The organism is Empedobacter sp. UBA5924, from assembly GCF_002431085.1.
GTDB lineage: Bacteria > Bacteroidota > Bacteroidia > Flavobacteriales > Weeksellaceae > Empedobacter > Empedobacter falsenii_B.
Genome location: NZ_DJDM01000044.1, coordinates 1 through 57671, shown reverse-complemented (window position 1 = coordinate 57671; position 57671 = coordinate 1). Strand labels below are relative to the sequence as shown.

At 31.0% G+C, this 57671-nt stretch carries 51 protein-coding genes, 1 tRNA gene and 1 pseudogene (1 of these 53 running past the window's edge); 31 read left to right on the top strand and 22 right to left on the bottom strand.

From position 1 onward, the window contains the following. Together B3792_RS12365 and B3792_RS12360 are read left to right on the top strand one after the other, a co-directional pair. A protein-coding gene (locus tag B3792_RS12365; protein ID WP_125350202.1) for an LLM class flavin-dependent oxidoreductase crosses the window boundary here: on the top strand, window positions 1-992 show its 3' portion. The gene continues 40 nt to the left of window position 1, outside the view; the window shows 992 of its 1032 coding nt (coding positions 41-1032); its start codon lies beyond the left edge, outside the window; its stop codon occupies window positions 990-992. A 70-nt stretch (window positions 993-1062) separates the two neighbouring features. After that, window positions 1063-1728: a DUF2490 domain-containing protein gene (locus tag B3792_RS12360; RefSeq protein WP_125350203.1), complete on the top strand. Its 666-nt coding sequence runs from the start codon at window positions 1063-1065 to the stop codon at window positions 1726-1728. A 188-nt stretch (window positions 1729-1916) separates the two neighbouring features. Here B3792_RS12360 and B3792_RS12355 read toward each other — a convergent pair whose 3' ends face one another. From B3792_RS12355 to B3792_RS12335, 5 genes are all read right to left on the bottom strand, one after another. Then, entirely contained in the window at window positions 1917-2471 is a 555-nt protein-coding gene (locus B3792_RS12355) for a biliverdin-producing heme oxygenase (protein ID WP_291048121.1), read from the bottom strand. After that, window positions 2461-4656: an ATP-binding protein gene (locus B3792_RS12350; protein ID WP_291069734.1), complete on the bottom strand. Its 2196-nt coding sequence runs from the start codon at window positions 4654-4656 to the stop codon at window positions 2461-2463. The genes B3792_RS12355 and B3792_RS12350 overlap by 11 nt, the downstream gene beginning before the upstream one ends. Before the next feature lie 47 nt (window positions 4657-4703). Further along, on the bottom strand, window positions 4704-5405 hold the full coding sequence (locus B3792_RS12345; RefSeq protein ID WP_291069732.1) for a hypothetical protein: 702 nt from the start codon (window positions 5403-5405) through the stop codon (window positions 4704-4706). Window positions 5406-5583: 178 nt separating this feature from the next. Then, a complete protein-coding gene (locus tag B3792_RS12340) occupies window positions 5584-7470 on the bottom strand; it encodes a S9 family peptidase (protein WP_221856838.1) in 1887 nt (628 codons plus the stop codon). A 185-nt stretch (window positions 7471-7655) separates the two neighbouring features. Then, window positions 7656-8495, bottom strand: coding sequence for a hypothetical protein (locus B3792_RS12335; protein WP_260509658.1), 840 nt, complete (start codon window positions 8493-8495; stop codon window positions 7656-7658). 189 nt (window positions 8496-8684) lie between these two features. Between B3792_RS12335 and B3792_RS12330 the strand changes: the two genes are divergently transcribed. The 4 genes from B3792_RS12330 (at window position 8685) to B3792_RS12315 (ending at window position 12746) form a co-directional block, all read left to right on the top strand. Next, entirely contained in the window at window positions 8685-9044 is a 360-nt protein-coding gene (locus B3792_RS12330; protein WP_125350206.1) for a hypothetical protein, read from the top strand. Window positions 9045-9147: 103 nt separating this feature from the next. Then, window positions 9148-10692 (top strand): SulP family inorganic anion transporter, encoded by a 1545-nt coding sequence (locus tag B3792_RS12325; protein ID WP_038333625.1) that lies wholly within the window; start codon window positions 9148-9150, stop codon window positions 10690-10692. Window positions 10693-10742: 50 nt separating this feature from the next. Beyond that, complete coding sequence (locus tag B3792_RS12320; RefSeq protein ID WP_280051755.1) at window positions 10743-11378, top strand: carbonic anhydrase; 636 nt, start codon at window positions 10743-10745, stop codon at window positions 11376-11378. Window positions 11379-11540: 162 nt separating this feature from the next. Beyond that, window positions 11541-12746, top strand: a complete 1206-nt coding sequence (locus B3792_RS12315) for an IS256 family transposase (RefSeq protein ID WP_291069729.1) — start codon at window positions 11541-11543, stop codon at window positions 12744-12746. Window positions 12747-12794: 48 nt separating this feature from the next. Here B3792_RS12315 and B3792_RS12310 read toward each other — a convergent pair whose 3' ends face one another. The 3 genes from B3792_RS12310 to B3792_RS12300 all read right to left on the bottom strand — a co-directional run bounded on the left by B3792_RS12310 (window position 12795) and on the right by B3792_RS12300 (window position 14898). Next, window positions 12795-13211, bottom strand: a complete 417-nt coding sequence (locus tag B3792_RS12310) for a hypothetical protein (RefSeq protein WP_286496144.1) — start codon at window positions 13209-13211, stop codon at window positions 12795-12797. Between the two features lie 7 nt (window positions 13212-13218). Next, the gene (locus tag B3792_RS12305) at window positions 13219-13995 is read right to left on the bottom strand and encodes a hypothetical protein (RefSeq protein ID WP_291069726.1); all 777 of its coding nucleotides are present in this window, start codon (window positions 13993-13995) and stop codon (window positions 13219-13221) included. Between the two features lie 450 nt (window positions 13996-14445). Continuing rightward, window positions 14446-14898 (bottom strand): type I restriction enzyme HsdR N-terminal domain-containing protein, encoded by a 453-nt coding sequence (locus B3792_RS12300; RefSeq protein ID WP_221854544.1) that lies wholly within the window; start codon window positions 14896-14898, stop codon window positions 14446-14448. 3 nt (window positions 14899-14901) lie between these two features. On the opposite strand from B3792_RS12300, the gene holA reads away from it, so the two are divergent. Both holA and trxB read left to right on the top strand, forming a co-directional pair. Further along, entirely contained in the window at window positions 14902-15912 is a 1011-nt protein-coding gene (gene holA, locus B3792_RS12295; protein WP_219034745.1) for a DNA polymerase III subunit delta, read from the top strand. A 71-nt stretch (window positions 15913-15983) separates the two neighbouring features. Then, window positions 15984-16928 (top strand): thioredoxin-disulfide reductase, encoded by a 945-nt coding sequence (gene trxB / locus B3792_RS12290; RefSeq protein ID WP_221854545.1) that lies wholly within the window; start codon window positions 15984-15986, stop codon window positions 16926-16928. A gap of 141 nt (window positions 16929-17069) precedes the next feature. Here the strand turns inward: trxB and B3792_RS12285 are convergent, their stop codons facing one another. Both B3792_RS12285 and B3792_RS12280 read right to left on the bottom strand, forming a co-directional pair. Continuing rightward, entirely contained in the window at window positions 17070-17717 is a 648-nt protein-coding gene (locus B3792_RS12285; protein ID WP_219034743.1) for a 2OG-Fe(II) oxygenase, read from the bottom strand. Between the two features lie 123 nt (window positions 17718-17840). Beyond that, window positions 17841-18377, bottom strand: a complete 537-nt coding sequence (locus B3792_RS12280; protein ID WP_306822322.1) for a GNAT family N-acetyltransferase — start codon at window positions 18375-18377, stop codon at window positions 17841-17843. Window positions 18378-18747: 370 nt separating this feature from the next. On the opposite strand from B3792_RS12280, the gene B3792_RS12275 reads away from it, so the two are divergent. The 8 genes and pseudogenes from B3792_RS12275 to B3792_RS12240 all read left to right on the top strand — a co-directional run bounded on the left by B3792_RS12275 (window position 18748) and on the right by B3792_RS12240 (window position 24569). After that, complete coding sequence (locus B3792_RS12275) at window positions 18748-19203, top strand: hypothetical protein (RefSeq protein WP_219034742.1); 456 nt, start codon at window positions 18748-18750, stop codon at window positions 19201-19203. 216 nt (window positions 19204-19419) lie between these two features. After that, a complete protein-coding gene (gene pnuC, locus B3792_RS12270; RefSeq protein WP_219034749.1) occupies window positions 19420-20007 on the top strand; it encodes a nicotinamide riboside transporter PnuC in 588 nt (195 codons plus the stop codon). Then, a complete protein-coding gene (locus B3792_RS12265) occupies window positions 19991-21016 on the top strand; it encodes a hypothetical protein (RefSeq protein ID WP_291069724.1) in 1026 nt (341 codons plus the stop codon). Before pnuC ends, B3792_RS12265 begins: the two co-directional genes overlap by 17 nt. Before the next feature lie 28 nt (window positions 21017-21044). Next, window positions 21045-21116: transfer RNA gene (locus B3792_RS12260), tRNA-Arg, on the top strand. Between the two features lie 64 nt (window positions 21117-21180). Beyond that, window positions 21181-21947, top strand: a pseudogene (locus B3792_RS12255) (sulfite exporter TauE/SafE family protein). Further along, complete coding sequence (locus B3792_RS12250; protein WP_221854784.1) at window positions 21948-22739, top strand: hypothetical protein; 792 nt, start codon at window positions 21948-21950, stop codon at window positions 22737-22739. 190 nt (window positions 22740-22929) lie between these two features. Continuing rightward, window positions 22930-23544, top strand: coding sequence for a deoxynucleoside kinase (locus B3792_RS12245; RefSeq protein ID WP_038333632.1), 615 nt, complete (start codon window positions 22930-22932; stop codon window positions 23542-23544). A gap of 71 nt (window positions 23545-23615) precedes the next feature. Then, window positions 23616-24569: an EamA family transporter gene (locus B3792_RS12240; RefSeq protein ID WP_219034739.1), complete on the top strand. Its 954-nt coding sequence runs from the start codon at window positions 23616-23618 to the stop codon at window positions 24567-24569. A 96-nt stretch (window positions 24570-24665) separates the two neighbouring features. On the opposite strand, the gene B3792_RS12235 is transcribed toward B3792_RS12240, so the two are convergent. From B3792_RS12235 to B3792_RS12205, 7 genes are all read right to left on the bottom strand, one after another. Beyond that, entirely contained in the window at window positions 24666-25934 is a 1269-nt protein-coding gene (locus tag B3792_RS12235) for an ectonucleotide pyrophosphatase/phosphodiesterase (protein WP_219034738.1), read from the bottom strand. 76 nt (window positions 25935-26010) lie between these two features. Beyond that, the gene (locus B3792_RS12230; RefSeq protein ID WP_286496138.1) at window positions 26011-27111 is read right to left on the bottom strand and encodes a serine hydrolase domain-containing protein; all 1101 of its coding nucleotides are present in this window, start codon (window positions 27109-27111) and stop codon (window positions 26011-26013) included. Between the two features lie 264 nt (window positions 27112-27375). Then, the gene (locus B3792_RS12225; protein WP_291069722.1) at window positions 27376-33483 is read right to left on the bottom strand and encodes an alpha-2-macroglobulin family protein; all 6108 of its coding nucleotides are present in this window, start codon (window positions 33481-33483) and stop codon (window positions 27376-27378) included. Between the two features lie 150 nt (window positions 33484-33633). Continuing rightward, window positions 33634-34146: an IS1096 element passenger TnpR family protein gene (locus B3792_RS12220; protein ID WP_038333549.1), complete on the bottom strand. Its 513-nt coding sequence runs from the start codon at window positions 34144-34146 to the stop codon at window positions 33634-33636. Window positions 34147-34149: 3 nt separating this feature from the next. Beyond that, window positions 34150-35571, bottom strand: coding sequence for a CCA tRNA nucleotidyltransferase (locus B3792_RS12215; RefSeq protein WP_286496136.1), 1422 nt, complete (start codon window positions 35569-35571; stop codon window positions 34150-34152). A 31-nt stretch (window positions 35572-35602) separates the two neighbouring features. Next, window positions 35603-36160, bottom strand: a complete 558-nt coding sequence (locus tag B3792_RS12210; protein ID WP_286496134.1) for an L-threonylcarbamoyladenylate synthase — start codon at window positions 36158-36160, stop codon at window positions 35603-35605. A 93-nt stretch (window positions 36161-36253) separates the two neighbouring features. Beyond that, window positions 36254-37315 carry a glycosyltransferase family 4 protein gene (locus tag B3792_RS12205; RefSeq protein WP_125350144.1) on the bottom strand — a complete coding sequence of 354 codons (1062 nt, stop codon included), beginning with the start codon at window positions 37313-37315 and terminating at the stop codon, window positions 36254-36256. Between the two features lie 128 nt (window positions 37316-37443). On the opposite strand from B3792_RS12205, the gene B3792_RS12200 reads away from it, so the two are divergent. After that, window positions 37444-38226: a lipopolysaccharide kinase InaA family protein gene (locus B3792_RS12200; RefSeq protein ID WP_286496133.1), complete on the top strand. Its 783-nt coding sequence runs from the start codon at window positions 37444-37446 to the stop codon at window positions 38224-38226. A 36-nt stretch (window positions 38227-38262) separates the two neighbouring features. Here B3792_RS12200 and B3792_RS12195 read toward each other — a convergent pair whose 3' ends face one another. The 5 genes from B3792_RS12195 to B3792_RS12175 all read right to left on the bottom strand — a co-directional run bounded on the left by B3792_RS12195 (window position 38263) and on the right by B3792_RS12175 (window position 42910). Continuing rightward, window positions 38263-39168 carry a GYDIA family GHMP kinase gene (locus B3792_RS12195; protein WP_286496132.1) on the bottom strand — a complete coding sequence of 302 codons (906 nt, stop codon included), beginning with the start codon at window positions 39166-39168 and terminating at the stop codon, window positions 38263-38265. A gap of 5 nt (window positions 39169-39173) precedes the next feature. After that, entirely contained in the window at window positions 39174-40052 is an 879-nt protein-coding gene (fabD, locus tag B3792_RS12190; RefSeq protein ID WP_114999826.1) for an ACP S-malonyltransferase, read from the bottom strand. Window positions 40053-40105: 53 nt separating this feature from the next. Beyond that, the gene (locus B3792_RS12185) at window positions 40106-40879 is read right to left on the bottom strand and encodes a glycosyltransferase family 2 protein (RefSeq protein WP_286496131.1); all 774 of its coding nucleotides are present in this window, start codon (window positions 40877-40879) and stop codon (window positions 40106-40108) included. A 48-nt stretch (window positions 40880-40927) separates the two neighbouring features. Then, window positions 40928-41992: a glycosyltransferase family 9 protein gene (locus B3792_RS12180; RefSeq protein WP_286496130.1), complete on the bottom strand. Its 1065-nt coding sequence runs from the start codon at window positions 41990-41992 to the stop codon at window positions 40928-40930. A 102-nt stretch (window positions 41993-42094) separates the two neighbouring features. Further along, a complete protein-coding gene (locus B3792_RS12175) occupies window positions 42095-42910 on the bottom strand; it encodes a 2,3,4,5-tetrahydropyridine-2,6-dicarboxylate N-succinyltransferase (protein ID WP_125350148.1) in 816 nt (271 codons plus the stop codon). Window positions 42911-43001: 91 nt separating this feature from the next. On the opposite strand from B3792_RS12175, the gene ruvX reads away from it, so the two are divergent. The 14 genes from ruvX to B3792_RS12105 all read left to right on the top strand — a co-directional run bounded on the left by ruvX (window position 43002) and on the right by B3792_RS12105 (window position 57173). Further along, window positions 43002-43415, top strand: a complete 414-nt coding sequence (gene ruvX / locus B3792_RS12170) for a Holliday junction resolvase RuvX (protein ID WP_038333513.1) — start codon at window positions 43002-43004, stop codon at window positions 43413-43415. 44 nt (window positions 43416-43459) lie between these two features. Beyond that, window positions 43460-44035 (top strand): peptide deformylase, encoded by a 576-nt coding sequence (gene def, locus B3792_RS12165; protein ID WP_114999818.1) that lies wholly within the window; start codon window positions 43460-43462, stop codon window positions 44033-44035. A 20-nt stretch (window positions 44036-44055) separates the two neighbouring features. Next, a complete protein-coding gene (locus B3792_RS12160; RefSeq protein WP_038333500.1) occupies window positions 44056-44652 on the top strand; it encodes a DUF5606 domain-containing protein in 597 nt (198 codons plus the stop codon). Window positions 44653-44658: 6 nt separating this feature from the next. After that, entirely contained in the window at window positions 44659-45423 is a 765-nt protein-coding gene (gene mazG / locus B3792_RS12155; protein WP_114999814.1) for a nucleoside triphosphate pyrophosphohydrolase, read from the top strand. 338 nt (window positions 45424-45761) lie between these two features. Continuing rightward, window positions 45762-47753 (top strand): excinuclease ABC subunit UvrB, encoded by a 1992-nt coding sequence (uvrB, locus tag B3792_RS12150; RefSeq protein ID WP_286496129.1) that lies wholly within the window; start codon window positions 45762-45764, stop codon window positions 47751-47753. 21 nt (window positions 47754-47774) lie between these two features. Beyond that, the gene (locus tag B3792_RS12145; protein WP_286496128.1) at window positions 47775-48593 is read left to right on the top strand and encodes a DUF4846 domain-containing protein; all 819 of its coding nucleotides are present in this window, start codon (window positions 47775-47777) and stop codon (window positions 48591-48593) included. Between the two features lie 85 nt (window positions 48594-48678). Then, entirely contained in the window at window positions 48679-49839 is a 1161-nt protein-coding gene (locus B3792_RS12140) for a cysteine desulfurase family protein (RefSeq protein ID WP_291069719.1), read from the top strand. Further along, window positions 49839-50363, top strand: a complete 525-nt coding sequence (locus tag B3792_RS12135) for a CvpA family protein (protein WP_291069717.1) — start codon at window positions 49839-49841, stop codon at window positions 50361-50363. Before B3792_RS12140 ends, B3792_RS12135 begins: the two co-directional genes overlap by 1 nt. Before the next feature lie 111 nt (window positions 50364-50474). After that, on the top strand, window positions 50475-50960 hold the full coding sequence (locus B3792_RS12130; protein ID WP_291069715.1) for an ecotin family protein: 486 nt from the start codon (window positions 50475-50477) through the stop codon (window positions 50958-50960). Between the two features lie 112 nt (window positions 50961-51072). After that, complete coding sequence (gene rmuC, locus B3792_RS12125) at window positions 51073-52449, top strand: DNA recombination protein RmuC (RefSeq protein ID WP_291069713.1); 1377 nt, start codon at window positions 51073-51075, stop codon at window positions 52447-52449. A gap of 31 nt (window positions 52450-52480) precedes the next feature. Then, window positions 52481-53419, top strand: a complete 939-nt coding sequence (locus B3792_RS12120; protein WP_038333483.1) for a hypothetical protein — start codon at window positions 52481-52483, stop codon at window positions 53417-53419. Window positions 53420-53495: 76 nt separating this feature from the next. Beyond that, a complete protein-coding gene (locus tag B3792_RS12115) occupies window positions 53496-54476 on the top strand; it encodes a hypothetical protein (protein WP_280062449.1) in 981 nt (326 codons plus the stop codon). Between the two features lie 107 nt (window positions 54477-54583). Next, window positions 54584-56284, top strand: a complete 1701-nt coding sequence (gene lysS, locus B3792_RS12110) for a lysine--tRNA ligase (protein WP_291069710.1) — start codon at window positions 54584-54586, stop codon at window positions 56282-56284. A gap of 163 nt (window positions 56285-56447) precedes the next feature. After that, window positions 56448-57173 carry a hypothetical protein gene (locus tag B3792_RS12105; RefSeq protein WP_291069708.1) on the top strand — a complete coding sequence of 242 codons (726 nt, stop codon included), beginning with the start codon at window positions 56448-56450 and terminating at the stop codon, window positions 57171-57173. Window positions 57174-57671 lie beyond the last annotated feature (498 nt).

The window sequence follows — 57671 nt, the reverse complement described above, 5'->3', positions numbered from 1 at the left end:
ATCCTAAAACTGGTTATACACAAACTCCTCAACAACGTATGAGTGAGATTATAGAAGAAGTGAAATTAATGGACGAAATTGGATTAGATTTCTTTGGAATTGGAGAACATCATCGTCCTGATTACGCAGTTTCTTCTCCAGAAATTATTTTGGCTGCTTTGTCTACAGTTACAAAAAATATTAAGTTGGGAAGTGCCGTTTCTGTCATCAGTTCTACAGATCCCGTAAAGTTGTATCAAGATTTTGCTAGTGTTGACAATTTATCGAATGGTCGTGCTGAAATTATGGCTGGACGCGGTTCATTCATCGAATCTTTCCCTCTTTTCGGTTATGATTTAAACGATTACGATGCTCTTTTTGATGAAAAACTTCGTTTACTTTTAGATTTAAATAAAAACGAAGTAATCAATTGGCGCGGAAATTTTAGAATGCCAATTATTAATCAAAGTGTTTATCCAAAACCTGTGCAAGAAAAACTACCTATTTGGATTGCTGTTGGCGGAACAAAATCATCAATTGTACGTGCTGCAACATTAGGTTTACCTATTATTTTCGCGATTATTGGAGGCAATCCTGCTGATTTTAACTATCTGTTCGAAATTTATAAACAAGTTTATATCGAAAATGGGCATGACGTAAATAAAATGCAAATTGGTGTTCATATGCATTCTTTTTTTGGAGAGGATAGCGAAAAAGTTGCTGAAGGATATTTTCCAATTTATGGCGCACAAATGAATAGAATTGGAGCAAGTAGAGGTTGGCCAAAATATACAAAACAACAATTTGATTATGGACGTTCTACAAATGGACATTTGATTGTTGGAGACGCTTCTTTGGCGGTTGATCGTATTTTGAAATATCAGGAAATGTTTGGTTTAACTCGTTTTTCTGCTCACATGGATGTTGGAGCGCCAAATCATTTGGATATGATGAAATCTATCGAAATTTTTGGAAAAGATATTTTACCAAAAGTGAAAAAGGTAACAAAATAAATTTAACATATACTGACAAAAGACACGATTCGTTTTCGTGTCTTTTTTTATTTTCGTTAAAATTGAATGAATGAAGAAAATATTAGCCTGTTTTATTGTTTTAGCCAACTTCGGTGTGCAAGCACAAGAAAGTAATTTTAGAACTTGGAATACCTTAAATATCAATCAAAAAATCAATAAAGATTTTAATTTTCAGTCGGATATACAATATCGTTCGTACGAAGATTTAGATCAGTTACAACAACTTTTGATTCGTGGAGGAATTGGTTACAACTTAACCGAAAATAACAATACAGTGTTAGCTGGTTACGCCTACATTCAGAACAGAACACCTACTTCTACCGATGATTATGCACATAGTCACGAGCATCGTTTGTATCAACAATTCAATACAAAACATACTTTACAACGTTTTAATTTTGCCCATCGCTTTCGTGTCGAAGAACGCTTTTTAGAAAATGATACACAATTTAGATTTCGTTATCAATTGACTGCAACTATTCCTCTAAATAATGCCAAATTAATCGAAAACACGTGGTATTTGAAAGCGTATGATGAGATTTTTCTACAAGCTGTAAAAGATAAAACATTTGATAGAAATCGACTTGGTTTAAGCTTTGGTTACGTTATTTCGCCAACTTTTAGTTTAGAAGCTGGTTATATGTTACAAAGTCTTAAAGCATCTCATACCGATCATTTGATGATTGGATTGACAGTTAATAATCTGATAAAATAGTCTTATCTTGGTTAGGATAATTTACACTTGATTATATGAAAGTCAAGCTAAATGGAAAAACAAAAGTAAAATGCACTATTTTTATTAATTACTAATATAATTAATCTAATCAATAATTTTAATTACTTCATAAAAAAATAAGACCTCTTTAGTCGAAACTAAAGAGGTCTTATTTAAAAATATTTTTTCTAAGCAAAACTTATCAAATCTTCGTAGGCTTTTTTTGCCCCTTCAAAAACTTGTTGTTGCTCTTCTTCAGTTGTAAATTCTTGATTAATATAACCAATAAAAGTTTTCCAGATTTGACCAAGGTTTTCGCCGTAATGTCCAAAATAATTGAAACTTTTATTCTCTAAAAAAGGATACTTTTTCAGTGTTTTTGCAATTACATTTCCGCCAAGCATAGAACCTTCTATCACATACAAAGCTCCAATTGCTTCGGCTCTATTTCGAAGCTCGAATTGTTTTGGTACATTCAATTCTTCTAAACCTAACTCATTGATATCTTGTTCAATCAAAGACAATTTATTCAATTTTGTCAACGTTAAATTTTTTAAATCTTTGTCATTCAAAAATTGTTTGATAGAATCTTCATAAGATTTTAGAAAAATATGATTAACCTGCAACATTTTATAGTAATTTTTATCTGTAAATGTGCTGTTAAACAATTTATTCGACTCTAATTTATCTTCAATTTCTTTGTGATAAACCGCTGTTTTTTCTTTTAAATAATCAGATAGCATTCGTTAGATTTTTTTTAAATGTTAATATAAAAGTTGTTCCTTCTCCTACTCTACTCTCAAAAGATATACCACCATTCATTCTATCCATCATTCTATGCGCAATCGAAAGTCCAACTCCGTTTCCAGAAATGTTTCCAGTGTTAGACATTCTGCTAAATAGCTTGAACATTTTATTATAATCTTCTTCTTTTATACCAATTCCGTTATCTTTTATTTTGAAGATAACTTCTTTATTATTGATTTCAGATGATATTTCAATCTTTGGATGTTTTGCTTGAGAGGAATATTTTATTGCATTACCAATAATATTCAGAAAAACCTCATAAAACATCGTTTTATCTCCCAAAACATTATGTATTTCTTCTACAACAACTTCAGTATTGTTAATTTTATAATACAACAAAACATCGTGTATAATCTTTTCTATGATTGGCTTTGTTTCGATTGTAGACAATACAATTTCTGATTTTTTAGCTTTACTCAACGCCAAAAGATCCTGCATCATTTGTGTCATTCGATCAATTTCTTCAATAACACTTTTTAATCGATCATTTTTAATTTCATCATCTTTCAAACTTCGTTGAAGCATCTGACAATTCAATTTCATCACCGATAATGGTGTACGTAAATCATGAGAAACTGTATAGGTAAACGAGTCTAATTCGTCATTTATTTCTTTTAATTGTTCATATAAACTATGAATTTTGAAAGACTGTAAATGAAGTGTTTCTATAATTAACTTAATCACTTCTTTCGCAACATATTTCTCCTTATCTAACCAAATAAACGATTTATTCTTAATGTTCTCTTGCCAAATTTTGAAAGAAGTTCGAGGAGAAAAACTGTGTATTTCATCACCATTTATAACATCTACATTTTTAATTTTACTTGGTTCTCCAGCCCAATTTAAGGTTTGAACTTGTTCTTTTTTGAACCAAATAATAAAATGTTCGTAAGTTTGATTTAGAAAACAAAACATTACACCAGCCGAACTTGGACTAAGCCTAAGCTCTTGTCCATAATCTAGATAAAAAGTATTCGAGGTAAATAAACGTGCTGAGTTTCTTTTAAATGCCCATTCTTTTATTCTCAAAATTTCTTCTTTATCTGGCGTTTCGCCTTCTACAAAAACATCGTCAAAATTAACCAATGCAATTCCATCTGCCTTTGTAAGATTAAGAACCTCTTTTAGATTATTGTTCATTGATTGCTGAAGATTTTCTTCTGTTAAAAGATTCTCTTTCAATTTAATCGCTGTTTCGTTAAAATGATTTTGGAACTTTAATCGTTCAGTTGATTTAAAATTCACATAAGTCAACCTTGCTTGACGCGTCAATAATTCGGTTTGCAAACGAACTTGATTTGGAATAAATTTTGGCTTGGAATTCTGACATGCTACAATTCCCCACAATTTTTCGTTAATTACAATAGAAATAGAGAAACTTGCTTCACAATTAGCATTGCGTAAATACTGTAGATGTATTGGAGAAAGTGCTCTAACAGAAGAGTACATCAAGTTTATTTTTTGATAATTCTCATTACCAATTAAAATGATTCTTTTACTGTCTACATCTGCAACCAAACGGCTTTTTTTCTCTAGATACAGTTGACGTGCTTGTTTAGGAATATCAAATTCGGGAAAACGCAAACCCATATAAGAACCTAATCCCTTATCAATTTCTTCCGCTATAACAACGCCACTACCATCTTCCAAAAATTTATACAACATTACTCTCTCGTAATGAATCAAGCTCTTGATAGATGAAATTAACAAATCCCAAGTTAAGCTTATAGACTTAGAGTACAGAATTTGTTCAGAAAAATTATAATAGGCTAATCTATTTTCTAAAATAATTAATTCTTCTAACTCTAAATAAATCAATTCATCAAAATGATAAACTGTTAAATGATAGGTTTTTGAATTAACTTTTGTATTAGTTCGGTAAAATTCACCTTGTTCTAAATTCAAAACCTCATCAAAATCAAGCTCAAAATCATGAAGTTGATTAATATGTTGGCTTAATATCTTTTCAGTAGAAATTTTAAATAATTCATCAATATTTTGAGAAAAAAATTCAATTTGATGCGAATTTTTATGAATTCCTATCAAATATCCAAAAGGTTGAATTTCGTTGAGAAACTGAATTTCTTCGTCTTCACAATTTTTGATGATTTGGTTGATCATATAAATGGTTTAGGAGTGTAATTATGAATCTAAGGTAAATTTATTTTTTAATCTTCTTGTCTTTTAATTTTCAGAATATAGTTTTCTAACTCTAATTCATCGGTATCTACTAATTCGAAATCATTAAAATGAGTTAAACTTTTCTCAAAAAATGCTGTAACTTTTTCTTTTTCTAACGATGGATGAACTTTAATTCCGTTAAATTTTATGTTCTTCATATAGACATAAAAATCATAATCAAAATCGGTTTCTCCTAAATAAGTATTGGCTATTTTTCCTTTCCATTTGATGTCAAAAACACCAAATTCTTCTGTATCTAAAAACGTAATTTCGTGCTGAGCAACCGTGTCATTACCTAACATTGAAATACCAAAAGCAAGATTTTCTGACTCGTCAAGATTTACTGGAAGAGGATCAATTTCGAATGTTTTTTTATTGAGTTGATTAAAATCTAATTGCGCATCATTGTCTATCTTTATCCCTTTGTTGTTCCAATATGTACTCGAGATGATTGCGTGATCATAATTAATCCAAAGTTGCTTTTCGGCATTCTCTTGAGAAATGTCATCTATTTCATCCAAATCATCTTTATATTCTTCTTCTTCGTCATAATTATCTGACTCTAAATGAAGATCCATCCAAAGGTCAAAATTTTCATCAAGGCGAGCACTCCAAACAAAATCTATTACTTTGTGTCCGTTTGTAAATGGGCTATTCGAAAAATATATTTTGTTATTATCCTTACTCATAAATTGGGTTTTGACTTATGTTTTTGAATTTACAACGATTATTCTACTCTACAAAATTTAAAAAAATAATTGGTTCGTTTATTAGATATTGTCATTGATTTTCAAAGAAATAAAAAAAGTGCAATTTCTATAGAAATTGCACTTTTAAATTATAGTTATGATTTATAAATCAAATGAATTACAATGTTTCTTTTAACCATTTGAAAAATTCTGTATGCCAAATCACAGAATTTTGTGGTTTTAATACCCAGTGATTTTCTTCAGGGAAATAAATAAAACGAGATTTGATTCCTTTCAATTGTAAAATTTGATAAGCCTCTTGCCCTTGTCCCATTGGCACACGATAATCATGACCTCCAACATAAATTAACATTGGCGTATTCCATTTATTTACTAATTCTGTACTACTTGGATCAAATTTAGAGTACGTTTTTTGCGCAGCTTTGTTATTTGTTTCCCACCAAGCGCCACCAGCGTCCCAGTTTGTAAAGAAAATTTCTTCTGTAGTTCCGTACATCGATTTCAAATCGAAAACACCATTATGTGCAATAAAAGATTTGAAACGACCTTCGTGAATACCTGCTAAATAATAAACAGAATATCCTCCGTAAGATGCACCAACAGCACCACGACGATCTTTATCTACATAAGATTCCTTCGAGATATCATCAATCGCAGCCAAATAATCTTGCATTACTTGTCCTCCCCAATCTTTAGAAATTTGCTCATTCCACTCTACTCCATGACCTGGCATTCCACGACGGTTTGGCGCAATTACAATATACCCTTGTGCTGCCATTAATTGGAAATTCCAACGAGGAGAATAAAATTGAGTTAAAGCAGATTGTGGTCCACCTTGACAATACAATAAAGTTGGGTATTTTTTATTCGGATCGAAATTTGGCGGATAAATTACCCATGCAAACATTTCTTTTCCGTCTGTTGTTTTAATTTTACGTGCTTTTACATCACTCAACGCAATATTATCGAAGATATCTTTGTTTTCGTTTGTTAATTGAGTTAATGCTCCAGATTTCAAATCAACTACATAAATTTCTGCAGCGTGATTGATATCTGTTTTTGTAACAATTGCTTTATTACCAACAATTTCTTTGATGTCTGCAATGTCAAAATCACCTTTTGTAATTTGTTTGATGAAAGGCATTTTTCTCATTTTGAAGTTTACATCAACCTCAAATAATTGAATTGTTCCTCCTACTGGCGCATTGAAATAAATTTTGTTACCATCATTGCTCCATTTATAACCTTGTACGGTTCCGTCCCAATGTTTTGTAATATTCATTTCGATATCACCACGACGAACGATTAAGTCATTTTTATCTGCCTCGTAACCATCGCGCTCCATGCTCAAAAATGCAAAATCTCCTTGAGAAGAAAAACTTGGTGTATTGTCATAACCCATTTTTCCTTCTGTGATATTTTTCGTCGTTTTCGTTGCTAAATCGTATTGATAAATATCTGTATTTGTGCTTAATGCGTAATCCGTTCCAAATTTCTTCTTAGAAACATACAAAACTTTTGTTCCATCTGGCGTCCAAACAAATTCTGATACAGAATATGGTTCGTCTTTTAAAACATCAATTTTAGTCGAACCTTCTTTATTTTCTGATACAAATAAATGATCGTAATTTCCATCATTCCAAGTATCCCAATGTCTGTAATTTAATTCATTATAAATCTGCACATTCGATTTGTCCATTTCTGGATAATAATCAGAACCAAAAACCTTTTGTAATTTAACTTTATCAGTTTCTGCTTTATATTGTTGAGATTTATTCAACGATTCATCAGCCAAAAGCGTTTTATAATCTTCGATTTCCGAAGCTTTTCCTCCTGCCAACGAAATCATATATGTTTTCGATGTGTCTTCTTGTGTTTTTACGTTAGTAGAAGTTACTTTATAAATCAGATTTTTTTGATCTTTTGTTACTCCAACTGGAGCTACTTTTTTTACTTGCCAAAGAAGTTCTGGCGTCATTACTTTTTGTCCCATTGCTGTTGTCGATATCAAGATACTTGCGACTAATACAGAAAATCTATTCATGTTAATTTCAAATCTAAATAATTGTAAAAGTAACAATTCTTTATCGAGAAAGGTTAAATTTATAGATAAAAAAAGACATCATCCAGTACAAATTGTACTTAAATGATGTCTCCGCTAATAATTTTTTTCAACTCGTCTAATCGATTCTTAAAATTAGGCTATATATTTTATATTAAACCACTTAATTAAAAGTTTAACTTATTTTTATGAGTAAAAACTGGAATAATTGCTCCAAAAACTAAATTCTGTTGAGAGAATACAATATCTTGTTTTGCTTTATCAGCTTTGTTTGCAGTTGTACGAATATCACTTAAGTTAGCATATCCACCTTTTAATTCGGCTTGTACAAAGAAATAATCCCAAAAAGTAAAGTTGATCCCAACCATTGCAGCTGTAGCAAAACCTGCTAAGTGAAACTCATCATAACGTTCATTACCCATCAATTTTACGTTAGAACGTGGATATAAAATCCCTGCTCCCAAACCAGCTGTTACGTTAACATCGATTCCTTTTCCATTTTTTGTAATTGGGAAATGTTGAATATTATCAAAACGACGAACCTCTAAATTAGCATAGTTCAAACCATCTGTATGTTCAAACGTTAAGAAATCTTCTGTTAATTTTTGATCGACATTATTATATGTTCCATCGTAATCTGAACCTGTATTGATGTGACCATTCATTTTTACAACTTGATCTTGATCCATCACATATTTCATGTGGTCAATCCCGAAAGAGATATTCCAATTATCCGAAACAAAGTAACCTAAACGGAAGTTATATTGCGGAATCGTCATAGAACTTGGATTGAAATACTTGATTCCAAAGGAAGTTTGACGGTCATGAGCTGCTACATTATCCAACGTAAAATCGTATCCATCTCCTTTGAACTGAATATCTGATTTTGTATACTGCGCGTGATTCCAACCCCAATAAATATAAAATTTACCTTTATTATTTTTTCCTTGCCCGAAAGTAGTTGCAACCAAAGCAACTAAAAACATTACACTTATATACTTTCTCAAAATTTAACTTTTTGCAAATCTATTCTTAAAAAAATTGAGTAAAAATGATTTATGATATCAATTTTATATCTAGACAATATTTAAAATCAATAAACATTGTTAAGCGTCATAAAATAAAATGATAAATATTTATTAAAAATGATATCCTCTATTTTGTAATTAAAAATTAAAATATATTTTTGTGACATAATGAAAGACTACCTGATAAAACATAGCATCGGAATTTTTTTCACGCTTCTTTTGGTGTTCAGTACGAACATGCAAGGGTTGGCGGGCTATATGGATTATCAGATGAGATTGGAGCAGCAAGACGAAAAAGATTCTTCTGACAATGATCAAAAAGCTTTGTTTTCTCAAACTTCAACTGAAGAAGAAAATAATCAGAAAAATTCTTCGAGCGAAATTACAGAAAAAATACATTATTTCCACGAAATAAAATTGTTTACATTTTTTAATGTGAAACAAATTACATATTCGGATTTTCATCATTCTAATGCATATGCATCTTTAGATAATGGTGTGACAACTCCACCTCCTGAATTAGTTTAATTTTTTAATTGATTTTTTGCATCATCCTATTCAAATCTATTGAATGGATAGCAAATTTATTTTTATCATTTCAAATTATTAAATAATTCATTTTAAAACTATTATGAATCTTTTTCAAAATTGGAAAAAGGACATACCTGCGAGTATTGTTGTCTTTTTCGTAGCATTGCCTTTATGTTTAGGTGTTGCGTTGGCCAGTGGTGCGCCTTTATTTGCCGGAATTATTGCGGGAATTGTAGGAGGAATTGTTGTTGGTCTTATTTCTAAATCTCAAATTGGTGTTTCTGGTCCTGCGGCTGGTTTGGTCGTTATTGTATTAACTGCTATTACAGATTTGGGTGCTTACGAACTATTTTTAGTCGCGGTTGTTATCGCCGGAATTTTTCAAATATTACTAGGTATTCTAAAAGCCGGAGTTATTGGTTATTACTTTCCATCTTCGGTGATTAAAGGAATGTTATGTGCGATTGGTATTTCAATTTTCTTGAAACAAATTCCATTAGCGTTAGGCTATACAGAAACATTTAGTTTTAGTAATTTTAGTTTAGATTTTATCACGCCAGGAGCCATTATTATTACAGCAATCTCTTTATTTATCTTGATTGTTTGGGATAATATTTTAGGAAAAAAATCAAACTTTTTCAAATTATTACCAGGATCATTAGTAGCTGTATTAGTAGGTATTTTGTACCAAGTTACAATTGGTGATACCAACCACGAAGTATTTTCTATCGACCACAATTTATTAGTAAAAGTTCCTGTTCCTGAAAGTGTTTCAGATTTCTTAGGACAATTTACTATGCCCGATTTCGCCTCTGGATTAACAAATCCTATGGTTTGGCAAGTTGCATTTACCATCGCAATTGTAGCGTCATTAGAGACTTTATTATCTGTAGAAGCAACTGATAAATTAGATCCTTTAAAGCGTCAAACACCTACAAATCGAGAATTGATTGCACAAGGTGTCGGAAACTCTTTAGCTGGTTTAATTGGAGGTTTACCTGTTACGCAAGTTATTGTACGTTCATCTGCAAATGCAATGAGTGGCGGGCTTACAAAACTTTCTACAATTACGCACGGTGTTTTATTATTAGTGAGTGTGATCTCTATTCCAATGTTTTTAAATTTAATTCCAAATGCGGTTTTAGCTTCTATTCTATTGGTTATTGGATACAAATTAGGTAATCCGAAACAATTCTTGGATATGAAAAAATTAGGAAAAGATCAGTTAATTCCGTTCGCAGTAACAGTTATTGCAATTTTGGCAACAGATTTATTAAAAGGTATCATCATTGGTCTTATTGTTGGTGTAGTGGTTTCGTTAATCAAATCTTACAATAACTCGCACGTAATGTTGGTAAAAGAAGGAAATGTTTTCCATATGAATTTTGCTGAGGAGGTAACGTTTGTAAACCGCGGTGCAATTGTAAAAGAATTAGATGGTTTGAAACCTGGTTCTAATCTTGAATTAGATGTTAGAAAAACTCGTATTCTAGATTATGATATTATCGAATATTTAGATGAATTTAAAGTAAAAGCAAAAAATAATAATATTAATATTCGACTAATTTCCGAACGTGGAACAGTAGATAATCCTCCATCGTTTAGAGAATTCTTTGGTTACGTTTTAGTAGCTGGAGCGCATTAATCTGTAAAAAACATATAAAAATTAAAACACACACAATAAAATTAAATATAATGAAAGCACATACATCAGAAACTCAAGCAACAACAACTCCAGATAAAGCGTTAGAATTTTTAAAAGAAGGAAATGCAAGATTTGTTCAAAATTTAAAAGCGAACAGAGATTTACTTTCACAAGTGAATGACACAAGAGAGGGACAATGGCCGTTTGCGGTTGTTTTAAGCTGTATTGATAGCCGTACTTCTGCGGAACTTATTTTCGATCAAGGTTTAGGAGATATTTTTAGTGTACGAATTGCTGGTAATTTCGTTAATCAAGATATTTTAGGTTCGATGGAATTCGGAACAAATGTGGCTGGCTCTAAATTGATTGTTGTCTTAGGACACTCTAAATGTGGCGCTTTGAAAGGCGGATTAGACGCTGAAGCAATTCACAAAACTGGAATGAATAATTTGTGTCATTTGGTTGATCATTTCAATCCAATTATCGACGAAATTATAAAAGATGGTGAAGAACGTTCTTCTAAAAATGCAGATTTATTAGAAAGATTAAATCACCAAAACGTTATACAAACAATAGAAGATATTCGTAACCAAAGTACAACCTTGAATACCTTAGAAAAAGAAGGGAAAATCAAGATAATAGGTGCAAACTACTGTGTAGATTCAGGCGTTGTAACTTGGTTATAAAACAATTAATTCTTTAGATATTTTTTAGTAATGTAAAAGCCACTCTGCGAGTGGCTTTTGTTATTTAATTGGCAATATCCAAAAAACTGTGTAAACATAAATTAAGGTGGGTTTAGTAACTCACCTTATTTATTTTATTAAATTTATAAAACACAGTTTATTATGAAAAAATCTGTAGCCCAATTCATCCAAGATCAAGGTCATTTAGAAGGGATCAAAACCCAAGAAGATCTAAGTAAATTATTAAAAGAATTGCATTCTGATTTATTAGAAGCCATGCTACAAGGCGAACTTGAAGCCCATTTAGGTTACTCAAAAAATGAGAAAAGTGACAATTCCAATGCACGTAATGGCACAACTTCAAAACGTTTAAAAAGCGAATATGGGGAATCTACAATAGAGGTTCCTCGAGATCGAGAAGGAAGTTTTGATCCAATTATTGTCCCAAAACATCAATCCAAATCCGTTTCCGTTGAAAACATGGTGATTTCGCTTTACGCAAAAGGTCTGAGTGTTTCGGATATTGAGCAGGAACTTTACGAATTATATGGCTACAAACTCTCTACATCAGCGATCTCCATCATTACTGATAAAGTGAATAGTCAAGTATGGGATTGGCAAAATCGTCCTCTTGAATCGATTTATTGCATTGTTTGGATGGATGGTATTGTATTCAAAGTACGTCAAGGCGGAAAAGTAATCAATAAAACGATTTATTTAGCCGTTGGTTTAAATCGTGAAGGTCACAAAGAAATCCTTGGAATGTGGCTTGGAGAGAACGAATCTGCTGCTTTTTGGCAAGGTGTGATGACGGATTTGAAAGTTCGTGGAGTTGAAGATATTTTGATTACTGTAACCGATAATTTGAACGGATTTACTCAGGCAATCACCAATATTTTCCCTCAAGCGAACACACAAATTTGTGTAGTTCATCAAATTAGAAACTCGGCTCGATATGTGGTTTGGAAAGATAAAAAAGAGTTTACCTCAGATATGAAATTGATTTATGATGCGACAAATAGAGAAATGGCAGCTCATCAATTAGACCGATTCGCCGAAAAATGGAATCAAAAATATCCTTACGCGATACAATCTTGGAGAAATAACTGGGACGAATTGACTGTATTTTTTGACTTTCCCATTGAAATCAGAAAAATTATTTACACCACCAATCTTATCGAAAATTTGAACGGAAAAGTGCGTAAATACACCAAAAATAAGATGGTATTCCCAACGGACGACGCGCTGAAAAAGTCGGTTTATCTATCCTTAATGCAAATTTCTAAAAAGTGGACACAACCAATTCATAATTGGGGAATAATTTTAAATCAATTTTTAACTATATTTGAAAAAAGGGTTCAACTATAAAAAAGTCAAACCCACCTGAAATATATTTACACAAAATTTTGGACAGTGTCATTTAATTAAATCTATAGTTTCTATTTTATAACCATCATAAAATATTCTATAATTATTTAATTTGTTTTTAATAATCCATTTAACATCATTCAAAACAAAATTATCTTCTAAAGCTCTAATAATATATCTATCATCAATATAAATTTCTAAAAATTTATCATCAAATAGTTTAACATTCGAAATATCCAATGACACTAACTCAAATAATTCATTATTATCAATATTAAAATTTGTAATCTTATTAAATATTTTACATCCAGATACAAATTCTATTATTACTTCAACAATTTTATCATAATAAATTGATTTATTACTAATTGAAAACTTAAACGATAAAATACCCGAATATTCAATTGAATACAAACTTGCATTCAATAATAATTTATTTAGTGTATATTCTATTTCTTCATTCATTATTAAATTAGTTTTCGTTTTTATAATGGTTTAAATGAAATGGTATCACTCCTTTTTTAATCAGTTCGGATTTTATTTTATCTGCGTAATTATTCGCAAACTTTTCCTTTTTCGGAAGATTTACATGAATATCATTTCGTCTCTCCCATTCATCAAATTCTTCATCCTCATGACCTGGTTTTTCTACTTGTTCTAAATAATGCACATAATGACCAAATTCGTGTAGTAATGTTCTATATAACTGTGTATTTCTTGCAAATTCAGGTTCTATTTTAGATGTAAAATATTTATTACTTTCTTCAAATATATGTCCATCATTTTTAAGTATTTCGAATTCTTTTCGTTCATCAACTGATAGCTTTTTACTCCAAATTAATTGTGAATCTTTATCTATAGATTCTAAAATAATAGCAGGAAAATCTTCTTTCTCGAATTCGTATAAATAAACTAATCTTCCCCAAACACTCGAAATAATTTGCTCCTTTCGCTTTGGTTGTCTAAAAACTATAAATTTTAATTCTCCATAATCCTCAACAGGTATATTTGAAATAATTTTTACAATATCATTTATTGAACATGCGTGAACAGAATTTAGTCTTGTATCTTCCACTACAAACACAAATTCATGATTATTAATAATTCTACTCTCTTTTTTATAAGTTGTTAGTTTTTCATAAAAAGATTGGTAACTACCATATGGAGTAGAAATCGTCAACTTATTATTCTTACTAAAACCCTGTTTGGCAGTACCTATATTTCTATTTCTTCTTGAAGGATTAAACAAATTACTTCTTTGTTAATAAAGTTAAACCATTTCACAAAATAAACTACATTTTCCATGTAATACACTAAGCTAACTACCTAATTTACTCAGCAAACTTACTTAAACACTTAGCTGACGACGTTCTGAACCTAGTCAGCTTCCAAATTTACTAAGTTGACGGTCTCTTTTACCAAGCTGGCTTGGTTACGAACCAAGAAAACGAGGTAACCTAACCCCAAATTTGACGTTCCTGACATTGTCAGCTAAGTTCTGGACGTAATCAACTAGGTATAAAACCTCATCAGCTTACTAAAATACAAAGCTAGCTTACTTCGGAACGTAATCAGCTTGCTTCAGAACCACGTCGACTACGTTCGGGACGTGGTCAGCTACGTTTGAAACGTAGTCAAGATCCATTAAAATCGCTCGAATTGACAAATTTTCACATCAACACATTAGCTCATTTTCAAATTATCCTTTCTTCGGCAACTCTTTCAAGAAATTATATCTTTTTTGAACAAAATCCATCATACAATAAAAATGATTCAAACCATTTGTTACCATCAACAATTGAGAACCTAACACAATGTTGTAACGCGCTATTTGATCAAAAGTTGCTTGCGAAATTGCAATATTCGGCGCTTTACATTCCACCATAATAAATGGTTTTTCTTGCTGATAAACGACAATATCTGCACGTTTTCGCATTCCTGTAATATCAATTGCAACTTCCAACGCAATCGCCGAAGTTGAATAACCCAAATCGTTGATTAAATAATTCAGAACGTGTTGCCTAACCCATTCTTCGGGCGTATAGACCAACCATTTTTTTCGAATCAAACAAAAGATATACAATTTATCTTGGGCTTGTTTCAATCTTATTTGGTATTTTTCGGAAAAATTTAATTGTACTAATTCAGTCATTGTATGAGTCCTGTAGAATCTTTGATCAAAGATATAAAAAACAAAAACTATAAACCGATTTACTTCTTGGCGGGCGACGAGCCGTTTTTCATCGATCAGGTAACTGATTTGTTGGAAGCAAATATTTTAACAGAAGAAGAAAAAGGTTTTAACCAAACAATAGTTTATGGACAAGATGTAGAAGTTGGACAATTGATTGGAATGGCGCGTCAATACCCGATGGGTGCAGAAAAATCTGTAGTGATTGTAAAAGAAGCGCAACATCTTAGCCGTTCGATAGATCAGTTGGAAATGTATGCAAATCAAGTACAAGATTCGACGGTTTTAATCATCAATTACAAAGGAAATTCACTTGATAAACGCAAGAAAATCTATAAAGTTCTGAATGAAAAAGGGTATTACCACGAATTCAAAAAGATTTATGAAAGCGAGTTACCTTCTTGGATAGAACAAAAAGTTGCAGCTAATCAATTTAAGATTGAACCAAAAGCAAAGTTTTTGTTGACGGAGTATGTCGGAGCAGATTTATCTCGTTTGAACAATGAATTAGAAAAACTCTTTACAATTGTTGGCGCGGATAAAACTATCACACCAAATCATATTGAGGAACATATTGGGATTAGTAAAGATTATAATGTTTTTGAACTTCGCAATGCAATCGAAACGAAGAACATCGAAAAAGCATTCAAAATCATTAAATATTTCGAGAAAAATCCGAAGGATAATCCGTACGTCGTTTCAATCACAACAATTTTTAATCTGTTTACAAACATCATTCAAATACATGTTACGCCAGATAAATCGAAGCAAAATTTGGCGAAAGTATTAGGAATTAATCCGTATTTTGTACAAGGAATGATGACAGCTGCAAGTAATTATCCGCTAAAAAAAGCTACGAGAATTATCTCATTTATACGTGAATATGATTTGAAAGGAAAAGGTGTTGGAACTACTGGAAATGTGACGCCAAGCCAATTATTAATTGAATTAGTGTATAAAATTATGAATCTATAATTTTCATCTATTTATAGAATCGAGAAAAATAAATAAGAAATACTAAATTTGTAAAAAAATAAAACAACACAATGGAAAATAACGTAAGAGATGTTATCATAATAGGATCTGGACCTGCGGGTTATACAGCGGGAATTTATGCTGCACGCGCGAACATGAATCCTTTGATTTTAACTGGTATGGAGCCAGGTGGACAATTAACAACAACAACGGATGTTGAGAATTTCCCAGGTTATCCAGAAGCAGTTACAGGACCAGAATTGATGGCTGATTTACAAAAACAAGCAGAGCGTTTTGGAACTGAAATAAAATACGAATATGTAACGGAAGTAACTTTTGGAGAAAAAGAAGGTGATGTACATACTGTAAAATCGAACAATGGAACTTACCAAGCTCGTTCTATTATTATTTCGACAGGTGCAACTGCGAAATATTTAGGTTTAGATGATGAAACTAAATACGCTGGTAGCGGAGTTTCAGCTTGTGCAACTTGCGATGGTTTCTTTTACCGCGGTAAAGATGTTGCGGTAGTTGGTGGTGGTGATACCGCTGCTGAAGAAGCAACTTACTTATCAAAACTTTGTAACAAGGTTTATTTATTGGTTCGTAAAGAGGAAATGCGCGCGTCTAAAGCGATGCAAGATCGTGTTGCAAATACACATAATTTAGAGGTTTTATATAACCACGAATTAATTGGTTTGGAAGGAAACAATGTTGTTGAAAAAGCGAAAATCATCAACAATGTTACAAACGAAGAAAAAGAATTAATCGTTGATGGAGTTTTTATCGCGATTGGACATAAACCAAATACAGAATTATTCCAAGGGAAATTGGATATGGACGAAACGGGATATTTAATCACGCAAGATCGTTCGTACAAAACAAATGTAGCAGGTGTTTTTGCTGCTGGTGATGTGCAAGATTCTGTTTACAGACAAGCAATTACTGCTGCTGGATCTGGTTGTGCTGCTGCATTAGACGCAGAACGTTATGTAGCAGAATTCTTTGAAGCTTAATTATATTTTTAATAACATATCAAAAAAACTCAACCAATTGGTTGAGTTTTTTTGATTCTTATTGTCTAAATCGTTCAAATTGATGCCAATATTTATCTAATGTAAATAGAAATTGAAATCTCGAAGCAACTACAGATTTTATTACAAATATGTCAAAATATTTCCTCTGGTTTTCAACCAACCTGTGATACTATATCTTGGTCGATTAACAGTTTTTACTTCGTGCGGAATAGTTTTACTATCAAAAACAGCCAAACGACCAGCAAGAGGTAAAATATCTAATTCTTTTTCAGCCTTATTTTCATCTGCCAAATACAAGGTCAATTGTCCGCCAAATTCATCTTTCCACTCTTCATCATTCAAATACAATACAATAGAAAGTGTGCGTCTATCATCATTCTTAAAAGCATCAACATGTTTTTGGTAAAATGTCCCTTCGGGATAAATAGCGTAATGAAATTCACTTTCCTCAATGCCCATGTAGCATGTTAAATTGAGATAGTCAATAAAATCATTGATTTTTGAGAAAAAAATTTCTTCCGTTTCTGTTTTATTTTCTTCATCAATCCATCTGATTTTATCGCCTCTGATTGATTTTATAATTTGTTCGTTAACCGAACTTCCGACAGCAGCTTGATGAAAATCTTTTTTATTTTCTTTTCGAATTATAGCTTCGCGAAGTTGCTTTGTTTCCTCTGTTGAGAAAAAAAAGTCTGAAATAGAGTATTTTTGATTTGATAAGTCATCAATAATCTTTTCATAAATTGGGTTTAATGTAATATTACTCATTCATTATTATGAAAACTTCAGTAAAAGTATATTTTATTACGAAAAACATAATCATATTTTTAAGTTTTTTTTCAAAAAAAGGACATAAAAAATCTGTCCTCAAAAAATAGTTTTAATTATCAATTACTTAAACCAGTCAACTTTATTCAACTGATAAATAAAATTTAACTTTGGCTCTTCTCCAAAATATTCAATTTGTTCTTCTTTCACTTTTTTACAACCCAAACGCTCTACTGCAATTTGCGAACGTACATTATCAGCGCCAACATGTAAATAAATTTTGTCAACAAACTGAAAAATATAATCAAACATTAATTTCTTAACAGACGGATTAAAACCTTTTCCCCAACAATTCGTCGAATAAAACGTATAACCAACCAAAATAGATGAATCTTGCTCATCATAATCGTAAAAACGAGAGCTACCAACAACTTGATTTGTCTGTTTATCAATAATCTTGAAAGCACCTTTACTTTGAATTGCACCTTCGAAAAAATTCATAAAAACATCTCTTTTCCAACGATTTTTATTTGGGTGCTGTTCCCAAACTTTCGGGTCTGAAGCAGCTAAATAAAGCGCTTCAAAATCATTATCGTTGAGCGGTTGAAGTTCTACTAAATCATTTTCTAAATTGGGCTGAATATTTATCATTTGTTTCATTTAATACAATACTAATTTACATTTTTCTTATACGATATTCATTAAAAATGATAATTAATTCATTGAAAATTTTTACATAAACTTTCTTAAAATGAAATCAGATAACTAAACTCAAAAAACAATTGGACTTTTATGGGAAGTCTATGAAAAGAAGCAAATTCTAGAAAGATTTCAAAGAACTTAATTAAAATGACAACCGAAGGATATACCCTTAAAGTTATTAAGATTGGACAATTAGAACTCTATAACCACAACAAGTTTCATTCAGAATTTTGTAGACGCTTATATAAAAAGGCTTGAACAATTAACAAAATAAATCTTGAATTTTATTGATTATTATTATACGACTAACTAACTTCACAGAAAAAATATGTTTTTAAATTTTGAAGATAAAGCCAGTCTTATTTCTAAACTAAAAAGTTTAAAAGTAGATCAACAGCCAGAATGGGGAATTATGACACCTCAACACATGGTTGAACATTTGATTGTAACCACTAAAATTTCAAATGGAGGTTTAACAGTACCTTGTCGAATTCCTGCAGAGCAAATACCCCAATACAAATCCTTTTTATTAGAATCTGATCATGAAATGCAAAAGGGGATAAAAGCAAATGGAATGGAAGGTTTACTAGATTTACGTTACCATTCTTTAGAAGCTGCAATAGAAAAATTAGAACAAGAAATTGATAAATTCAATTCATATTTCACAGAAAATCCTGATGCTAAAATTGTCAATCCTGTTTTAAATGATATTGGATACGAAGATTGGAAAACATTTCATAAAAAACATTTTACACATCATTTCAAGCAATTTGGTTTGATATAAAAAATACAATAATCAAAAAAGCTTTCTCAGAACTGAGAAAGCTTTTTTGATTATTAATTAGGAAAACTCATCAAAACTTTTCATCTTTGCCTTTCAATGGGGTGCTAAAAAGCTGAGAATATACCCAAGAACAATTTTGTTCTATACCTGATCCAGATAATGCTGGCGGAGGAATTGATGTTAGCAATAACTTCTATCTCCTCATCAAAACAAATTATGATGAAGGAAATTATTTTACACACAACTTGGCTTGAATGGCTAGGTGTCACATTTTCTATTTTTCAAGTCGTATTGGCGAGATTCAATAATCCAAAAAATTATTTATTTGGAATTGCAGGAATTACATTATCGCTTTTCGTTATGTTCAATTCTAAGCTATATGCCGAGTTCACTCTTAATATTTATTATTTAGTGATGAGCATTTATGGTTGGTTATATTGGCAATTTGGACAACAAAAACACGAAATTGAAATTACGATAACCAACAAAAAAGAATGGGGAGTTGTCTCAGGAATTGTTTTAAGTAGTTTTACCATTTTTTATTTAACACTTACACATATCACCGATTCTGACGTTCCAATTTGGGATTCAATCGTAAGCGCATTTGCATGGGCTGGTATGTGGTTAATGGCAAAACGTAAACTCGAAAATTGGATTTTGTTGAATATTAGTAACATTATTTCAATTCCATTAATGATTCACAAAGATTTGTATTTATATGCTATTTTATCGTTGATTTTATTCTGTGTGGCGATTTCTGGATATTTTAATTGGAGAAAAATTTTGAATGAAAATAATGCTTGATATTCCCAAAATTCAAAAAGAATTATTGAATAAAGAATCCTTTAATCAAGTAGTTCTCGATCATATTTATACTCAAAATTGGTTGAATATTTGGGTTCCGAAACAATACAATGGACTTGGTTTACATTTTTCTAAAGGATTAAAAGTTTTACAATCTGTTGCTAAAATTGACGGAAGTTTAGGTTGGTTTGTAACGCTTTGTAGTGGTGCAAATTATTTTTCTCGAAATCTAAAATCTGATGTTGCTTCTAATTTATTTTCTTCACAAAAAACGTGTTTTGGAGGAAGCGGAATGCTTGGAGGAACTGCTGAAAAAGTTGGAAATAAATATATCATAAACGGTTTGTGGCATTATGCAACTGGCGCTCCTTACCTCACTCATTTTACATTAAATGCGAAAATAATCGAAAATGGAAAAGAGATATTGGATGAAAATGGTGAACCAAAGTTTTTGTCATTTATTTTAAATAAATCTCAAGTTAAATTAATTTCAACTTGGAAATCAATGGGAATGGTTGCTACATCTTCTCATAGTTTTGAAGTAGAAAATGAAATCGTTCATCAAGATTATAGTTTTATTTATAATGAATTTTATAGTGATGATTTGGTCGAAAAAATACCTTTCCGAATTTTTGCTGATTTAACTTTATTGGTAAATTATCTTGGAATGGCAGAACATTTTATCGAAAAAAGTTTAGAGATTATTCAATACCAAAAACAAACTAATTTTGATAATTTCGTTATTAAATCAACTTCGAAAACTATTGAATTTGCTAAAACAATAGAAAATTTATTGACAAATAATTCTCCTATTTCAGAAGAAATCGAAACTGAAATTCATTCATTTGGAATAGAAACTGTTGAGAAAATCACTCAATTTATCATTGAAATTTATCCACAACTTGGAATTAAAGCTTCAAAAATAAATGAAGAAATCAATCAAATTTTCAGAGATTATTTTACCGCAACCCAACACCGAAATTTTAGACAAAATATTCAACTCAAATAGTCTATTTATCTATATTTGCAAAACTTTTGGCTGCGTAATTTAATGGATAGAATATCAGATTCCGGTTCTGACAGTATGAGTTCGAGTCTCATCGTGGCTACAATTTTTAATAATTCCTTCATTATTTATTATTTCTCTTATACATTTGCCAAAATTTTTCAGTTTTGGAAATCGAGATTTTATTCTATTTATGCATGGCAGCTTTTTGCGCTGGCTTCATCGACTCTATTGTTGGTGGTGGTGGATTAATACAAACGCCATTATCACTTGCTTTTTTACCTAATTTACCTGTTTCAACAGTAATCGGAACGCTAAAAATTCCAGCATTTAGTGGAACAGCTTTAGCAACTTCACAATATCTAAAAAAGGTAAAAATAGATTGGAAACTTTTCACGATTATGGCTATATGCGCATTTGTTTCTGCTTTTTTAGGATCACAATTGTTAACGGTTATCAATAATGATTTTATGAAGCCTGTTTTGTTAATCATTTTGATTGTTTTAGCCATTTACACTATTTTCAAGAAAGATTTTGGACAAGCAACCGAGCGTAAAATTCCTTACCACATTGCGATTATCAATGGTTGTATTGTGAGTATTGCAGTTGGTTTTTACGATGGTTTTATTGGTCCTGCAACTGGAACTTTCTTTATTTTGGGATTCGTAACACTTCTTGGTATGGATTTTTTGAAAGCTAATACTAATGCAAAACTGATCAATTTAGCAACTAATTTTGGTTCGATTTGTTTGTTTTTAATCAAAGGGCAAATTATCTGGAAAATAGCTTTACCAATGGCTATTTGCAACGCTTTAGGAGGTTTATTGGAGCAAAATTAGCCATCAACAAAGGGAATAAATTTATTCGATACATATTTATTTTGGTAATCCTACTCTCAATTTGTAGATTTGGTTATGAAGTAATTTTCAAGTAAATGAAAACCATTTTTTCAATTATTTTTGTTTCTGCATTTATCACTGTTTTTTCTCAAAAGTTTGAGTTAAAAGATTCAGTTTTGATTGAAAATAAAACAATCAAATCAATTGATACTGATCTAAATAATTCGATTTATTTGATTTCAGATACTAGAATTGAAAAAATATTTCAGTCGAAAAAGAACAAAAGTATTGATCTCAAAAATATTATTACTTCAGTTGATGTCAATAATCCACTTCGAGCTTATGTGTATTCAAATTTTAATCAACTCACTATTTTAGACGAAGATTTGAATCCTATTCAGGATATTGTAAAGATTAAATCTAACGATTTTATGCCTGCAGCATTAAAAGTTGTTGACACGCAATTTTGTTGGTTTTATGATTTAATCGGGAATAAAATTGTTTACTATAATTATCAGTTACAAAAACCAATTCTGACATCAAAACAAATTTATTTGAAGTATAATGATCAATCAATCGATAAAATACATGTGTACAAAAATTTGGTGTATTTAAAAGGTCAGAAAACAATTTATGTTTACGATGATTATGGAAATTTCAAATCTAATTTTGAATTTGACACCAATCAGCAACCTTTTTATTTTTATAAAGATGTTATTTTCTATATAAATGACAATAAACTAATATCAAAAAATATTGTTAATCAAAATTTGACGACTTTTATCGATTTAGAAAATGTAAAAAGTTTTGCGTTTAGCGAAAAAAATCTTTATACTTTGGTCGAAAATAAAATTTACACTTATACTATTTTAAATACAAATAATTAATAATAAACTATTTAATCAATTAAAACTAATTACTAATCCTTATTTATTTTTAATTTATAATTGAATAAAAATTCATAAATCAATCGGAATAATTTTTTTCTAAAAAAAGATTTTTCTATGAGTCGCTAGCTTAGATTTTGTTTTGAAAATTAAGCTTTAGTATATTTGCAAACGTTAAAATAATTGGAAAATGCATATCGCCATAGCCGGAAATATTGGAGCAGGTAAAACTACTCTAACAAACCTTTTAGCAAAACAATACAACTGGACAGCTCAGTTTGAAGATGTAGAAATGAATCCGTATTTGGATGATTTTTACAACGACATGGAAAAATGGGCGTTCAATCTTCAGATTTATTTCTTAGGAAGCCGTTTTAATCAAGTAAAAGAGATTAGAGAAAGCGGAAAAGACATTATTCAGGATCGTACAATTTACGAAGATGCGCATATTTTTGCGAGTAACTTGAACGATATGGGATTATTGTCTACAAGAGATTATAACAACTATTTACGTGTTTTTAATTTGATGACAAGTTTTGTAGAAGCACCAGATTTATTGATTTATCTTAAAGCTTCAATTCCTACATTGGTTTCGCAAATTCAGAAACGTGGTCGCGATTACGAAAATTCGATTAGTATTGATTATTTGAATCGTCTAAACGAGAAATACGACAAGTGGATTTCGAATTATAAAGAAGGAAAAGTGTTGGTAATCGACGTGGATAATTTAGATTTTGTTGAAAATAAAGAAGATTTAGGATTCATTTTCAATAAAATAGAAGGAGAAATTAACGGACTTTTTTAGTCAGAAAAAATAAAGTAACTTGCACGGCTTGATTTTAAATTTAATCAGGCCGTTTTTTTGCGTAAAAAATTATGGAAAATAAAAGTATTTTGAAGGGAGTTTTGTTCGTTGCAATGGGCGCTAGCTTCTACGGAATGTTAGCAACATTTGTAAAAATTGCATACGATCAAGGCTATACGACTGCCGAGGTAACAACTTCTCAGTTTGTATTAGGAATTTTGATTTTGGGAATCATCAACTTATTTATGATGAGTAAAAAAGATTTACCAAAGATTGAACAAAAAGATAAAAAAAGGTTGATTCTTGCTGGAACTTCGTTAGGTTTCACAAGTTTATTTTACTATCTAGCGGTACAATATATCAATGTGTCAATCGCAATTGTATTGTTGATGCAAACGGTTTGGATTAGTATTTTGGTTGAGAGTATTTTGGGAAAACAATTTCCTTCTGCCAAAAAATTAATTGCAATGGTTTTGGTATTATTTGGAACTGTTTTGGCAACAAATTTAATCAACCAAGAAGTCGAGTTAAATCCTAAAGGATTGTTTTGGGGATTTTTAGCAGCTTGTTCTTTTACGACTACCATGTTTACATCGAATAGTTTAGCCAATTATTTACCAGCTTATAAAAAAAGTTTGTGGATGCTTTTTGGAGGTTCTATTATTGTGTCTCTATTTTTGTTTTTTAGCCAAATCGGACCTTATTACTTTGATGGTTTAATGAGCTTTTACAACAACTTTTCAAATGATGTAAATGGAATTCATGCATTCAATTTTAGCATTTTTTATACTTGGGGATTACCGTTGGCAATTTTCGGAACTGTCTTACCTCCTATTCTTTTAAACAAAGGTTTTCCGCACACAGGATTAGGTTTGGGAAGTATTGTTTCTTCGTTAGAATTACCCGTTTCAGTAACCATGGCTTTTGTGCTTTTACATGAACAAGTACTCGCAATACAATGGACAGGAATCGCCGTTATTATTTTTGCTATTATTATATCAAATCTGAATTTTAAGAAAAAATAAATTCAAAATGACGAATTCTTATAAGTCAATGAAAATTCAATAACAAAAAAAGCCAACTCTTAATAAGTTGGCTTTGTATTTTGAGTAAAATCTAAATTATTTCACCAAAATTTTATTGGCTAATTGATTTGTTCCATCAATTTTTTCTTGAATTGGTAAACCTAATATCTTCGCAAGCATTGGATAGATTTCTGTATTTGGAAAAACTTTAATCTCTTTACCAGACTTAATATTTGGTCCCCAAGCCATAAAAGTCGCTTTCATTTCTGGCGTTTCTTTTACATAAAAACCATGCGAACCTTTCGGTGCATTTTTGTTTGAGAAATAGTTTGGAGCATGTGCAATCAAAATAATATCTCCAATACGATTGTATCGATCATTCTTTTTATCAAAATGATATTTAGATGGGACATTTGTTGTTTTATACACTTCGAACGTATTATTCTGAACTGCTTTTATTTCTTTGTAAATTGATTCGATATCATTTTTATCTTTTACAAAAAGACTTACATAAGAACCATTTGAAGCAACTTGTACTTTTGATTCATCAATTTTAATTGGCAATTTCAATGGATTTTCATCATCAATTCTTGTCATTCCATGATCAGAAACAAAAACAAAATTCACTTTCAAACCTGTTTTTGCAACCTCATCATTCAATTTCTTGATTGATTGATCTACAAATTGTACAGCTTCCTTTGTTTCAGGTGCATCAGGACCAAAAGAATGCCCTGCGTGATCTACTTCCGGAAAATAAAACGTAATTAAATGTGGACGTTTTTCAGCTGGTAACTCCAACCAATTTACAACTTGCTGAATACGGTAATCAATTGGTGATTTTTCCGAATACTTGTACGAATACGTTGGGAACATACCATTAATAGGCGCTTCCGAACCTGGCCAATAGTAACAAGCAGCTAACATTTTGTTCTGTTCTGCAAGGTTCCAGATTGGCGTTCCTCCGTACCATTTCGGATTGATAACTGCATTTCTATTTCCCAATAAATAACGATCACCAACTTCTCTGTCTAACATATTATTTCCTACCAAACCATGATGAATAGGTGTTAAACCAGTTACAATTGTATAATGATTTGGAAATGTAACAGAAGGAAAAGACGGATACATGGCATCTGCTTTCACTCCATTTTTAGCCAAAGCTAATAGATTTTTAGCTTCATGTTTTTGAGCATAATCATAACGAAAACCATCTGCCGAAATCAAGATAACATAAGGTTTATCTTGTTGTTTGGCATCATTTACACGATTTTCGATTACGATTTGTTCTTCGATTTCTTGTGCATTTGCTGTAACTGAGAACGTTAAAACAATTGCAGAAAATATACTAAGTATTGATTTTTTCATGCCTCAAATTTAGAAAGTTTTATACTTAGAATGAATTAAAAAAATGTCAAATCTTATGAGAAAATTATTCAAAATTCTAACTCTTCTTCATCAACAACTTCAGAAATTCTTTTCCAATAAAAGGATTAATGATATGTTGAAACCCTTTTTGCAAGATAAAAACTGTAATTGTCGCATTAGTTTCTGGCGAATAAATCACATCTGTTCCCCACCAACCACCATGATAATAGGCATTGAATCCCATATCAAAATGATAAATTCCCAAACAATATTTCGATTGATCCGAAGGTAAAACATATGTTGACATCGAATCCAAAATTTGTTTATTCTGAATAATTTTCCCTTCAAACAAATACTGAAAAAACAGAGCCGATTCTTTCGCTGTCGAAGCTATTCCACCACCACCATACAAATCCCACGAAGGATCTAAATCATACGAATCCCACTTGTATTTATCTGCATATTGATGCGCAAGCGGAAGTGTTTTCGAAGGATATTTCTCCAAATCGATAAACCACGTTTGTGTCAAACCTAATTCTTTATACTTTAACAAATCTCGAATTACTTTGTAAAATGGTTGACGCGTTTTTTGTTCAATAATTTCTGCTAAAAGCAAATAATTGATATCACCGTAACTAAACTTTTCTCCTACTTTTTGTGGACTTCCGATTTCCATTGCTCGTTTTATTTGTTCCTCCTTCGTCCATTTATATTGCGGTCGCTGATTAACTAATTCAAAATACGCATCATCGACATAATCTTGTATTCCAGAAGTGTGCGACAACAAATGTTTGACTGTTATCGTATTCAAATCATAACCATCTTTTTCGAGCAATTGACGAGTCTTCTTAGACAATAAATTCTTGATCGATTGGTTAATTCTAACTTGACCTTTTTCTACCAAACGCAAAATTGCAGCAGCTACATAAGGTTTGGTATTACTTGCGATTAAAACCGGTTGTTGGCTGTTTAAAATTTCGTTGGTTTTAATATCCAAAACTCCTTTTGCATAACTCCACGAAATGTTTTGTTCTGGTGCTTCAACGTGAACAATAATTCCGACAGCGTTTTTATTTTTTTCGTAAATCGAATCTATTTTAGATTGAAAAATGGTTTGCAGCTGCGCAAATCCGATAAAAGGAATGAGTACAATATTGAGTAGAAGTCTTTTCTTCATTTAGTGTTATTTGATTTTAAAGATAAATAAAATCTTGAATTGTATGTGATACGCTTAACGTTTTAAGTTGTACGTAATATGTTTTACAAAGTGTAAAATTCGAAACACTAATCTCGTAACTCACGCAACTCATAAATCAAAAGAAAGCTAAGCAGGAATTACTAAACTCTTGCTTAAGAGTTCACCAACTCTTAGGTATCTTTTAACCAAAATAAAGGCAAGATTAAAAATCTTGCCTTTATTATTAAACTTACAAGTTAAAATCTATTTAATTTCAACACGAATTCCTTCACTTTGCGCACTCAATTCTGGTGCATACATATTTTGCATCGATGTAATTCCGTTCGAGAAATTACCTGCATTATTCGCTTTCAAATCATATTCGAAAACATATGTTCCTTTTCTCATGTAATCCGAAAAGAAATTAGTTGCAGCATCTCTTGTGCTTTCGTAATATCCAAATTCGCCTTTCCATTTGTAACCAGAAAGTACATTCACAGGTTCGAAACCACTTGCACGCATATCTTTGATGTGTACAAACTGCATGTTGCGATCAACAGAAATCTCTAATCGAACAGTTACAATATCACCAACTTTTATCGGTGTTGACGTTGTAATTTCTTTCAGAATTGGACCATTTGCAGAATTCGATTTAACAAATAATTTCTTGTTGAATTTAATTCCAGTTTCAGCAGATTTTATTTTATCTAAATCTTCAAAATATTGCCAATACATCGCTCCCCAAGCAACACCTGGAGAAGTTTTCGAAACTTCAACTTTACCCATTTCAGGTTTAATTTCTTCTTTGTTCCAAGAAGTTTTTACATAACCCGAACCAGCTTGCGCATTGTTATCTAAATCAATTTTTTGATTTCCGATCTTCACTTCAATTCCTTTCTCTGCATCTATCCAAGATTTTCCGAAATTCATTAAAGCATAAACCGCTTTTGTCGTTGCTTTTGTCGAATTCCACTGATTTGTTTGACGATTTTTCAATAACCAAACTTTCATTTCTTCGACAGATTTTTCATCTTTTGTTACCTCGTCAAATGCTTCGATTAACAACGATTGTGTTTCTACAGGCGCTTGATACCAAAACCAACCCGGTTGATTTTCTTTCCAATACATACCCATTTCATCCGATTCTACTGCTTTTTCTTTGATCGAATTGACTACAATCTTAGCAGCAGACTGCATTCCAAAACGATTCATCACAATTGCAGCCATTGCTTTTTGTTGCAACGACAACTCTAATTTTGTATCATTTAGATTCTTTAACATCGCTGTTTTCATTTCTTCCAATTCTTTCGACATCGGATAATCTTCTAAGAAAAACGAACGCGCATATAAATAATGTAAACCGTCTGAATACGTAACATCCTTGAATGATTTTTGATCTTTTTTGAACTCTTTGAAACGTTTTAAATTCTCATCATCAATAAACTGAATCGCTTTTTTGATTAATGGATTTACATCTATTTCAAATGCTTTGAAATTCACATCCATTTTCTTCATATTTCCGAAACCAGAAACAATATGCGTTGTGATATATTCGTTTGGACGACCACCGTCAAACCAAGCAAAGCCACCATTTGATTGTTGTTTATCCGATAATTTTTGGAAAGCCGATTTCATTTCCGTTTGCATTTGATTCAATTCAAATAAAACTGCAATTTGCTTCATTTGCTCTTCTTCGCTTTCTGCATTTTTCATCCAAGGCGTTTCTTCTAAAATGATATTTTTCAATTCTTGGTTCAATTGTAATTTTGATTTCAATTCACCTTTTTTGTTCCAATCATCAAAAACAGCTTTAATTTTTGGATTTGAATTGATCACTTTTTCTGAAATCATATTTCCATATAAACGCGAGAACACTTGCTCTGCACATTCGTAAGGATATTCGCGCAAATAAGGCAACGAGAAAACTGCATACCAAATCGGATTCGTTGTCATCTCGAATGTTAATTTGAAATTATCTAACGAAGTCGATTTATTGTTGATCATGTTATCAAATTGGAACGATTTCTTTTGACCTTCTTTCACATAAATCGGCAACGTTTCTGTCACCATCATACGATTTGTCAAAATTGGTAAAGCCGATTCTTCACCATCCGAAAAATCTCCAGCCGAAGCCACCACACGATACACAACTGCTTGTACATTTTTCGGAACATCAATTGTCCACGTCACTTGATCCGAGCTTCCTTTTGCAACAGAGAAATTCTGAACTGCATTTGTCAATTTGAATTGTGCATCAATTGGTTGATTGGTAAACGCATCAAACAACATCAATTTCGCAGAACCATTTAATACCTTATCTGATAAATTATTAATCTTAGACGAAACCGAAATTTGATCGCCTTCACGTAAGAAACGTGGCATATTTGGCACAACCATCAAGTCTTTTTGCGTGCGAACATTTTGCTCCAAATAACCTGTTTTAAGGTCTGGCGTATGTGCAATTGCCATAAATTTCCATTCTGTTAAACTTTCTGGCGTAGTAAATTCTATAATAATATTTCCTTTTGCATCTGTTTTTAAGTTTGGATAAAAGAAGGCTGTTTCATTTAAATTTGTACGCGCTTTTACATTATCTAAAGTTGCGTTTGCCTCTTTTTTAGTTGTAATAATCACTACTCCATTTGCTCCTCTTGCTCCATATAAAGCAGTCGCCTCTTCTCCTTTCAATACATTCATAGACTGAATATCATCTGAATTAAGTTCTGGCATTATATCATACACAACTCCATCTACAACATAAAGTGCATTTGAAATTTCGGCAGAAGAAACTCCACGAACTGTTACATTTGCAGAAGCTCCAGGTTCTCCTGCTTGAGTTGAATAACCTAACGATTTCTTATCTCTTGTAATTCCTAAAGCTGTTACAACAGAACCTTCTAAACTTACATCAGCAGCAGCCCCCATTTGTACCTCAACATGAATTTCATTTTCTGATACTTCTTTTATTTTTACACCTGGCGCAACAGACTTCATCATCATACGATTCATGCGATATTGATTGAAACCAAAATCAAATAAATTAAGGTCTAATCCTGCATTTCCTCTTGCATAAAAATCATAATTTGTACGATAATAAATTGCTCGAGATTGATTTGTTATATAAAATTGATATAGATTAAAAGGGTTATTTCTTCTTGAATTTGTAAAATCATACACATTAAAATCTAATGAATTTGACGCAAATTGATCCAACGAAGCGTCGTACATACTTGTTAAAACCTCAGCTGAAACTTTATCTTTATTTGGTCCTTCAATTTTTAGTTGCCATTTTTCTTTTGCACCTGGCGTCAATTTATCACGTAAAACTTCAGCCGTAACTTTCAGTTGTTTATTGGTAAACGGAACTGCCAAATTAAGACTTCCTGTTTGCACATCATTGAATTTCGTCATGGCATAATTCACATAAATTCCACCGCGATATTCTTCTTTAATTGGAATTTCGACTACAGATTTTTTACTCAAATCCAAAAAACCTTTCTCAATAATTGTTTGATTCGCCTCTACTTCATAATACACAAATGTATTTTTAGAACCCGATTTGAACTCAATTTTTGCAACATCTTTTGGTTCGAAAGTCAATTTATTAGGCGAAACTGCTAAAAGTGTTTTAATTGCATTTGCTTTCTTTTCATTCGAAACATAAATCAATTTATCCACTTCCACTTTTTGTGTTCCGTCCATCACAAAACCTTTTACAACATAATAACCTTCTTCAAAATTTGAAGCTTGATTAAATTTAATTTCATCAGAAATTTTTGTATCAAAATCACTTTCAAAAACCTTTTGATTTGTTGTCCACGTTTTTGGATTCATTTCGTCACCATAAGGTTCATTCGGAAATATTTTTTTGAATTCTTCTTTCGAATAAATATTATAATCTGTTGTAAATTTTTGACGACGAACTATTTCTTTTGGTGCATTTAACGAATAAATTTCGACGTGTCCTTTTCCATCTAATTTTTCATCATTCAAGTTTTTCACTTCAATTTTGAAAGCTTTCAAATCATCTACTTTAGCTTTCTCAGAAATAGCAATATTTAACGATATTCTTGTGTCTCCAACTTTTACGGAAGAAGATTCTGATTGCGTTTCTCCATTGATATCCGTTGCATTTACTTCAATAAAATAATTGTAGGTTCTTACCTCATCTTTCTTTTTCTCCGAAGCTGGTTTTGCTACAAATTCAAAGTTAAATTTTCCTTCCGCATCTGTTGTTGTATCTCCAAACGTAATTTCTTCTCGTTCTCCACGACCTGCTGGAATTGATCGATACCAAGGCCAAAATGTAAAAATTTCTTGACGATAAACACGATACGAAACTTTAGCATTATCGATATTAGCACCAGAAAAAGCAATCGCCTTTCCTTCTACTTTTACCTTGTCGTTTAAACTATAAACACCTTTATTTTTCTCTATTTCTACTTTGAATTTTGGACGTTTATATTCTTCCACTTTGAATGAATAATAACCGTCTTCATTAATAGCTCTGATCGAAAAGTTACCTGTTAAAGCAGAACTTGGCAAAATAAAACTTCCATTTACAGATCCAAATTCATTAGTTGTTAAATCTATTTTAGAAAGCTCTTTATTGTTAACATCATATAAAGCAATCGTCAATTTAGAATTTGGAATGATATTTCGAGTTTTATCTTTCGATAAATAATAAATTCCTTTGAAATAAACCGTTTGTCCAGGACGATAAATCGCACGATCTGTGAAAATCTTGACAGAAGAATCATCATCTTCATCATCACGATCATAATCGTAGTAATACGTTGAATAAATAGTATGTTCGTCTTTCACACGATATTGAAGATTTCTCCAGCCCGAAGGAATTGTTATTATTCCATCTTTATCCGATGTTAAAGTTTTTGTTTCCTTTTTATTATAATTTGTCAAATTAGAAAACTCAACCGCAACATTACTTTCTGGTTTTCCAGTTTCACGATTCACAACCGACAATTTATCATTTAAAGAATTTATCGCATATTTCGAAACCATTACATCTAAATAATCAATATCGTCTTTTGTGTTGATTCTGAATTCAGAATTATTCGAAAAAAGGACAATATAACGACCAGATTTTAGTGGATTTAATTTAACAATTGTCGAATGATTTTGATAATCTTCAAACGATTTAACATCAATTGCATATTGATCAACAACCTTTAAACTATTCAGAAATTTTTGCGCTTCTGCAATTCTATTTTCGTTGTAAACATTTAACGCTTGTATTTTATCTTTTCCATCAAAACCTTCATTATAAGCGAAAATTCTCACAAAAACTTGCGACAAATTTTTATGCGTTAATTGAATTGGTGTATTCTGATTTTCGTTAATATATCGCTCTGCTTGTACACTTAATTCTTGCGATTTTATCTTCGAAACTAAATTATTTATATTCTCTAATTCCTCCGAATTTGGATAAAGCTTCGCAACTTTTTGTTGTAGTTCAAAAATCTTATTTACGTTCGCCAATTTATCTTCTTGCAAACCATAATAATCTGTCGCTAAAGTTGCATACACATAAGACGAATACCATGCTTTTGGATATTTTGTTGCTAAAAATTCTTTTTGTTTAATAATTTCTTGAACCGAAGTCGAACCTCGGTTTGAATCAATTAAAATCAATTCATTGTACAAAACAGCATTTTCGTTATTTTTTTGTTTATTAATCTCAACTAAATCAGAAAGCAATTGATTTGCTTTATCTTTTTCATCATTCTCATTCAGATAATTGATATAATTTCTTGCTAAAACATCATACAATGTTGGCGTTAAATCAAATTGTTGTTGCGCATTTTTCTTATCATTTGCAATATTCAAAATCATTTTATAATCTTGAGATTTTGCATTTATTAATTCATTTTTTGGTTGAATTGATTTCGAAAAATAATCATTAATTGTTTTCTTAAAAGTATCTTCTGTCCAAAATCTCACATCATTTGTAGCTTGATTTTCGACATTTGTACGACTATTGATTTTCCAACGATTTTCGTTGTAATACAATTGATATAACTCAGCTAAATATGAATAAACAATCGCATTATTTACAATTGATTTTTCATCTAAATCCTTTTTAAACAAATCAAAAACGAAGTTTACATCATCTGTTTCATCAGAAGTTGCGACTTTTATTTTTGCTTCATAAAACAAAGCTTTCAGATAACTTTGTTGATTATTTTGCTTTTTTGATAACGTTTTAAGTTCATCAATTTTTGGTTGGATAGATTTGAATTGACCATTTTGCATTTGTTGGTCAATTTCCTTCCACTTTTGATCAATCGTTGGGGATTGAGCCATAAGCATCGAATTGGTTAAAATTAATAATAAAAACAGTAGCTGTTTCATAGATTCTTTCTTTTATCAGTAGATGCAAGTTACGGAAAAATGGTTGGTTGAGGAAGTAAAAAAATTATCAAATGGTTTATATATAGCACAAAAAAAATCTGAATGTTGCCATTCAGATTTTTTGATATATAAGTTGATTAGTTGTAGTTTTTATAAATCGTCTACGTCTAAATCTTCGTCGATTTGTAAATCATTTAATTCAGCATCTTCTGCAAAATCAATATCTTCTTCATCGTCTAAATCAACCATCATGTCTTTTTTAGGCGCTTTAAGAGGCATTGAACCGAAACGGTAAACCGTTAATGGATAATTAAGAACAGCTGGTTTATCTTCTACAGAAATTAATTCAGCCACAAATGTCCACATTTCCATAAAATCATATACAAAAGCCATACGATCTCCTTGATTAGCAAAAGCTTCTTTGATATAAAAATCAGCCATTGTTTCATCAGTTCCATCATCAGACATATCCTCTAAAGGAATTTCTTTTGTTTGGTTTCCATCTTCATCTACTTCATAGAACGACGCCAACTCCTCACCTTGTAAACTAAAAGCACTAATTATACCTTTGTACAATGTGAATAATGTTTGCTTCTCTTTAATTTCTATGTCTCTAAAAACATCCTCTTTTGCATCAAGGAATACACGAATTTTATATATCACTTTCTAAATATTTTTCGGTTCCAAATTTAAATCTTTTCCCATATTAATTACAAATTCTAATGCAGAATTATAATTATTTTCTACTTCGCCTTCTAAAATTGCTTCTTTGATGGCATTTTTTAAGATTCCAATCTCTTTTCCTGGCTGAATATCAAATATTTCCATTATTTGTTCACCTGTAATTGGTGGTTGAAAATTACGTACTTTATCACGTTCTTCAACATCTTTTATTTTTTGTTCTACAACTTCAAAATTTTGTTTGAAACGTTTTTGTTTACGTTCATTTTTTGTTGTAATATCAGCTTTGCAAAGCGTAATTAAATCGTCGAAATCTTCTCCAGCATCAAACAATAATCTACGTAATGCCGAATCTGTAGCGTCGTCTGTTACAACAGCAATTGGTCGAGAACTCATCATGACTAACTTCTGAACATATTTTACTTGCGGTCCTAATGGTAATTTTAATCGTCTGAACAATTTTAATACCATTTTTGATCCAACAAATTCATGCGAATGAAATGTCCAACCTACATTTTTATCAAAACGTTTTGTTACAGCTTTTCCAATATCATGCAACAACGCTGCCCAACGTAACCAAACATTATCTGTGTTGACAGAAATATTATCAACGACTTCTAACGTATGATAAAAATTATCTTTATGTTTCTGACCTTCAACCTCTTCGATTCCTTTTAACGCAACCAATTCTGGTAAAATATGTTGCATTAATCCTGATTGTTCCAACAACAATAATCCGACCGAAGGTTTGTCAGTCATCATAATTTTCTGAAACTCATCCATTACGCGTTCAAAAGATACGATATTAATACGTTCTGCATTATCAATTATTGCCTGAAAAGATTTTTTTTCTATTTCAAAATCCAATTGAGCTGCAAAACGAATCGCACGCATCATACGCAAAGGATCATCAGAATAGGTAACATTCGGCTCTAATGGTGTTTTGATAATTTTATTATTCAAATCTTCTACTCCATTAAAAGGATCAATTAATTCGCCAAAATTCTCTTTATTCATCGAAATTGCCAATGTATTGATCGTAAAATCACGACGTTTTTGGTCGTCTTCCAACGTTCCGTCTTCAACATGTGGTTTTCGACTATCTTCTGAATAACTTTCTTTTCGCGCACCTACAAATTCCAAATCTGTGTCTTTATATTTGAACATTGCTGTTCCAAAACGTTTAAAAACTGAAACTTGTGATGTATGTCCTAATTTATTAGCCAATTCTTTAGCCAATAAAATTCCATTTCCAACTGTTACAAAATCGATGTCCTTTTTCTGACCACGATTCAATAAATAATCGCGTACAAATCCACCAACCACATAAGTTTCTTGATTAATTTCATCAGCAACTTCTGCTACATTTCTAAAAATTGGATTTGATACGGCTTCTAAGATTTTCATTCTGCAAAAGTATAAGTTTTGAAATAAAAAACTACTCTCTAATAACTTTTACTTCGTTATCTAGACCTAATTTAATTATCGTTGATGCAGTGAACTGAGGTACAAAGGTTTTTGTTTCATCTGGATAAAAGTCAACACGCTCTAAAATAGTAGGATTAACTTCCGAAAACACTTTTGGAGAAGATTCTCCTGATAAATTAGCCGATGTAGACACAATTGGTCCTCCTAATTTCCCGATGATTTTTTTACAAAACAAATCATCAGTCATTCGAATGGCAATTGTATTATCTTCTGCAATTAACGATTGTGGTAAACCTTTTGGATTATCGTAAATAATTGTAAGAGGTTTTTCGTTCAAATCAATCAAATCCCAAGCTAATTCTGGCACCTCAACAATATTTTGTAACATACGTGGAGAATCAACCAAAATAATCAACGATTTTGATGAAGGACGATTTTTTATCTGATAAATTTTTTCGATTGCAGCCTCATTCTTCGCATCACAACCCAGTCCAAGAATTGTGTCTGTTGGATAAAGCATTGTTTCTCCTTGTTTTAGTTTGGCTACAATTTCGTTTATATCTGACATTTTCTTTGTTTTATAAATTTGAGTGCAAAGGTATTATAGGAAAGTTGAATGAAGTCGATTTTCTTCGAAATATTATTTATCGCAAAATAGATTTTAGATTTCATAGACCTTTAGATATTCATTTGCCGCTTTATCCCAACTAAAACTTCCAGCTCTTTTGATATAAGCTTCTATAAAATAATCTGAATTTTGATTGTATTGATTTAACGCATCTTCCACTACATTTTTCATATATTCTGGTTCAAAATCATTCCAATAAAACGCATCTTTTCCACCAATTTCTGGTAAAGACGTTTTATCAGATAAAATAATTGGTTTTCCAAAGCTCATCGCTTCTAAGGGAGGCAAACCAAAACCTTCTCCAGTTGATGGAAATAAGAACGCTTCGCAATTTTGCATATAAAATTGCTTTGCTCGTTCAGAAACTTTACCTGATAAAAAAACTTGGTTTTCTAATTTTTCTTTAGCAATTAAATCTTTTATTTTTTGACCATAGGCATTCGTACAATTCCCAGAAATAATCAAATTAAAATCTGGTAAAAATTTCATCATTTTTACAAGTGATTCAAAATTTTTCTTTTCAAGAAAAGCTCCAATCGTATAAAAATAAGGTTTTGAAATATCTAATGGAGATTGAAAATCATCACAATTTATAATTTCTGAAATTGAATTTCCATTATAAATTATTGTATTTTCTATTCCCGAAATATCAAAATATTGCATAGTTTGTTTCTTTGCATATTCAGAAATAAATGTGATAACATCTACTCGCTTAATCTTTTCTTTAAAATATTTAATGTGATTTGGACTATAATCAAGCGAATTTTCTTCCATAAAATTAACATCATGAATCGTCAAAACATATTTTTTTGGTTTATGACAAGGTTCAACTTTTATATTTTGATTTAAGGAGTGCCAAACATCATACTTTTCACGCGTTCTGAAAAACGGATTGCGCATTAAACTATAATATTTTTTATAATGAAATTTAGTACCAAATTCAGTCCTTAAATCTTCAGGTTTTTTGTAAAGTAAATAAATTTGATCATCAAAATTTAATTTCGAAAGAGCTTTAATCAATTCGTAATTAAAAACTCCGAAACCAGTTGCACGATTCTTTAGATTATGAGATTCTAAAAGAATTTTTTTTACCATAAGTTAGGTTCTAAAATTTTTAAAAAACTTGTTTTAAGTTGTCCTTATTTTCAACAAAAATAGACATATCTTTGACAGATTAAAATGAAATATAGATTTTTTCTATATTAATTATAATATTTTGAAAAATGACACAGAAAATTGTCGTAAATAATAATTATCAAACTACGCAAACTGAAATCAAATCCATTATTGACAATTTTGACTTGATTGACGATTATATTGCAAAAGGCACAAGAAATTCTATCAAAAAAAAGACATTAAAATCGGGTAAAATTGCTACGATTAAATCATTCAAAATTCCGAATATTGTCAATAAATTTGTATATCGATTTTTCAGAAAATCAAAAGCTGAACGATCATTCTTATATGCTAATAAATTAATTGATTTAGGTTTTAAAACACCTACTCCAATCGCATATGTCGAAAATTTTAATACAATCTCATTTTTAAAAAGTTATTATTTTTGTGAATTAGTTACATCTGAAATAACTTTTAGAGAATTAGTTTTAGATATTAATTATTCAAATCGAAATGAAATCTTGAAACAATTTACAAAATTCACATTTGATTTGCATGAAGCTGGAATTGAATTTTTGGATCATTCTCCTGGAAATACTTTAATTAAGCAAGTTGGAGAAAATCAATATGAGTTTTATTTGGTTGATTTAAATCGCATGAATTTTCATAATTCAATGAGTTTTGATATTCGAATGAAAAATTTTTCTCGTCTAACTCCTCAAAAAGAAATGATAGAAATTATGGGAAAAGAATATGCGAAACTTATTAATAAACCAGAACAAGAAGTTATTAAAGAAATGTGGAATAAAACACAAGAATTCCAGCAAAAATTTCAAACAAAACAAGCTCGAAAAAAGAAATTAAAAGCCATGATTGGTAAAAAACAATAACAAAAAAGCAGATTTAAAATTAAATCTGCTTTTTTGTTATTTTATCATTTCAGAAAACGGAATAATAATCTCATATCCTTTTTCTTTAAAATAATCGTTCATTCCTTCTCTATACGTCACTAAAACAAAATCTCCGCCCCAAGCTCCGAGGCTTTTTACAGCTCCTAAATAATCAGGAAAATGCAATTCTTTGACTTGCGAAATTTGCATAAAATCTCCTAATCGTTCTTGATATTCATCTAAAATAGATTCTAAATCAGTTAAATTCTCAACTTTAGTTGCTTGAACAACCAAATCAGAAAGCTCTTGAATCATTTTCCAATCTTTTGATTTGTTCTTATAATGATTTCCAACAACGGCTTGTGTATCTTGCTTTTGATTAAGATAAACAAAATAAAGTTGATCTTTAAAATTCCAATTCAATTCTAAATCTTCTACTTCGATAGGATTATTCGAAAACAAAATGGGCTGATGATGATGCGCACATGCAATATCATAACCACTTGTATTGAAGGTTAATTGATTTAATTCAAACGGATTTATTTCTATCCATTGACTAATCAAATCAATCAAAGTCGAACTACTTCCCAGTCCCCATTCTTGCGGATATTCTAACTTCGTTAAACATTGATAACTGTTATTAGAATCAAAAAAATCAGGATTTAAAATTTTAGCTTGTTTTAAAATATTTTGTAATGATTGACTTAATTTATCATTTGTAGACGAAATTATTTCTAAATCATTCAATCTAACTTTAGTTTCAAACCAAATAGAATTATCAAATTTAGTTGCTTTCCAAGTGATTAAATTTTCTATTTCTGATGAATTTTCCACAAACAAACATTGCCCATATTTTGTGGGCAATGCAAATGCTTTCGCCCCATCAATCACAATATATTCCCCGATAAGGAATAATTTTCCATTGGAACGGTATGTTTTCATTTCGTTTAGATTTGTGCCGAAGAAGTTGAGACCTCTCTGTTTATTTTTTTCACTAAACCTTGTAAAGTATTTCCTGGTCCAACCTCAATAAATTCACTCGCACCATCAGCAATCATATTTTGAACAGATTGCGTCCATTTTACTGGAGCAGTTAATTGAGCAATCAAGTTTTTCTTAATTTCAGCAGGATCTGTAACAGCTGTTGTGCTTACATTTTGATAAACTGGACAAATTGGAGTATTGAATGTTGTTTCTTCAATAGCTTGTGCTAATTCTTCTTCAGCAGGTTTCATTAAAGGTGAGTGAAAAGCTCCTCCTACTGGTAAAACTAATGCTCGTTTTGCACCTAACTCTTTCAGTTTTTCGCATGCTACATTAACCGCTTCAATTTCTCCAGAAATCACTAACTGACCTGGACAATTGTAATTTGCAGCCACTACAACTCCATCAATTTCTGCACAAGCATCTTCTACAATTTTATCTTCTAACCCTAAGATTGCAGCCATTGTAGATGGATTAGCTTCACATGCAGCTTGCATTGCTAAAGCACGTTTGTAAACTAATTTTAATCCAGATTCAAAGTCTAAAGTTCCATTTGCAACTAAAGCAGAAATTTCTCCTAAAGAATGTCCTGCAACCATTTCTGGTTTAAAATCTGGTAAAATTTTCGCTAAAATAACAGAATGTAAAAAAACTGCTGGTTGCGTAACTTTTGTTTGTTTTAGGTCTTCAGCAGAACCTTCAAACATAATTGATTTTATATCAAATCCTAAGATTTCGTTTGCTTTGTCAAATAATTCTTTTGCGATTTCAGAATTTTCGTACAAGTCTTTACCCATTCCAGAGAATTGAGCGCCTTGTCCTGGAAAAACATATGCTTTCATTGTATTATTTTTAATGTATGACAAATGTATAATAAAATCTCAAACTTCTTTATTTAACCTAAGTTTTGATTTTCTTTTCTATAAATTTCGTCCAAATATTTATAACGATTTGCAACAGAAATTGCATGTAGTTTTGCAATTGTATAACCATCTTTTCCATCTAAAAAACCAAATCTCACCACAAAATAATTGAAAAAACGATAAGCAGGCTTTATGGTATAATGATAAAATGATGGTTTCAAATTTTTGAGACGAAGTTCTTGTGCTCGTAAGCGAGAATAACTATTAAGTTTATCTAAATAATATTCTTCATCAATAAACGTATGATGTTTCACTTTTTGTTCCAAATCACCTACTGCCCCATCACATTCTAATAATTCATGAACCATCAAACCATCTTTATATCTACATTTAGATTTTCTAAAAAGACGAACAGCTCTCACATTTTGCTGACCAGAAAATTCTATTTTCTTATTCTTAAAATAAAATGAATGATAAGCCATAAAAGCTACATCCTGTAAATTTGAATTTACTTTCTTTATTAATTCTTCTTTTAATTCAGATGAAAGTTCTTCATCTGCATCAAAAAAAGTGACCCAATCATTTTTTGCCAAAGAAAGTGTATAATTTCGTTGATTTGTGAAATTATCAAACTTGCGTTTTACAAACTTTACTTTTGGATTTTGGAATGCAATTTCTTCCGTTTTGTCTGTACTATATGAATCTACAATTATTATTTCATCTGCATAACTAGCCTCATCAAGAAATCTTTTGATGTTTTTTTCTTCGTTAAGTGTAATTAGTAGAGCAGAAATTTTAGTAGACATTCTCTATAGTAATCTAATTTTATAAATAGAAACTCAAAATTTCTGTTTTTATTTTATTAATGGTGATAAGAAATATTCTAACTTTTCTTTAAACAAATCGAAATCAAAGATTGAATAAAATTCATCAACTTGTTTTTTTATTTGACGATTGTTTAAATCTCCAAGTTTTTCAGGAAAATAATCTTTTAAATGAACACTTGTGTGATGAATTCCATCTTCGAAAGTTGCCCAAACTTTTTTATCAATCCAAGGAGAAAAAATAATAAACGATTTTTTCCCTAAAGCCTTGGACATATTAATTGCTCCTCCATCATTTCCTACAATCACATCACATTCGTTTGCAATTGCAATAAACTCGCGCAAATCATTACCCAACAATTCAAAATAAACTTTCGATTTGGTTTCATCAGATAATTGATTATATACTTCTTTTGCTTGCGATAATTGTTTCGGAAAATAATTGAATAAAATATTGACATTATAATGTTGACCAATAAAATCAACCATTTTTGCCATTTGATTCAACGGATAAGTTTTTGAAGGATCAGAACCAAGTAAACTAATCATAACTGATTTACGAGTAGAATCAACTTGATGTTTTTCAAATAAATCTTTCGCAAAGTTTATTTCTTCTTCTGTTAAATACAATTTCGGTTCTGTTGCCAAAGGAATTTCAATTCCTAAAGGCTTCAATAAAGACAAACGATGTTCGATTGCTAAACCTAAATATGAATTTGGTTCGTCATGTTTTTCTACATTATCTGTATACAAAAACGTTCTTCCAATCTTTTTGTACGATATTTTTTTTGGTGCATTATTGATAAAAACATCTACCCAACTCTGTAATTTTGAGTAAGCATCAATTACAATATCATATCTATTTTGATTAACTTTTTTCGAGAATTTAATCAAATTCATCAAGCCTTTGTTTTCTTTTTCATCGAAAACAATTTTATGATCGATGTATGGATTATTCTCTAAAACAGGCAAAGTATTACTATTGATTAAATAATCAACAATAGCATTTGGATAAGCTCTTTTGATATTTTCGCACAACAATGATGTGATTAAAACATCGCCTATCATCTTGTGTTGGATAATCAAAATTTTCATAAAACATAGTTATAAAGCAAAACTACTAAAATATGTTTGATTCGAAAATAAAAAATCCTCAACAAAACTGCTGAGGATTATATTTTATAAAATTTATTCTACTTAAACCGCCACATTATGCTCGCGTAATGCATCGTTTAATGAAGTTTTTTTATCTGTAGACTCTTTACGAGTTCCGATGATCAAAGCACACGGAACTTGGTATTCACCTGCAGCAAATTTCTTTGTATAAGAACCTGGAATTACAACTGAACGAGCAGGAACATAACCTTTAATTTCTACTGGTTCGTCACCTGTTACATCAATAATTTTAGTAGATGCTGTCAACACAACATTTGCTCCTAAAACCGCTTCTTTACCTACACGAACTCCTTCTACAACGATACAACGAGATCCGATAAACGCATTATCTTCAATAATTACTGGCGCAGCTTGCAATGGCTCTAAAACTCCACCGATTCCTACACCACCAGATAAATGAACATTTTTACCAATTTGTGCACAAGAACCTACAGTAGCCCAAGTATCAACCATTGTTCCTTCGTCCACATACGCACCAATATTTACATAAGAAGGCATTAAAATAACTCCCGAAGAAATATACGCACCATAGCGGGCAACAGCATTTGGAACAACACGAATTCCTTTTTCAGCATAGTTACGTTTCAATTCCATTTTATCATGGTATTCAAAAATTCCTGCTTCTAAAGTTTCCATTTTCTGAATTGGGAAATACATTACAACTGCTTTTTTCACCCATTCGTTTACTTGCCAATCTTCTCCAACTGGTTCTGCACAACGTAATTGTCCGTTATCGATTAACTCAATTACTTCACGAATTGCAATTTGTGTTGACTCTTCTTGTAACAATTCTCTATTGTCCCAAGCTTTTTCTATGATTTGTTTTAAATTCTCCATCTTTATTAATAATAGCCACAAATATAAAAATTATAATCAAGGGATTTCATAGAGATTATTTATTATTGAATCGTTTTTTTAAATTTGCCAAATGTCACGAATATTAGCGTTAGATTACGGAGGAAAAAGAACAGGCGTTGCCGTAACCGATGAATTGCAAATTATAGCTTCGCCAGTTGATACAATTGATACATCAAAATTGATGGATTTCTTGAAACAATATATCGAGAAAGAAAACGTTTCTGACCTTGTAGTTGGATTATCTGTTCGTTTTTCAGGAGAATTAAATGAGATTGAAAATCAAATTCAACCTTTTTTGAAAAAATTTTCTGAACAATTTCCGTTGATTAAAATTCATCGTGAAAATGAGATGTTTACCTCAAAAATGGCTTCTCAAGCAATGTTTGCTGGAGGAATGAAAAAGAAAAAACGTCAAGAAAAAGGAATGGTCGATAAAGTGAGTGCCGTAATAATTTTACAATCATTTTTATCACATAAACTATAACAAATTGTATCTTTGCCGTTAAATTAATAAAAAAAGATCAGAAAATGGTATTACCAGTTGTAGCTTACGGAGATCCTGTCTTGCGTAAAGTTTCACAAGAAATCGATCAAGATTATAAAAATTTACAAGAACTGATCCAAAATATGTTCGATACAATGTATGACTCTAACGGAGTTGGTATCGCAGCGCCTCAGATCGGGAAAGATATACGTTTATTTGTTGTTGATTGCTCGCCTTTCGAAGAAGATGAAGATTATGATGATGTAAAAGATGAATTAAAAGATTTCAAACGAGTTTTCATCAATCCAAAAAAAATCAGTAGTTCTGAAGGTGATGAATGGGCTTTTACAGAAGGATGTTTGAGTATTCCTCACATTCACGAAGATGTAACACGTCCAGAATCGGTAACTTTAGAATATTTTGATGAAAATTGGGTGAAACATACCGAAACTTTTTCGGATATTCGCGCTCGAGTTATTCAACACGAATACGATCATTTGGAAGGAAAGCTTTTTATTGACTATATTTCGAGCTTTAAAAAGAAATTAATAAGTAATAAATTAAAAAATATAACAAAAGGGAAAGTAAACACGAGTTACAAAATGAAATTCCCTTCATAGACCCTTAAACATAATAGAATATGGATTTATCAAGAGTTATCGCAATTTCAGGAAAACCAGGATTATACCGTTTAGTTTCTCAAACAAGAGGTGGTTTTGTTGTTGAAGATTTAGAAAAAGGTAAAAAAATCTCAATCGCTTCTAACTACAATGTTAGTTTATTAGACAACGTTGCTATTTACGGAGTATCACAAGAATTTCCTTTGGCTGAAGTTTTCTTCAGAATTTACAAAAAAGAAAACGGAGGAGAAACGATCGATTACAAAACTTCTGGTGCAGAATTGCGTAAATATATGGAAGAAGTTTTACCAGAATATGACGATTCAAGAGTTTATGATTCTGATTTGAAAAAATTATTCCAATGGTATAATATCTTACACAAAAACGGATTATTAAACATCGACTTAGCTGCTGTAGAAGCTGCAATGGCTGCTCAACAAGCACAAGAAGCTCCTGTTGCTGAAGTAGAAGCTACAGAAGAAGTTGTTGTGGAAGAAAAACCAAAAAAGAAAGCTCCTGCTAAAAAGGCTGCTGACAAAAAAGACGCTGAAGAAAAACCTGCTAAAAAAACTGCTGCTAAAAAAACAACAGCAAAAAAAGATAAAGACGCTGAATAATTAGAGATGAATACACGTAAAGATCAATTACAGGCTTTCGAAAGATTGTTGGATATAATGGATGAATTACGTGAAAAATGTCCGTGGGATCGTAAACAAACAATGGAAACGTTGCGTACGTTATCTATCGAAGAAATTTATGAACTTTCGGATGCCATCATCGAAAAAGATTCGGATGAAATAAAAAAAGAACTAGGTGATGTTTTTCTTCACCTAGTTTTTTATTCTAAAATCGCATCAGAACAAAACAACTTCGATGTTGCTGATGTTTTAAATGGTATTTGTGACAAATTAATTCATCGTCATCCACATATTTACGGCGATGTAGAAGCAAATACAGAAGAAAAGGTGCTTCAAAATTGGGAACAAATCAAACTAAAAGAAGGTAACAAATCTGTACTTTCTGGCGTTCCTACTTCTCTCCCAGCAATGGTAAAAGCTTACCGAATTCAAGACAAAGTAAAAGGTGTTGGATTTGAATTTGAAAATTCTGATCAAGTTTTTGATAAAATTATCGAGGAAATTAATGAATTCAAAGAAGAACAAAATCCAACAGATAAAGAGATGGAATTTGGTGACATTTTATTTTCTTTGATTAATTATGGACGATTTAATGGCATCAATTCTGAAGATGCTTTAGAAAGATCGAACAAAAAATTTATCACACGTTTTCAGAAATTAGAAGAAATCGCGAAAGAAAATGGTCAAAACATAGCTGATTTAACCATTTCCGAATTAGATAAATTATGGAATTTAGCGAAAATTCGCTAGTGTAAACTTAACACTATAAAGTTTATTCAAATCAACGAAAACGTTGTAATCAGACGTTTTAACACTATTATAAATAACTTTTATCGACACCAATAAAACAAAGTATTACAAATTATTGTGCACGCACAGAAAACCGACATATATTTGCAATGGTTATAGCGGGCAATAGCTTGTAATAATGGAAGGAAGTTTGTTTACTAAGTAAACAGTTTTCTCATTTTTTTGTGGTTTTGATGAAAAGGTGACTTAAAGTCGCCTTTTTATTTTTTATCAACTTCTATGTAAAATCACAATTCATAACAATCCTTTTTTATCTGAATAATTTGTAAATTTGTAGAATGCAGTTTCAATTAAATTCTGAATTCAAGCCAACTGGTGATCAACCAAAAGCTATTGAAGAATTATCAAATGGTATTCTAAATAATGATCGTTATCAAACACTTTTGGGTGTTACAGGTTCTGGTAAAACATTTACAATCGCGAATGTTGTACAAGATGTGCAACGTCCAACTTTAGTTTTGGCACATAACAAAACGTTGGCGGCACAGTTGTATATGGAATTCAAAGAATTTTTTCCGAATAATGCAGTCGAATATTTCGTTTCTTACTATGATTATTATCAACCAGAAGCTTACATTCCTTCATCAGGAACCTATATTGAGAAAGATTTATCAATTAATGAAGAAATTGAAAAGCTTCGTTTAAGTACAACTTCCTCCCTACTTTCTGGTCGTCGCGATATTTTGGTTGTGGCTTCAGTTTCGTGTTTATATGGTATTGGAAATCCAACAGAATTTCATAAAAATGTGATTCAGATTGAAACGGGGCAAATTATCTCGAGAACAGCTTTTTTGCATAAATTAGTCCAAGCTTTATATTCGAGAACAGAAGGTATTTTTCAACGCGGAAATTTTAGAATTAAAGGAGATACATTAGATATTTTCCCTGCTTATGCGGATGATGGAATCAGAATTAATTTCTTTGGTGATGAAATCGAAGAAATCTCAGTTTTCAATGTAGAAACAGGTAAAACTTCAACTAAATTAGATAAAATTAATATTTATCCAGCCAATCTTTTTGTTACTTCTAAAGACACTTTAAATGGTGCAATTGCTGATATTCAGATCGATTTGGGTAAACAAGTTGAATATTATCATGAAATCGGAAAACATCTCGAAGCAAAACGTTTGCAAGAACGTACTGAATTCGATTTGGAAATGATCAAAGAATTGGGATATTGTTCTGGAATCGAGAATTATTCGAGATACTTAGACGGTCGCGAACCAGGAACTCGTCCATTCTGTTTGTTAGATTATTTCCCAGAAGATTATTTGATGGTGATTGATGAGTCGCACGTTACAGTTTCTCAAGTTCATGCAATGTATGGTGGAGACCGCTCGCGCAAGGAGAATTTAGTAGAATATGGTTTCCGACTTCCAGCTGCAATGGACAATCGTCCGTTAAAATTCGAAGAATTTGAAGCTTTACAAAATCAAGTGATTTATGTTTCAGCAACACCTGCGAATTATGAATTAGAAAAATCGGAAGGAGTTGTTGTAGAGCAAGTCATTCGTCCAACAGGATTATTAGATCCAATTATTGAAATTCGTCCAACACAAAATCAAGTCGATGATTTGATGGAAGAAATCAATAAACGAGTAGAGTTAGACGAACGTGTTTTGGTCACTACTTTAACGAAACGAATGGCGGAAGAGTTAACGAAATATTTGACAAAATATGGCGTTCGATGTCGTTATATTCATTCTGATGTGGATACATTAGAACGTGTTCAGATTATGGCTGATTTACGCGCTGGATTATTTGATGTTTTGGTTGGAGTTAATCTTTTGAGAGAAGGTTTAGATTTACCTGAAGTTTCTCTAGTAGCAATTTTGGATGCTGATAAAGAAGGTTTTTTAAGAAGTCATCGTTCTTTAACGCAAACGGTTGGTCGTGCTGCTCGTAACGTGAATGGTTTGGCGATTATGTACGCAGATAGAATTACAGATAGTATGCAATTAACGATTGATGAAACAAATCGTCGTCGTGAAATTCAAATGAAATACAACAAAGATCACAATAAAGTTCCGCAAGCTTTAAACAAAAAAATAACGAAACTAAGTTTAGCTGCAGCAGATTTTGAAGAAAATCCTTACGAACAAAAACATTTGATTCAACAAGCAGCAGAGATTAATGAAAATTATTCGACAGAAGATAAAGAGAAATTGGTACAAAAATTGCAGAAAGAAATGGAAAATGCTGCAAAAAATTTAGATTTTATAAAAGCAGCCGAATTAAGAGATCAAATTCAACTCTTAACCAAAGAATAGCACGTTTTTTTCAACATTTCAATGAAAATTTTTAAGAATACATTTTTTTTAACTCTATCGTTTTTTACCATTTTATCATCTTGTAACACACAGATTTTAAAATCATCTTCAAATAATGAATTGCTTGAAAATGAAGAAAGTAGTTTAGTTCATACACGTGAATTAAAGATTTTCAAGAGATTTGATACACCTCCAAATTATGAAAGGAATCAAAATTATACAGATTTTGGTAAATGGATAAATAACCTTCCGCTCAAAAACAATAATACAGCTGTTTATTCTTTTGATGGTCAAAAAAAATCTAATCCAAATATATATGTAGGAGTTTTAGATTTAGAACAACCCAAAAAAAATGTACAGTTTAATGCAAATGCGATGATGAGTTTGCGTTTAGAGTATTTCTTCCGTTCGAAAAAATACAATGAAATAGATAAATTGTCTAAAATTTCTACAAAGCCAATTCCTTACACTGACTATGTAAAAGGAGATTATTCTCATACGAAATACATGCAATATTTGATCTATTATTTAGAAAATACAAATTCAAATACAATTGCTGAATTATTAAAACCAATCTCTATCAAAGAGATTCAAATTGGCGATGTATTTTTTCAAAAGGGAAATATAAAAAGTCATGCTGTAATGGTAATTGATTTAGCGAAAGATAAAAATGGGAATAATATATTCATTTTGGCTCAAAGTTATTATCCAAGTCAAGACATTCATATTCTTTCTAATCCAAGCAACGATTTAATCTCACCATGGTATATTGCAAAAGAAGGCATACTTCTTACACCTGAGTGGAGATTTTTGTCTTCGGACTTGATGCGTTTTAAATAGCATTTTACTTTTTCAATCCTTACATTTTACTTAAATTTGTTGTTCAAAACCTCAAAGTAAACAACAATACAGTAAATAATCGATAATGCAAAGAGTATATTTAGACAATGCAGCAACCACAGCAATTCGTCCAGAAGTAGTTGACGAAATGGCAATTGTGATGAAAAATGTTTTCGGAAACCCATCTTCTACCCACGTTTTTGGTAGAGAAGCCAAGGCACTTATAGAAATGGCTCGAAAGAACATTGCGCAGCGTTTGAATGTTTCTCCTGCAGAAATTTATTTTACTTCTTGCGGAACAGAATCTAACAATACGATTATACGTTCTTGTGTAAACGATTTAGATGTTACGCGTATCATTACTTCGGATATGGAGCACAAATGTGTACAAGAAAGTATCAAAGATTTAGAATATCGTGGAAAAGTTGAAGTAATCCGTATCAATATTCAGAAAAATGGAGATATTGATTATGCTCAATTAGAAGAATTGGTTAAAGATCAATCTAAAAAAACATTGGTTTCTTTGATGCATGCCAACAACGAAATTGGAAATTTAACAGATGTTAAACGTATTTCGAAATTGTGTCAAGAAAATAATACATTGTTCCACACAGATACGGTGCAAACAGTTGGTCATTACGATTTAGATTTCCAAGATTTGGGAATGGATTTCGCTTCATGCTCGGCACACAAAATTCATGGACCAAAAGGTGCTGGATTTTTATATGCAAAAAAAGCTTCTCATCTTAAAGCTTTGATTGCTGGTGGAGGACAAGAAAGAGGAATGCGTTCTGGTACTGAAAATGTATACGGAATTGTTGGACTTTCGAAAGCTTTTGATTTAGCGATTGATGAGTTAGAAGCTCATGTAAATCACATCAAAGAAATTAAACAATATACAATCGATCAATTAAAAGCAGCTATCCCAGGCGTTTCTTTCAATGGATTGTCAGATGATTTAGACAAAAGTTTGTATGCCTTATTAAGCATCAAATTACCATTTCATGATGCGTTAATCGGATTCGAATTAGAATTAGCTGGTATAGCTGTTTCACAAGGAAGTGCTTGCAGTTCTGGTGCAGCAAAAGTTTCATTAGTTATGCAAACATTGTACACAGAAGAAGAAATTGATCAAATGACGCCTTTACGCGTATCTTTTTCATACGAAACAACAAAAGAAGATATTGATACCTTAGTTGGAACATTGAAAAAAATCGCTGAAAAGCATCAATTACAAAACGCTTAATGACTAATTTCAATCAACTTGATATTCTAATTTTAATTGCGTTAGCTTTTGGTTTTATCAACGGATTTTTCAAAGGTTTTATTTCTCAATTAATTGGTTTAGTCGGTTTTTTTGTAGCAATTTGGTTAAGTTTCAAATTTTATCAAATCATCGAAGTTTATGTCGATTCATACAATATTGTTGCAGATAGCTTAACTTCTTTGGTTGCGCTAGTTATTACATTTGCAATTGCTTTTTTTACAATAAAATTAGCGTCAAGTTTAACACAAAAAACAGTAGAAGCGGTTGGTTTAGGAATTATTAATCGTTTTGGTGGAGCGGCTTTAGGATTAATAATCTCTTTACTTTTAACATCAAGTATTTTGTATTATATCGATCCAATTTTAGAATTAGGATTTAAAGAAACAAAAGACGAAAGCCAGATTTTACCAATTTTGAACGAAAGTTCTCAAGTAATCAAAAATTCTATCTTCGAAACAAAAGATAATTTAAGGACAGAATCTCAAGATTCTATTCATTTATAATCATACAAAGGCAGCTTTTTCGAGCTGTCTTTTTTCTTAACATTAATTTATCTAGTTCATTTTATAAAAGGCACAAAAATTGTCTAATGAGATAAAAACAATTAATTTAAGATGAAAAAAATTATTACTTTATCTGCAGCTTTTGCATTAGGAACTATTGCTTTTGCTCAGAATTCTGCCTACCAAGATATCAACCAATATCCTAAAGCAACAAAAACAAACGAGCAACATATTATCAATTTACCAGCCATTGTTGGAAATGATTCGCAAAACAAAAAAGTCGAAATATATGTCGGAAAATACATGGATACTGATGGTTGTAATCAATATAATTTGAATGGAAAATTAGATAAAAAAACTGTAAAAAGTTATTTAGATTATTATAATTTCACGACAAATGGAAATGTTGCTTCAACAAATATGGGTTGTTTAAATGCTAAACCTGAAAATAAATTTGTTAGCTCTCAACCATTATTGTTAGATTATAATAGCAATTTACCAATTGTTATTTACACACCAAAAGGTTATTCGGTTCAGTACAAAATTTTCACGGCTGACAATACAACCTATCAAGCACAAACAGTTAATAATTTTTAATTAAAACAATATTTCAAAAAACGATTCTTAGGAGTCGTTTTTTTATGATTTTATTTTTAATAACGACGTATTGTGTCGTATAAAATCGTTCCTTTGTTTAAATTTTAAGATTATGAACAGCGCAATCATACTTTCATCCATCCTTTTTTTTATCATTGGAGCCGTTATCAGTTTTTTATATTCAAAATCGAAAGCAAATTCTGCAATCATTGGAAATGAAATTAAATACCAAGAACTTCAAAAACAATATGATTCGTTAAAAAATGAGTTTATCGAAATAAAAGATGATGCAAATTTCAATTTGGATCAATGGCAAAAAGAGCGCGAAAAAAATACAGAATTAACGGTTCGTCATCAAGAAGCAATGAAAGCTGTAGAAGAGCAAAAATCGTTTATGCTCGAAACTAATGAACGATTAAAAGAGCAATTTGAAGCACTTTCTGCTCAAGTTTTGAAAAGTAATAACGAACAGTTTCTTGATTTAGCGAAAACAACATTGGATAAACATTTTTCTAATTCTCAAAATGATTTAGAAAAACGTCAACAAGCAATTGATTCGTTAATCAAACCATTGAATGAAAGCTTGAATAAATTTGACGGAAAAATATCCGAAATCGAAAAAGCGCGAGAAGGTGCTTATTCAGAAATTAAAGTTTTCTTAGATTCGATGCGTGGCACAACTGATAAATTGCAAAAAGAAACCAATACATTAGTTTCTGCACTTAAAACTTCGCACACAAGAGGAAAATACGGAGAAATTGGTTTGCGTCGTGTGGTTGAATTTGCTGGAATGTCATCTTTTTGTGATTTTGAAGAACAAACTTCTGTTCAGTCCGAAAATGGTTTGCTTCGCCCAGATTTAATCGTTAATCTTCCTGGAAATAGAAAAGTTATTGTCGATTCTAAAGTTCCGTTAAATCAATATATGCTTGCATTTGAAACGGAAGATGAGAATTTAAGAAAACATCATCTACAAATGCACTCAAAAGCTGTCCGCGAACATTTAAAAAATTTGAGCTCTAAGGCTTATTGGAATCAATACACAGAAGCGCCTGATTATGTGGTGATGTATTTACAAATTGAAAGTTCTTTTGGTGCTGCGTTAGAATTGGAGCGAACTTTGATAGAAGATGCACTAAACAATAGAATAATTATTGCAACACCAACTACTTTGATTACAATGCTTCGCACAATTGCGTTTAGCTGGCAACAATTAAATGTTGCGGAAAATATATATCAAATGCGAGATGCAGGGATAGAATTATACAATCGTGTGAATGTTTTGATACAACATTTGGCAACTGTTGGTCATAATCTTAACCAAGCAACCCAAAGTTACAATAAAGCTATAGGTTCACTAGAAAATCGTTTTATTCCGCAGGTTAAAAAGCTAAAAGAAATCGGTGGAACTTTGATGGAAAAAGAAATTTCGGAAACTAAGCCAATTGATACAATGATTCGTTCAATAAATAACTTGGATATTCAATAATCATTCTATATTTGTACAACTTTTAGAGAGAATGAAAACAAGCCTATTTACCTTGATTTTACTATATTCTCCTGCTATTTTTGCGCAGGTGAATTTTGAAGAAAAATCTGTACAGGTAAAACCAAATTTAGAATTAAATAAAGTATATAACTACTCATTTACAGATCGTAACTTTTCGATTTCTGTAAATGACACGGTTTCTAAAGTCATCAACCAATCAAATAAATCGATGGAATTGGTTGACAAGAATGATTTTGCCAATAAGTATACATTTGTAAATGGTAAAAATCAATCTAATGATCCTGATGAATTTTACCGCGATTTTATCAATAATTCTGAAGGAATAGAATACGAATTCACAACAAATCCTTCTGGAGAATTTTTAGAATTATTAAATGTTCCTCAGATTGAAGAAAAATTGCTTAAAATAACAGATAAACTTGGCAAACAGCGCAAAAAATCTGATGATTATAAGGCAAATATTGCGTACATCGAGGAAATGGTCAAGTCAAAAACGTATGTTCCGTATGTTTTTGAACAAGAAATTCATGTTTTCAATTATTTTAATGGACAATATTTTCGTTTAGGTGAAACGTATGAAGGAAAATCAGTACAGGAAAATATTTTTGGATTTCCTATTTCTTCAACAACAAATACTTATCTAAAAGACATCAACAAAGAAAAAGGTACTTATACAATTGCTTCTGACCAAAATTTGAGCAAAGATGATTTTGAAAAATTATGGGAAGAAATGGCGTATTATATGTTGAATGATGCTAAACTGAATTTGTCACAAGAACAGGTAAAAAAAGAAATCAAAAAATATTCAGAAACAGTTGAATTAAAAGTAAAATATGAAAATACATACGATTTGAATTCAATTTTAATCAAATCTGAATATTTATTTAGCTTAAACATTGGTTCTAAGAAAACAGTTAATCAATTAAGTATAAAACTTTTAAATGACTAAGTTTTATTTTTTAACGAATTTCAAACTTCATTTTAGATAATTTGCTCTATTTTTGAATTAGTTTGATTGCTTATAAATGAAAATTAACTTTACATATTATCTGTTTTTTCTATTTTTTTCGATAAAAATATTCGCTCAAGATCCTATTCAAGATACAATTTCACCGGTTGTTAAAAATGATACTATTTTTAATGCTCCACAGGAAACGATTATTTTCCCGAAAACATATTGGAATATTGGAAACGAGAAACGATATAATGTAACAACAAGTGAAGTGAAATTGGAAGATGACACGATTTCGCATCAAGAACAATATACTTATAACGTTATTATTCAGGTTGAAAATGTCTATCAAAATGAAACCATTGTAAAGTGGAATTTTAGAAATGTACAATTCAATTCAAAATCATTTTTAAATAATCCTTTTTCGTTAGTTAATAATGTTTCGATTTCCTTTAAAATAGACCAAGACGGACGGTTTTTGGGTTATACAGATTTAGATAAAACGATTAAACAATTGGTTTTATCATCAGAAGATTTAGAGAATAAATATTTGGATAATCCTACTGCGATTGCGTTAATAAAAAAGAATCTTCAACAGTATTCTACAGAAGAAAATATTGTTAAATTATTTGACAAAGACATTCGTCAATTTCATCATTTTTACGGAAAAAGTAATTTTACTTTAGAAAGTGCACCGTTTGTTTATCAGTCGTACATGGACAATTTATTCAGCACTTCTCCTACTCCAGCGACAACAGAATTGAAATTGAATGAGATTGGAGTTTCGCAAACCAATTACATTATGTCAAGTTTTCAGGAAGCCGATAAAGATTGGTTGGCCAATTCTTGGTACAGCTATTTGAAAGATTTGGCAACAAAATTAGGTTCTGAACAACCATCTGAAAAAAGATTGAAAGACGACATAAAATATTACGTTAAAACGACTTCGCGTATCAAAGATAACGGTTGGATTTCGTATAGTATCGAAACCAAAAAGGTGAAATTTCAAGATACGGATTACACGTTAGAGCGTCGTTTTGAGTTAGTAGACTAAAACTCGCATCAATACTGATAATTCTTACATTATTAAATCATAAAAACTTCGTGAATCAAGATTATTTTTCATAATTTTGCATTCATTTTATATAAATTATATTCACTATGCAATTGTCTGAACAAGAAATTATTCGTAGAGAAAAACTACAACAATTAAGAGACTTAGGCGTTGAGCCTTACCCTGCCGAAGAATTCGTGGTAACTTCTAATTCTAAAGAAATTAAGGAAAAGTACGAAGAAGGAAAGGTTGTCAAGCTTGCCGGACGATTGATGAGTGTTCGTGTAATGGGAAAAGCTTCTTTCGCTGAGTTACAAGATAGCGAAGGTCGTGTACAGGTTTATATCTCGAGAGATGATATTTCTTCTTCTGAAGAAGGAATTGAGTACAATACAATTTTCAAGAAATTGATGGATATCGGAGATTTTATTGGAATTGAAGGATATGAATTCAAAACTAAAGTGGGTGAAATTTCTGTTCACGTAACAAAATTAACGTTGTTATCAAAAACTTTACGTCCATTACCAATTGTAAAAACTGACGACGAAGGTCATGTATTTGATGCTTTTACAGATCCAGAATTGCGTTACCGTATGCGTTATGTAGATTTGGTTGTTAATCCTCAAGTCAAAGAAATTTTCTTAAAACGTACACGTCTTTTTACAGCAATGCGTAATTTCTTTAATGATTGTGGATACATGGAAGTAGAAACTCCTGTTTTACAATCGATTCCTGGAGGTGCAGCAGCTCGTCCATTTATTACGCATCATAACGCATTAGATATTCCATTATATTTAAGAATCGCGAACGAATTATACTTAAAAAGATTAATCGTTGGTGGTTTTGATGGTGTTTACGAATTTTCTAAAAACTTCCGTAACGAAGGAATGGATCGTACGCATAATCCAGAATTTACAGCAATGGAAATTTATGTTGCTTACAAAGATTACAACTGGATGATGGATTTCACAGAGCGATTATTAGAACATTGTGCAATTGCTGTTAATGGAACTTCTGAAACAACTTTCGGAGAACATAAAATTGATTTCAAAGCACCTTACAAACGTGTAACAATGCGTCAATCAATTATTGATTTTACAGGATTTGATATCGATGGAAAATCTGAAGCAGAATTATTTGAAGCTGCTAAAGGAATGGGGATCGAGGTTGATGAGACTATGGGTAAAGGAAAATTAATCGATGAAATTTTTGGTGAAAAATGTGAAGGAAATTACATTCAACCAACTTTCATTACAGATTATCCAAAAGAAATGTCTCCATTGACTAAAAAGCACCGTGATAATCCAGAATTAACTGAGCGTTTCGAATTAATGGTTTGTGGAAAAGAAATTGCTAACGCATATTCTGAGTTAAATGACCCAATCGATCAACGTGAGCGTTTTGAAGCACAAATGGCTTTAGCTGATAGAGGTGACGACGAAGCAATGTTTATCGACCAAGATTTCTTACGTGCATTAGAGTACGGAATGCCTCCAACATCAGGTTTAGGAATCGGAATGGATCGTTTGATTATGTTCTTAACAAATAATCCATCTATCCAAGAAGTTTTATTCTTCCCTCAAATGCGTCCAGAAAAAGCTGCACCAGCTTACGAATTGACAGAAGAAGAAACTCAGATTATTGGAATTTTAAAAGCTAACGAAAACATTGATTTGAACGAATTAAAATCCAAAGCTGCTTTAAGCGGTAAAAAATGGGACAAATCAATGAAAAATTTAGCAAAATATAACTTGACTAAAGTAACTGTAAATGGTGATACCAAAACGGTTGCATATTTAGGAGAGTAAATTATTACCCTTTCATCTATATTTTAAAAGCTCAACTTCGGTTGGGCTTTTTTTGTATGTTTAATTCTTTTTAATTCATATATTTATGATAATGAATCTGGATTGGATACAACTAAAGTATCTATGAAAGCTACTACAATTGATATTTTAATAAAAATTAATAATGAAAAAGATATTTATATTTCTATCCTTTCTATTATTGGTACTTTCAGCAGTTTATATATTATATTTAGTTCGTAAGACTTTTAATAATTATGAATTTGAATCTTATAATGAACTTTATTATAAAGTTCCACCTGTAAAGAATGCACAATTTAAATCGCTAAAATCTTTTAATTCTGACTTGTTTTCAATTGTTGACGATAAAAACTTAAAGAATATTACAGTAAATTTCGATTCCAAATCAAATAAAGTAAGGCAAGTAAATTTAAATTACACATATAATCCTAAAACAATTGATGATAAAGTAAAATCAATAATAAGGATATATAATTTAGGAGAAATTATCGAAATTAATAAAAGAATGATGAAAAAAACTTCTTTTTTTTGGAGTCCTGAAGTATATAATTTAAAAAATACTAAACATGAAGAAATGTACTTTCCAGAGGACTTCTTTGTACATAAAACGGTTGTTAATTATAATATAAAAGGAAAGTTCATAGATTCAATAGTAAATCATAAAACCAAACTTTATGCTTTAAAAGGTATTGTTGAGTTAGATATTAACAATGATTATAAACCTGATTTATTAATTGAATCAAAAAACGAAAATTCATACATGGTTACTGGTTTTATTGAGATAGACAATAATCTATTTTTTCTATATTATTTAGATAACGATTCTATTAAAAAAGTAAGTGATTTATACAAGTTAATAAATTTCAAATAATTTCATAATTAAATATAACCACAATCCATGCTATAACTAGTTCTTAGTGTTCACTAAACACTCCAACACACTCAATTTCTTTCGAGCAGAAATACAAAATAAACCATTGTTTTACTCCTAAGCGCATCGGACAATCATCGCATGCCCATCCGTGAACTCACCGATGCCTATTCGTGAACTCACCGATGCCTATCCGTGAACTCGCCGATGCCCTTGCGTGAACTAACCGACTATACCCCATAAGATTACCTTCTAAACAAGTAAGTTCTGAGAGTTATAAAGGAAGCTTCCTTTTTATTAAGAAGAAGCTTCTCGTTGACTAATTAGAAGCCTCTTATCGACTCATAGGAAGCTTCTTGTTTTGAGTTCTGAGAGTATAAGATGTTCAATACTTAATACTTAATACTTAATACTTAATACTTAATACTTAATACTTTGTACAAAAAAGTATAAACATAAAAAAAGCCTCAAGAAAATAATCTTGAGGCTTTTAATAAA

Bases quoted from the DNA above. Each gene is read 5' to 3' on its own strand.
- B3792_RS12360 (WP_125350203.1), top strand. From the start codon at position 1,063: ATGAAGAAAATATTAGCCTGTTTTATTGTTTTAGCCAACTTCGGTGTG.
- B3792_RS12355 (WP_291048121.1), bottom strand. From the start codon at position 2,471: ATGCTATCTGATTATTTAAAAGAAAAAACAGCGGTTTATCACAAAGAA.
- B3792_RS12350 (WP_291069734.1), bottom strand. From the start codon at position 4,656: ATGATCAACCAAATCATCAAAAATTGTGAAGACGAAGAAATTCAGTTT.
- B3792_RS12345 (WP_291069732.1), bottom strand. From the start codon at position 5,405: ATGAGTAAGGATAATAACAAAATATATTTTTCGAATAGCCCATTTACA.
- B3792_RS12340 (WP_221856838.1), bottom strand. From the start codon at position 7,470: ATGAATAGATTTTCTGTATTAGTCGCAAGTATCTTGATATCGACAACA.
- B3792_RS12330 (WP_125350206.1), top strand. From the start codon at position 8,685: ATGAAAGACTACCTGATAAAACATAGCATCGGAATTTTTTTCACGCTT.
- B3792_RS12325 (WP_038333625.1), top strand. From the start codon at position 9,148: ATGAATCTTTTTCAAAATTGGAAAAAGGACATACCTGCGAGTATTGTT.
- B3792_RS12320 (WP_280051755.1), top strand. From the start codon at position 10,743: ATGAAAGCACATACATCAGAAACTCAAGCAACAACAACTCCAGATAAA.
- B3792_RS12315 (WP_291069729.1), top strand. From the start codon at position 11,541: ATGAAAAAATCTGTAGCCCAATTCATCCAAGATCAAGGTCATTTAGAA.
- B3792_RS12310 (WP_286496144.1), bottom strand. From the start codon at position 13,211: ATGAATGAAGAAATAGAATATACACTAAATAAATTATTATTGAATGCA.
- B3792_RS12300 (WP_221854544.1), bottom strand. From the start codon at position 14,898: ATGACTGAATTAGTACAATTAAATTTTTCCGAAAAATACCAAATAAGA.
- holA (WP_219034745.1), top strand. From the start codon at position 14,902: ATGAGTCCTGTAGAATCTTTGATCAAAGATATAAAAAACAAAAACTAT.
- trxB (WP_221854545.1), top strand. From the start codon at position 15,984: ATGGAAAATAACGTAAGAGATGTTATCATAATAGGATCTGGACCTGCG.
- B3792_RS12285 (WP_219034743.1), bottom strand. From the start codon at position 17,717: ATGAGTAATATTACATTAAACCCAATTTATGAAAAGATTATTGATGAC.
- B3792_RS12280 (WP_306822322.1), bottom strand. From the start codon at position 18,377: ATGAAACAAATGATAAATATTCAGCCCAATTTAGAAAATGATTTAGTA.
- B3792_RS12275 (WP_219034742.1), top strand. From the start codon at position 18,748: ATGTTTTTAAATTTTGAAGATAAAGCCAGTCTTATTTCTAAACTAAAA.
- pnuC (WP_219034749.1), top strand. From the start codon at position 19,420: ATGATGAAGGAAATTATTTTACACACAACTTGGCTTGAATGGCTAGGT.
- B3792_RS12265 (WP_291069724.1), top strand. From the start codon at position 19,991: ATGAAAATAATGCTTGATATTCCCAAAATTCAAAAAGAATTATTGAAT.
- B3792_RS12250 (WP_221854784.1), top strand. From the start codon at position 21,948: ATGAAAACCATTTTTTCAATTATTTTTGTTTCTGCATTTATCACTGTT.
- B3792_RS12245 (WP_038333632.1), top strand. From the start codon at position 22,930: ATGCATATCGCCATAGCCGGAAATATTGGAGCAGGTAAAACTACTCTA.
- B3792_RS12240 (WP_219034739.1), top strand. From the start codon at position 23,616: ATGGAAAATAAAAGTATTTTGAAGGGAGTTTTGTTCGTTGCAATGGGC.
- B3792_RS12235 (WP_219034738.1), bottom strand. From the start codon at position 25,934: ATGAAAAAATCAATACTTAGTATATTTTCTGCAATTGTTTTAACGTTC.
- B3792_RS12230 (WP_286496138.1), bottom strand. From the start codon at position 27,111: ATGAAGAAAAGACTTCTACTCAATATTGTACTCATTCCTTTTATCGGA.
- B3792_RS12225 (WP_291069722.1), bottom strand. From the start codon at position 33,483: ATGAAACAGCTACTGTTTTTATTATTAATTTTAACCAATTCGATGCTT.
- B3792_RS12215 (WP_286496136.1), bottom strand. From the start codon at position 35,571: ATGAAAATCTTAGAAGCCGTATCAAATCCAATTTTTAGAAATGTAGCA.
- B3792_RS12210 (WP_286496134.1), bottom strand. From the start codon at position 36,160: ATGTCAGATATAAACGAAATTGTAGCCAAACTAAAACAAGGAGAAACA.
- B3792_RS12205 (WP_125350144.1), bottom strand. From the start codon at position 37,315: ATGGTAAAAAAAATTCTTTTAGAATCTCATAATCTAAAGAATCGTGCA.
- B3792_RS12200 (WP_286496133.1), top strand. From the start codon at position 37,444: ATGACACAGAAAATTGTCGTAAATAATAATTATCAAACTACGCAAACT.
- B3792_RS12195 (WP_286496132.1), bottom strand. From the start codon at position 39,168: ATGAAAACATACCGTTCCAATGGAAAATTATTCCTTATCGGGGAATAT.
- fabD (WP_114999826.1), bottom strand. From the start codon at position 40,052: ATGAAAGCATATGTTTTTCCAGGACAAGGCGCTCAATTCTCTGGAATG.
- B3792_RS12185 (WP_286496131.1), bottom strand. From the start codon at position 40,879: ATGTCTACTAAAATTTCTGCTCTACTAATTACACTTAACGAAGAAAAA.
- B3792_RS12180 (WP_286496130.1), bottom strand. From the start codon at position 41,992: ATGAAAATTTTGATTATCCAACACAAGATGATAGGCGATGTTTTAATC.
- B3792_RS12175 (WP_125350148.1), bottom strand. From the start codon at position 42,910: ATGGAGAATTTAAAACAAATCATAGAAAAAGCTTGGGACAATAGAGAA.
- ruvX (WP_038333513.1), top strand. From the start codon at position 43,002: ATGTCACGAATATTAGCGTTAGATTACGGAGGAAAAAGAACAGGCGTT.
- def (WP_114999818.1), top strand. From the start codon at position 43,460: ATGGTATTACCAGTTGTAGCTTACGGAGATCCTGTCTTGCGTAAAGTT.
- B3792_RS12160 (WP_038333500.1), top strand. From the start codon at position 44,056: ATGGATTTATCAAGAGTTATCGCAATTTCAGGAAAACCAGGATTATAC.
- mazG (WP_114999814.1), top strand. From the start codon at position 44,659: ATGAATACACGTAAAGATCAATTACAGGCTTTCGAAAGATTGTTGGAT.
- uvrB (WP_286496129.1), top strand. From the start codon at position 45,762: ATGCAGTTTCAATTAAATTCTGAATTCAAGCCAACTGGTGATCAACCA.
- B3792_RS12145 (WP_286496128.1), top strand. From the start codon at position 47,775: ATGAAAATTTTTAAGAATACATTTTTTTTAACTCTATCGTTTTTTACC.
- B3792_RS12140 (WP_291069719.1), top strand. From the start codon at position 48,679: ATGCAAAGAGTATATTTAGACAATGCAGCAACCACAGCAATTCGTCCA.
- B3792_RS12135 (WP_291069717.1), top strand. From the start codon at position 49,839: ATGACTAATTTCAATCAACTTGATATTCTAATTTTAATTGCGTTAGCT.
- B3792_RS12130 (WP_291069715.1), top strand. From the start codon at position 50,475: ATGAAAAAAATTATTACTTTATCTGCAGCTTTTGCATTAGGAACTATT.
- rmuC (WP_291069713.1), top strand. From the start codon at position 51,073: ATGAACAGCGCAATCATACTTTCATCCATCCTTTTTTTTATCATTGGA.
- B3792_RS12120 (WP_038333483.1), top strand. From the start codon at position 52,481: ATGAAAACAAGCCTATTTACCTTGATTTTACTATATTCTCCTGCTATT.
- B3792_RS12115 (WP_280062449.1), top strand. From the start codon at position 53,496: ATGAAAATTAACTTTACATATTATCTGTTTTTTCTATTTTTTTCGATA.
- lysS (WP_291069710.1), top strand. From the start codon at position 54,584: ATGCAATTGTCTGAACAAGAAATTATTCGTAGAGAAAAACTACAACAA.
- B3792_RS12105 (WP_291069708.1), top strand. From the start codon at position 56,448: ATGAAAAAGATATTTATATTTCTATCCTTTCTATTATTGGTACTTTCA.